Genomic DNA, 55,847 nt, shown 5'->3' on the forward strand with positions numbered 1-55,847 from the left:
ACGAGCGACATTTTGACGCGGTCCTGCAATGAGACCAGGAGCGATAGGAGAAACAACAGCACCCACATCGCGCAGGGATTGAAGCCGTCGAGCAGCCCGATGGCGAGGGTGAAGAGGGGGAGCCCGATGTCCGGATAACTGAGGCGGCCGAACCAGGGGTGCAGGATGCTGTCTCCTCCGGCGGAGGTGTGATCTGCAGGCGTGCTGCAGGCCGGTTGTGTCGGGCGGCAGGCGGACAACGGTTCGGAATCCAGGGAGGGAGCCGCTCGATCAAGGAGTGCAAGCAGGCGGGCGCCGGTGGTCCCGGCATCTTGATAGCCGATGATCAATTCGCCTTGCAGATAAAAGGCCGGAACGCCGATCAGCGTCACCGCCTGCCGCCTTGCCAACGTCTCTAAACGGGTGAGCGCGGTCTGATCCTGACCGACATCCCGAACCAGAATGTGCAGGGCGGGACGATGTTGCCGAAGCTCGCGAAGAAATGCCTTGGCAGCTTCGCAATGTGGACAGCCGGCGCGGACAAAGACTTCCAGGTCCGCAATCGGTTCGGAGGCGTGAATGGACACCTCTGAACCGAGGAGCCACAGGCAGACGAACAATAGGCCTGCGTAAAAAATCCTCCGCCGACGCATCGCTGTGCCTGTGGCGCCTGTCGGCTAACTGATGAATTCGGGTGCTGCGACGGAACGGATGTAGGACAACACGTCCAGCATCTGTTGATCCGTCAATTTCCCGCGATAGCCGTGCATGGGGCTGAACAGGGCTCCGTTCGCAATCGTGATCAGCAACTCCCAATCAGTTTTCGCTCGTGAGTTGACCGACTGAAAATTCGCCGGCTTCACGATCAAATACTGGCCATCCGGCCCGTTACCGTCCAGTTTGTCACCATGGCATCGCAGGCAGTTCTTTTCATAGATGGCCTGGCCGTCGCGAGGATTGCCGCGATTGGTTTGCGCGGTGGCCCAGGTGCTGCCCAGGATGACGAGGCAAACGGCAGAAAGAATGCTGAACGTTTTCATGCGCAGGCTCCTTTATGGTTCGGCGCAGTGCGCCGGATTGGTCACAGACTCATCGTACGATCAAGACCGGACAGGGCACGTGGTGCAGGAGGGCGTGGGAAATGCTTCCCAGGAGAAATCGCTCCAGCCCCTTGCGTCCATGGGAACCAATGACCAGAAGATCTGCCGACTTGGCGCGTTCCGTCAGGATGTCGGTCGGGTCTCCGACGGTCACCTGGGTGCCGACCGTATACCGGTGATTCATGACCGAGGCGGCCAAGTTCTTCACCAGGTCTTCGGCCGAGCGTACGGCGATCCCGGTCCAATCCTGAAGCGGAAAGAGGCTGAACGGATCGGTGGACGGAATCTGCCGTACGACGCTCACGATGGTGAGATCGACCGGATTCTTAAACGGATGGCTGAGGAGCCAGTCCTTGATCCTGGCGCCATCCTCATGTCCTTCGACGGCGACCGTTACGCGCTTGACTGGCCCCTCACGCTCTTTCACGATCAAGGTCGTGCAGTCGGCATGGAGTGCGACGCGATGGGAGACGCTGCCGAGGACGAGTTCGCCGACGCGTCCCCGCCCGCGCGCTCCGATCACGATCAGGTCTGCATGCGTTTCCCTGGCCTTGTCCAGAATCAGCGAGGCCGGTTTGCCGAATTCGCACACCCGTGTGATGGAGAGGCCTTCGGATGGCAACATCGTAGATGTGTGGTCGAGCAATTGCTCCCCCGCTTTCTCCATGGCTTTCCGGAAGTCGTCGTACCCCTGCATGCTGCTCACTTCTGCGACGATCGGATACTGAAACATGCCCAAGTCGATCCCATGCACCAGGATGACCTCGTGCAGATCGTACAGGTAGGACACTTCACGAACGGCTGCGAACGCCTGTTCCGACCAGTCGAGTGCGATGAGGGCGCGCATAAGACTCCTTTCGCGACAGGATGCTGAAAAAGTCCTCCAGCGTCGTTCTCGCAGCGCTCAGAGGTTCAACGTACGGTCCACAGTACGCTTCGCCTCTTCGCTTGCTGCGGCCTTGCTGGACGGCCTTTTTGAGCATCCTGCGAAGATATTGATCGCTTTCCCATACGCCCGGCTCCTCGAGCATGCAGGATCTGCACACAGCCTTTCCGCATCCTGCCTGCTAGAACAACGGGTGCGGTGACGTGCCGAAGGGCATGAACCGCGGGGAATCGCCGACGTTGCCGCGAATGCGCCACTGACCGTCATCGAACGTCATGTAGTGCACTTCCTCATACCAACTGTCGATCGGCACACGTAACCCGCCGGTTTTCGACAGGCCCGACAAACTGCCCGTACAGGTGACCTCGATGATGGTCTTGGAGCCGGATCCGACCTTGATCATCCGGGAAAAATGATGAGTGTCGGACAGTTCCCGGAATTCGTCGAACAGGTTGATCCAGACCTTCCGCATGTCGGTCTTCTTCAGTCCGTGATAATTGTACTGCTCCGAATACAGGGCCATGATGCCGTCCACGTCGCCGGCACGAAGCGCCTGTTCCGCCTGCCGGAACGTTGCCAGCACGTGATCGACGGTCGCTTGATCGAGGTCTGCCGCCGCTCCAGGAAGGAGCTGCATCTCGGCTGTTGCCGGAGACCCCGTCAGGGTGACCACCAGAAGCCCGCCGATGAGAAACCTGCTCCATCGATCCCACCTCCGTTCCCCTCCACCCATGATCACTCCTTCTTCCGATGGTGAAGTTGCCTACCCGACCCAGGTGACGCGGATAAAATCTTCATCCTTGTCGTATTGCAGTTCCAATTCGCCGTGATGCGCATGTTTCAGCGCTTCGCCGATGCGTCTGGGTAAGTGGGTATCGGTCGTGAGGACGACAAGCCCCTCTGCCCGGTTCTCGATCGTCATAATGCGGGCCAGCGGGTATTCTTTTTTTTCCTGCGCCTCGGCATTGTGGATCAGCCCCATGACTTGGTCCCGGTGTTGGTCTTTGTAGGCTCCCTTGAGCGTGACGAACCCTTTCGGGTTGTTGTCTTCGATACGGAGACAAGCCGGACAGACGATCTCATCGGCCCCCGTCGGTTTGGTTCCCCAGGTCCAGCGTCCCTTATGGAACAGCGCCCCGCAAGTCTTACAGACCGTGGGTTCCTTCAACTTCCCCGGCAGCTTGTAGGTGTCGTGTTGACCTTCCTGCACGAAGCGATCGCGGCGCGCGGCGTGGCCGCCTTCGGTGTGTTTGTTCATCGGTGCGATTCCTTTTCTGTGCCGGGTCATCCGCTCTGTGGCCCGCGCTGTGATGTTACGATCGGTTGATAGACGCTTCTTCCGCCAGATTGAGATATTGCAGCACCTCACGGTCTTCGACCTGCTCGAAGTCCCGGTAGAAGTTACCGACGGCATAAAACGGATCCGGTATCCGCAGCACGATCAATTGGTCGACCAGTTTTCGCGCTTCCTCCACGGTCGAACGGGGGCCCACCGGAATGGCCCCGATCACGCGACGCGGGTTTCCCTGGCGGGCGGTCGCAACGGAGGCAAAGAACGTCGCGCCTGTGGCGAGGCCGTCATCGACGAGAATCACCGTCCGGTCGTTCAGGTCGGGGAACGGTCGCCCCTGCCGGTACAAGGCTACACGCCTGGTGACTTCCTTTTGCTGCGCCTGCACGGCGGCTGAGAGTTGTCGTTCTGTGAGCGACAAGCCCAATAGCGCCTCTCGATTCCAGTACACGGCGCCTGTTTCGCTGACGGCTCCCAGGGCATATTCAGGATTGCCCGGCGCGCCGATTTTTCGCGTAATGAGCACATCGAGCGCCAGATGCAGGGCCAGGCTCAATTGATAGGCCACTGCCACTCCCCCGCGCGGCAACGCGAGGAGAATGGCGCTTGGATCTTTGCGAAACTGGATCAGCTCCTGCGCGAGGAGTTCGCCGGCTTCTTCACGGTTCTTGAACATGGCTCTCCGCTCCCCCTGCCGTGCGCCCTGCATACTGTGGCCCGAAGGGGCTTACCACAGCCCGCTCGTGACCCCTACGCCGATGAGGAACAGCGCCGCGACAATCACGAGCACCATCAGCCACCGGTGATGGTGAGATGCACCCTCGGGATGCCAATGGATTTCCCAGGGGATGTCCAGATATCGAGGATGTCGGAACATGGTGTGCTCCTTCCGCTTAGGACACCTTCACGTCAATCGATTTGGGCTTGGCTTTCTCCGATTTCGGCAGATGCACTGTGAGGATGCCGTCTTTGTATTCCGCCGCGACCTTGCTGCCGTCGGCATCTTCCGGCAGGGTGAAGCTTCGTAAGAAACTGCCGTACGCGCGTTCCATGCGATGATATTTCTTGTCCTTTTCTTCCTTCTCGTATTTGCGCTCGCCGGAGATCGCGAGCACATTGTCCTGCACCGTGAGTTTCACGTCTTCCTTCTTGATCTCGGGCAGCTCCGCCTTGATCAGGTATTCCTTGTCGTCTTCGGTGATGTCGACCAGGGGAGACCATTCTGCGACCGAAATCGACTCCTTCTGGCCTTCCGTTTTGGTCGGTGTCCGACCCCAGAGGGCGGACAAGCGCTGTTCCATGTCCTCAAGTTCTCGCCATGGATTCATCTGTCTCCGAAATGGTTCCCAACGGGTGAGTCCACTCATGGTCATGTCTCCTTTACGGTATGAGTAAGTTCAGCCTGAGCTGGTGTCTTGTCATGGCGTTCGAGAGATGGTGTTCTGGAACCGTCATTCTGCATTGGCACTGTTGCAGACTCGATGCCAGCGGACAATGTGGCGGCATTCACAGGGGAGGTGCGGAAGTTCACTTGCTTAGGAACATGGCAGGCAGTTTCCTGTGCCCACTATTTTGCCGGGGTGGGGCGTTACGGGACAGCGGACGGGGGCCGCAATGGTGCCAATTACCTCATTGATTTCAATCCGGCCATGGTTACTCGATGAATGAAGGGATATGAAGGGAGGTGGAGCCAGGATAAGGTCGAAACCCCCGCTTCCGTGCCGCGTGAGTGGGTTCGGGGGTCGCGCCTGTCGCAATTTCGGGGTCCGGTCCGAAGGGACGCGCTTCCATCTCGGTGCCAGTAGGAGGCACGGCTCGCACAAGGAGCCCGATGAATGGGGAGCGCGGGTTATCCAGGTTGTGTGACTCGCCGGGGTGTCCGGAAGGATTCCCGTCAGGGGGCAGGTCCGATCTTCACACGGGAGCGGGTTTTTTGTGATGGTTGTCCGGAAAAGGAGCCGCAGGCCGGGCTAGCGGAGAAATGCCTTTCGAACCTTGAGGAGGAAGGCGTCGGCCAGTTCCGGACGGGCCTGTTGGGAGCAGGTGCGGAGTCGCCGCTCCGCTTCTGCAGTCCAGTGTTCTCCCATGTCGATGACCTCGCCGGGGCGAAAGTGCCCGGCTTTGATTCTGGCCACGGCTTCACCCACAGGCGTTTCGGAAATTCTGATACTGAACGTTCCCCGCTCCAACAATTCGCAGAGGTTGAAGAGCACCCGCACATAGGCCGCCGCATATTTGGCCGGCCGCCTATCCTTCTTCTCCAACATCTTCTTGCGCTGGTTGTCGCAGTAGTTGAGGAACGACTCATAGGCCGCCTGCGCCGACCAGAGTCGCGGAAAGAGTTGGCGTAGCTCCGCGCCCCAATCATCCATCGTCACCACCGGCGCCACCAGTGTTTCGAGCACCAGCGGATGACCTTGCAGGGCCAATTGGAGAAAGTGTCCGATCTCCCAGGACGTCTCGTCCTCTTCCTCTTTCATCATTCTCGTGCCCTGATACTTAAACCCGACACGAAAGAGTTCGGCCGTGGGCAGGACGAAGACACTGCGGTAGTCCTTGTCGCTGTCGGGACCGGCCAGGCCGTGGGCGTGCGAACCGACCACCACCTTCAAAATGCAGGTATCGGTCGATGATGTAGCTGCGTCTCTCATGATCGCGCGGCGGAGAGTTGAGCGAGACAGCCGTTCAAGGTCATGTACTTGGGGTAGTCGGATTCCGGAATCTCGATGTGGAACTCCTTGTGAAGCGCGACCACGAAGTTGAGGAAATCCATCGAGTCGAGGTCGAGTTGGTCGCGGAAGCTGACATCCGGGCGTAGGGAGGTGGTATCCGCTTCCGGCGCGATCTCACCGAGAAGACGAAGGATCCGGCTGCGCATTTCATCTTCCGATAGTGGCGTGTTCATAACGACTGGGGCTCCTGTAACAAGCGATCGATTTCAGCCAGGAACAATCCTCCGCGGTGGCCGTCGGTGACGCGGTGGTCGGCGGAGAGCGACGCCATGAGCACCGGCCTCGGCACAACCGCACCATCGGCGACCCAGGGGCGTTCGACGACTTTGCCGAATCCGACCAGCGCGACTTGGGGAGGATAAATGACTCCGAACACAGTTTCCACTCCCTGTTCCCCCAGACTCGTGACGGTGATGGTCGGGTCGGACAGTTCCGAGCTCCGTAGCGAACCGGCTCTGGCGCGCTTCACCAGGTCCTGAAAGTTCTGCATCAACTCGCCGAGGCTCAGCCGATCGGCGTCGTGCAATGCCGGCGCGACCAGTCCACCCTGGCGGAGGGAGATGGCGGTGCCGATATGAATCCGTTCACTTCTGCTCGCCTCGCCGTCTTTCCAGAGTGCATTGAGCTCGGGAACTCGGCGAAGCGCGAGGGCGACCGCTTTGATCAACAGGACACCGTACAAGAGACGCTCCGTGACGGGACGCTGCTCGTTCGAGTCCTTCAGCCAGGTGATTGCCCGGCCCATGTCGATGGTGGTGCTGAGGTAATAGTGGGGGATCTCGCGTTTGGATCGGGCCATGGCTGCGGCGATGGTTTGCCGCATGCGTCCCTGGCGGTCGGCGGCACCGACCGGTTTGGCGACGCCCGCCGTAGCCGTGGTGGCTCGCTCGATATCGGCCAGGGTGATGGCTCCTTCCGGGCCGCTCCCCTGCAACGTGCTTGCGTCGATGCCTCGCTCGGCGGCCAGTTTTCTCGCCGCGGGTGAAATCCGCAATCGCCCGGCCTGAGAGGGCGCAGCGGCTATGCTCTCAATTCGATGGACGGGCGGAGGGGGAGCCAGTGGAGTGGTGATCGTACGGGGGGAAGCGACACTTGTTGTCGGCCGTCCCTCTTCGCGAATGATCGCCATGACCGCTCCCACCGGAACCTTGTCGCCCGGTCTGGTGATGAGTCGTTCGATGATGCCTGTGGTATGGGACTCCACGTCGATGGCGGCCTTCTCCGTGTCGACCTCCGCGATGATCTCGCCTTTGGTGATGCGGTCGCCCTCTTTCTTTTTCCACTGCACCAAGATGCCGTCGGTCATGTCGGCGCCGAGCGTCGGCATCAGGAATTCAGCCATGATGGAGACTCCGTGAAGCGCGAAAGGTGAAACGTAACACGTACAATGGAACGGGCGATGAGTGAGAGAGAAACAGCCAAGGCATCGGTTATCCCAACAGCCTGCGAACCGCCTTCACGATCTTGTTCGGCTGCGGCAGCGCCGCCTCTTCCAGATGTTTCGGATAGGGAATCGGGACCTCTTCGCTGCAGACCCGCGCGACCGGGGCATCCAAATCGTAAAACGTGCCCTCCATGATCTGCGCGGCGACTTCGGCGGCGAAACTTCCCGTGCGCCAGGCCTCGTCGATGACCACCGCCCGGTGGGTCTTTCGAACGGAGGTGAGGATGGTGCCGGTATCGAGGGGGCGTAGGACGCGCAGGTCCACGACCTCCGCGTCGATGCCCTCTTGAGCCAGTTGGGTGGCAGCGGCCAGTGTCTTCCACAGGCTGCCCCCGAACGTGATGAGACTCACATCCTTTCCGGGTCGGCGCACCGCGGCGCGGGAGATATCGACTGCGGGCCAGCTTTCCTCCAACTCGCCTTCCATGGAATAGAGATACGCATGCTCGAAAATAAACACCGGGTCCGGCTCCTGGATCGCGGTGAGCAACATCCCCCGCGCATCCGTCACGGTGGCAGGCGTCAGGACCGTGATGCCGGGAATGTGCGCATACCAGCCTTCCAGGCTGTGCGAATGTTGCGCCGCCATCTGGCGGCCGGCGCCGGTAGCCATTCGAACGACCAGCGGCACGTTGAACTGACCGCCGGACATGTGCCGGAGCGTTGCCGCGTTGTTGAGAATTTGATCGAGTGCCAACAGGCTGAAATTCACCGTCATCACTTCCACAATCGGACGCATGCCGCCCAGGGCCGCGCCGATGCCGGCGCCGACGAAGGTGCTTTCCGACAGCGGCGTATCACGAATGCGTTCCGGGCCGAACTCGTCGAGCAACCCCTTGCTGCAGGCATAGGTGCCGCCGTATTTGCCGACATCCTCCCCCATGAGAAAGACGCGAGGGTTGCGCTGGAGCGCGTCCCGTAATCCCGCCCGAACGGCTTCTCTGTAGGTGATCTTGGTCATAGGTACCACCGCGAAAGGTGAGACGCGGACCAGCTACGTACATTCGCCTGACGTGTCACGTCTTACGTCTCACGTCCGTGCACACATCTTTGTTGAGATCCTCGATCGGCTCCCAGGGAGCCGCCTCGGCGAAGGCCACGGCTTCCTCGATTTCAGTCGCGATCGCAGCCTCTATCTGTTGGAGATCCTCATCGCGCAGCAATCGGGCCTGGCGAAGGGCCTGTTCGAAGGTCGCAATCGGGTCCCGCCGCTTCCATTCGCTGACTTCGTCTTTGGTCCGATACAACTCGGCGTCGTACATGGAATGGGCGCGAAACCGATAGGTCCGGTATTCAAGGAAGTAGGGGCCGTTGCCGTTTCGGATCAACTCGACTGCGCGACCAGTCGCCTTCTCAACCGCCAGCACGTCCATACCGTCGACTGTGTCGGCGCCCATCGCATAGGCCTTCGCCTTGGCGGCAATATCGGGTTGCGATTGATGGCGGGCCAGGGCGGTGCCCATCGCATAGAGGTTATTTTCACAGAGAAACAGCACCGGGAGTTTCCACAAGGCGGCCAGGTTGAGGGATTCGTGAAACTCGCCCTCCGCCACCGCGCCGTCGCCGAAGTAGCAGCCGGTGACACGCGTGCGACCTTGCATCTTGTCGGCGAGGGCCAGGCCGACGGCCACGGGTAATCCACCGGCCACGATGGCCAGGCCTCCGTAAAACCTCCGGGAAGCATCGAAGAAATGCATCGAGCCTCCGCGTCCGCGCGCACAACCAGCGGCTTTGCCATACAGCTCTGCCATCAGCCGGTTCATCGATGTGCCGCGCACCAGTGCATGGCCATGCTCACGATAGGTGGCGACGATCGCGTCTTCGTTCGTGAACGACGGGATGGAGCCGGCGGCCACGGCCTCTTCGCCGATGTACAGATGCAAAAAACCGTGGATCTTCCCGAGTTGATAGAGTTCCGCGGCCCGTTCCTCGAAGCGGCGGATACGGAGCATCTGCCGCAGCAACTCAAGGCCCTGTTCGCGTGTTAAGGAGGGTGTCATGTCGTCTCTCTTCTCCCGCGCGTTGTCAGCGTTCCGCTTGTAGTTTGAGATGAATTTCTCGTTCCGATGCTGACTGCTCATCGCTCATGCTTCCAACGTCGAGATGTCGCCTTCCGGCAAGCCGAGTTCGCGCGCCTTCAGCAGGCGTCGCATGATTTTTCCGCTTCGGGTTTTCGGCAGGGTCGGGAGAAAGGCGATTTCTTTCGGCGCCACGGCTGCCCCGAGGCGCGCCCGGGCGAAGCCGAGCAATTCACGCCGCAACGCTTCACTCGGCTCATGGCCATCTTTCAACGACACAAACGCCTTCACGATTTCCATGGCGACGGGGTCCGGCTTACCGATCACCGCGGCTTCCGCCACCGCCTTATGTTCGATCAAGACGTTTTCGACTTCGAACGGACCGACGAGATGGCCTGAGGTCTTGATGACGTCATCCGCCCGGCCCACGAACCAGAAATACCCGTCGGCATCTTTCTTGGCCACATCGCCGGTCAGGTACCAGCCGCCGGCAAAGCACTTCTTGTATCGCTCCGGCTCATTCCAATAGCCGCGAAACATCGAGGGCCAGCCCGGGCGTAGCGCCAATTCTCCCTGCACATCCGGTTCGTTCAGCACCTCCACGCCGCCGGATTCGGTCCTTTTCACGATACCGGCTTCAATTCCCGGCAGCGGGCGTCCCATCGAACCGGGCCGGACATCCATCGCCGCATAGTTGGCGATCATGATGCCGCCGGTTTCGGTCTGCCACCAGTTGTCGTGGAACGGGCGACCGAAGGCCTTTTCTCCCCAGACGACGGCTTCAGGATTGAGGGGTTCCCCCACGCTGGCGAGAAAACGCAATTGGCGCAGATCGTACTTCCGCACGAGATCGCCACCGACTTTCATCATCATACGAATGGCCGTCGGCGCTGTATACCAGACGGAGACCCGCTGGTCCTGCAAGATCCCATACCAACGTTCGGCGTCGAAATCCGCTTCGTCTACAATGCAGGTGAGCCCATTCGTCAGCGGCGCGATGATGCCGTAGGACGTGCCGGTTACCCAGCCAGGGTCGGCGGTACACCAGAAGATATCCGCCGGGTGGAAATCGAGCGCAAGTTTGCCTGTGATGTGGTGGGCCACCACGGCGCCATGCACGTGGAGCGCCCCCTTGGGTGTTCCGGTGGTGCCGCTGGTGAAATGCAGGAGGGCCGCGTCTTCCGGATCGGTGGGGCCGATTCGATAGATACCTGGGTGCTGTTCGAGCAACTGATGGAAGTTCTGCGTCCCGGGGATGGCGGTCGGACGTCGCTCCTCGCCGATGAGCAGGACATGATCAAGATGGGGCAGCGTCTCCCGGATGCCGGCCACCTTGCGCTGATAGAGCGATTCGGTGGTCACCAGCACCTTGGCCTGGCCGATCGTGAGCCGGGCGCGAATGGGTTCCGGCCCGAAGGCTGAGAAGAGCGGGCAGAAGAGGGCGCGATGTTTCAGCGTGCCGAGTGCCGCGATGTAGAGTTCTGGAATGCGGCCGGCGAGGACGAACACCCGGTCGCCTTTCACGACGCCGAGCCTCTGCAGTGTAGTGGCAAAACGATTGGTCAGGTCGTCGAGACGCGCATAGGAATAGTCCTCGACCTGCCCGATTTTCCCCAGCCACCGGATGGCGGTCTGTTGTCCGAGCGGACCGGTTGCATGCCGCACAACCGCTTCATGGGCGATGTTGAGTCCCTGCCCCTCAGGCAGGCCATCCAGTTCGGCGCGCGCCTGCTCCCACGAAAACTCCTTTTGCACCGACTCGTAATCGTGGAGATTCGGGATCGTCTCCCAATCTCGTCTCGATTTGATGATGGGGTTCCACGGCATTGTGCGGTTCACACTCCTCGGACAGACTCCGAGCATGCGTTCTGCAAGGCATAGACCATCGACGCCTGTGAAGGCCGGAGAGGAAAGCGAGGGAAATCACGGTGGTTAGTGCGCCGCAGGCGGGGAGAGCCGATGGTCCACCTGTAGCATTTTTCACCAGTGGTAAGAGGAGGGTCGTGGATAATCGCGCCAAGCCACACGAGATCAGGGTATTGATCATGGGAGCCGCCGGGCGGGACTTCCATAACTTCAACGTGCTGTTTCGCGGCAATCCTGACTATCGGGTCGTGGGGTTCACCGCCGCGCAGATTCCCAACATTGACGACCGGGTCTATCCCCCGGCGTTGGCCGGCGCCTTGTATCCTTCCGGTATCCCGATCCATGCGGAACAGGATCTCGATTGCTTGATCAGGACCCAGCACGTTGAGCGGGTCGTCTTTTCGTACAGTGATGTCTCCCATGAAGCGCTCATGCACCAAGCCTCCCGCGTGATGGCGGCAGGAGCGGACTTCTGGCTGGCGGGCCCGCAGTCCACGATGCTCCCGGCCAAGAAGCCGGTGGTGTCGATCTGCGCGACGCGTACGGGAGCGGGCAAGAGTCCTGTGGCCCGCCGGGTCGTCTCGATTCTGAAACATGAAGGGCTACGGGTTGCCACGGTGCGACATCCGATGTCCTACGGCAATCTTGAGCGACAGGCGGTACAACGGTTTGCTGCTCTGGAGGACTTGGACGCGGCGTCCTGCAGCATCGAAGAGCGGGAGGAGTACGAACCCCATCTTGCGCAGGGTGGGACGGTCTATGCGGGAGTGGATTACGAGCGGATTCTCCGGGAAGTCGAGGACCAGGTCGATGTCATTGTGTGGGACGGGGGCAACAACGACTGGTCGTTTTTTGTGCCAGACCTCGAACTCGTGCTTGTCGATCCGCATCGGGCCGGGGAGCCGCCGTATTTCCCGGGGGAGGTGAATCTCATCCGGGCGGATGTGGTGGTGCTGACCAAACTGGATACCGCGACGCCCGAACAGGTGGATGCGGCGCGTCGATCCATTGAAACCGTGAATCCCCGGGCGGCGCTCGTGGAGACCGCCATGCCGCCCAAAGTCGATCATCCGGACAGGATTACCGGCAGGCGCGTACTCGTCGTCGAAGACGGACCCACACTGACGCACGGCGGTATGGCCTTCGGCGCCGGTTGTCTAGTGGCCCGGCGGTATGAAGCCGGTTGCCTGGTGGATCCGAGGCCCTACGCAGCGGGGAGTCTCAATCGCACCTTCCTGCAGTATCCGCATTTGGGGCCGCTCCTTCCCGCGATGGGATATGGGCCTGAGCAGGTCCGCGAACTGGAGGAAACGATCGAACGGGTGGAGTGCGACCTCGTGGTCATCGCCACACCGATGGATTTACGGCGACTCATTCGGATTACGAAGCCGACGGTGCGGGTGAGTTATGACGTGGAGGACCGGAGGCGCCCGACGTTGACGGACGTGATGCAAGGCGTCATCGACAGGGCGAAACAATCATGAATCCTTTTTTCAGCGCCATACTCCAATAAGCAGCAGGAGATGGAAGGCTGCTTCAACGAAAAAACGAGAAGGAGAGATATATGGTGACGCACCCGACACATATTGCTCAGGATCGATGCCATCGCTGCGGAGGCTTGATGGTTCGAGAGGAGATTCGTGAGGTGAACCAGGTCGGTTTGCGTTGCATAATGTGCGGGGAACACATCGATCCGCTCATCCTCGAACATCGCCGGAAGATGCGCACACCCGAAGGGGCTCGCCAGCTGTTGGCCAAGGGCGAAAAAGCCGGGATGAACTAGTCGATCTGTACCGTTACGAGGCCGGCCGCTTTCGCCGGTGATGGCGGCGAGTCGCGGAGACCAGGAGTTGCTTGATGCGATAGGCCGGTTCAACCAGCCCGAGGCCGAGAAAACTGGGCGTGAGCAGGGGGTCGGATTTTTTCTTGCCTTGGACGTACAAATCGACCTGTTTGCCTCCGGCCAGCAGGGGCAAGCTCTGAATCCTGGCCTGGGTCACGATGCCGAGCAGGGTGACCGCCCCTCCCGCAGTGAGATGCCCTTCCCGATCCATGGCGGTGGGAAGCCGGAAGACCGGTCCCCCGCTGTTGCCGGGAAACACGTGGCTATCGATGAGAAAGACCTCTGAGCCTGGGCGGGCGGGCGAGACCCAGGAGACGATGCCCTGGCGGACAATTGCGCGGGGTGAATCGGGAATATCGAACGCCGCCGGATAGCCGAGCACCATGATGGGGACGCCCTCATAGAGGTCCGCTGTCGTGGCAATGTCCATCCAGGCGATGGAGGAGGGGCCGCTCGGTTTCAGTTGTCGCATGGTCAAGGGCAGCGGAAGACAGGCGAGATCGACGGCCTTGTCCGGATGGGGATACCAGCAGCGCCGTCCGGCCTTGGTGAGTTGAATCGGAATCTCCACCCCCTGTTTCACGCCCCGGCGATGAATGTGCGGGAAGACGATGCCCAGCGTGGAGGGTTTCCAGTTTTCCGTCGGGTCGAGAAACACATGTCTGGCGGTGACCAACCAGCAGTCCTGTCTGCGGGGGCCGTGCAACGAGAAGAGCACACCGGTACCGACCACGGCGAAGAATTTCCTGGTTGAAACCCGGCCGGTGCGAGACCGTACGTCGGCGTCTTGAATTGCCCCGATTGCCACCGTTGCAGCCCGCCAGCGATCGATCCATCCAGCCATCCTGCCTTGCCTCCATTGGTCCAGCGTTTCACAATACCCTCTCCTGTGATCAGCAAGCCTGGTGCCGCGCATTCGTCGTTCGTTTCCGGGGTGAAACCTGCGAGACTTTTCACAAAAGACGCTACAGGGATTCAAGCGTGTGGGAGGAGACGGCCGGGCGATTGTTCTGTTCGTTGGGCGCTGGGGAGGACACCCCCGTGGAGGCGTTCTGCGACAGCCCTGATTTTGTGACTGGGGAAGAACGCGACGTTGCTCTTGCGAGGCTCGCTCCTATATGCCGACGGTGGGTGGCCCGCCCATTGCTTGATAATCATTGGTTATGGCGATGGCCGGAAGCAGCAGGTCGCAGGTAAGGGGAGGCATCGGAGCAGGCAGTCCTGAAAGAGCAGCGGAGCGTTCATGACAGTGCATAACGCCGAGGTCGCGACAGCTTTCGAGGAAATGGCTGACTTGCTGGAGATCGAAGGCGCCAATCCCTTCCGGGTCCGGGCCTATCGTTTCGCTGCCAGAACGCTTCGCGATCTTCCTGTCGAGGTGGGGGAGATGGTGGCGAAGGGCGAAGATCTGACCAGCCTTCCGGGGATCGGCGACGATCTGGCGGGAAAGATCAAAGAAATTCTCGCAACAGGAACCGCGGCCGCCATAGAGGCTCAGCGCAAAAGGGTCCCGGCGACTCTCACGGGGTTGCTCCGCATTCCCGGGCTCGGGCCCAAGCGGGTGAAGCGGCTTGCGCACGAGTTGAAGATCCGTAGCCTGTCCGAATTGCAGACAGCGGCGCAGGCAGGCCGGGTCCGGACCTTGGCGGGATTCGGGGAGAAAACCGAGCAACACATTCTCGATGCATTGGCCACGCGTCTTGCAGAAGCCCCACGGGTGCAGCGGGCCGTGGCGATTCCCTCTGCCGAGGCTCTGGTGGCGTACCTGGAACAATCGTCAGGAGTCAGCCGGGTCATAGCGGCAGGGAGTTATCGTCGTGGACTGGAAACCATCGGCGATCTGGACATTCTGGTCACGGCTCCTGCGGGGCGCGCCGTCATGGATCGGTTTGTGGCCTATCAGGAAGTTCGCGACGTGCTGGCGCGTGGCGAGACAAAGTCCAGTGTTCGCCTACAGAGCGGTTTGCAGGTGGATCTCAGAGTCGTGCCGCAAGACAGTTACGGAGCGGCGCTGCTCTATTTCACCGGCAGTAAAGCGCACAACGTCGTGCTCCGGCAACTGGCTCAACAGCGCGGTTTGAAGCTGAATGAATATGGCGTGTTTCGTGGAGACAAGCCTATCGCCGGAGAGACGGAGGAATCGGTCTACGCCTCCCTCGGTTTGCCCTGGATTCCACCGGAATTGAGAGAGGGACGGGGAGAGATCGACGCGGCGAAGGCCGGGCGACTCCCGCACCTCGTAGATCTGCAGGATCTGAAGGGCGATCTCCACGCCCATACGAGGGCGACCGACGGCCGGAATAGTCTGCAGGAAATGGCGGAGGCCGCCCGGCTGCGTGGACTGCGCTATTTCGCCATCACGGACCATTCCCGCCGGTTGACCATGGCCAAGGGCCTCGACTCCGCCAGGTTGCTGCAGCAAACGGAAGCCATCGATCGATTGAATGCCACCCTGTCAGGGATCACGATTCTCAAGGGTATCGAGGTCGATATTTTAGAAGACGGGAATCTGGATTTGCCGGATGAGGTGCTCGGCCGGTTGGATCTGGTGGTCGGCGCGGTGCACAGCCGCTTCAACCTCTCGAACCGCCGGCAGACCGAGCGCATCATGAAGGCGATGGACCATCCGCACTTCTCTATCCTGGCCCATCCCAGCGGGCGGCTGATCGGCCGGCGTGAGCCCTATGAGGTGGACATGCTTCGCATTATCCGGAAGGCGCGCGAGCGCCGCTGTTTCCTCGAAATTAACGCCCATCCCGAACGACTGGATCTGACGGACATCCATTGCCGGATGGCGAAGGAGGAGGGTGTGTTGCTGGCGGTGAATACGGATGCGCACAGCATGCTCGACTTGGAGAATGCGCGCTTCGGGGTCGGCCAGGCCAGACGGGGATGGCTTGAGAAAACGGATGTACTGAACACAAGGCCGTACGCGGAGTTGAGGAAGCTTCTGAAGCCGACCATGGAAGGTTGAGCGGGCAGGGAGACGGGTTGGCCGGTGCCGATCCTGTGATGCGTTCGATGTCGGATGGAGGATAACGATGACGGACACAGCCGAGTTGTTGGCGAAGGCTTCGAAACCGGCGGAAGAGGCCTTGCGGCTGCATGCGTACTACAAGGGAAAGATGCAGACGTTGCCGAAGTGCGCGATCCGGAGTCTGGAGGATTTTTCGGTGTGGTACACGCCGGGCGTGGCGGCTCCGTGCAAGGCGATCCAGGCCGATCATGAACTCGTGTACGACTATACGAACAAGGGGAACACGATCGCCATCGTGTCGGACGGCACGAGAGTGTTGGGCCTGGGCGACATCGGACCGGAAGCGGGGCTTCCCGTGATGGAAGGGAAGGCGCTGCTCTTTAAATATCTCGGTGGGGTGGATGCGGTCCCGATCTGTCTCGATACGAACGATCCGGACGAATTGATTCGAACGGTTCGGCTGCTGACCCCGTCCTTCGGCGCGATCAACCTCGAAGATATCGCGATGCCGAAGTGTTTCAGGATTCTCCGCGAATTGCAGGCCGATTGCCCGATCCCGGTCTGGCACGATGATCAGCAAGGAACCGGAACGGTGCTCCTGGCAGGTCTGGTCAATGCGTTGAAGGTCGTCGGAAAAGAAATGGGACAGGTTCGGATCGCGATGATCGGCATGGGCGCGGCGAACGTGCCGACCTATCGATTTCTCACGGTCTGCGGGGCCGACCCTTCTCGCATCGTGGCCTGCGATGCGGGAGGCATTCTCGGAACGCATCGGCGGGAGTATGAGCTGGATCCTGCGTTCGGCGAGCAATGGAACGTCTGCGTGCAAACCAACCCGACCGGTTTGCGAGGCGGCATTGCCGAAGCCTTGCAGGGAGCGGATGTCTGTGTGGCGTTCTCGGCCGGCGGGATCATCAAGCCGGAATGGGTGAAGGGCATGGCCAGGGATGCCATCGTATTCGCCTGCGCCAATCCCGTTCCGGAGATTTGGCCCTGGGACGCGAAAGAGGCAGGCGCGCGAATCGTCGCCACAGGCCGCAGCGACTTCGCCAACCAGGTGAATAACTCTCTCGTGTTCCCCGGCATGTTTCGGGGCCTGCTCGACGTGCGGGCGCGGTCGATCACCGATGAGATGGCGATCGCAGCGGCCCATGAACTGGCTCTGTGCGCCAGAGAGCGCGGGATCCATGAGGGCAGCATTCTGCCGACAATGGACGAATGGCACGTGCCGATGCGGCTTGCGGTGGCGACGGCAATTAAGGCGCAGGAGCAGGGACTGGCGAGGGTGGCCAGAACACGCGATCAGGTGCACATTCTGGCGGAATCGAAGATCCGCTCCGCCCATGAAGCGATGCGCGTATTACTCAGAGAGGGGCTGATCGTCGCGCCGGCGGCGGCAAGAGAGTGATAAGAGCGGTGGTGGCGGGAACTGGTTTGGTCGTGTAGGACCGGGCGCAGGAACTAGGGCCTCGAAAGGTGGCTATCGGCCAAGTGCGGAAGTTCGGCACCGAGATCGCACCGCCGTAAAGCGGCCCTCAGGCCTGTCGCATTAACGTAGAAGTGAGCGGCCTGCGCGGATTTTCGCGCAGATCCACTCGACTGCCGGGTTGGGCCTATAGCATCCCATTGGCGTGAAGGATGCGAGCCGTGTCATAACCATCGATGAGAGTAAACCTACAAGTGCGCGAGTAGTTCGAGAGGGCGAAAGCTCCTACGGTTTTTCGGACGGCAGGAGTAATTTTGTGGCAGTGCTGAACCACGAAGACATCAGCCGGGGTGTTGAACAGACGATAGATTTGATCTCCATTCTTTCCACAGTCGGCCAGTGTCATTTCATGAAACCGAGCAGGCCCCTTGAGGAGAAATGCAGCAGACATCCTTTCTCCATTAACAGATAGGTTGCTTGAAAAGAGATCACACTCTTCACCACCCCAATCACTTGGGACGTTCGCCTCGCCAAGAAGCCGACAAAGCAGCGCTTTAACATCCCGCTCAGGGATGTTTTTCAGGAGATTGAATTGCTTGGCGGTTGGTGTCCAGCGAAAGTCGGTTCGAGAGAACTGGTCGATCCTCTGAACAGGAAGATGCAAGGAGTCGATAAGTCTCAGATCTAAACCCGACCCCGTGCGTTCTATGAGATCGCCGACGACATACGGAACAGCCCGAATCGTCGCGTCATCAATTTCCGTAACTGAGCAAAAAGCAAACAGGTTTGTGGAACCACTAAGGCGTGAATATGCGGTATCAGTTACAAGGCCACTCTTTGAGAACTCGATGACCAGCTTCATTCCGGGAAGTACGTCGCTGACATCCTCCGACAATGAAACGAGTGGGGTACGGTTGGCTGCGCCAAAACCCTTCCCGTAGAAGTGCCCTTGATAGGCAAAGCGAACGCCGGGCGCCAGCTTGCCTTCGGCCGCCAACCGATGAAACGGATGAATGCCTTCAGTCCGAAGAAATCCAAGAAGCTGTGGGCCGAGAAGGTTGGCAAGAATGATTTTGCTAGGCTGGGAGTTCGGTGAGTGCAAGGCTTGTGCGACTTGAGGCGGCAATTGCCTTTCATCTAAGAACTCAAGTAATCGTTGCGTGCTAACATACCACGACCGAACTGCTTCAGTGCTCATGGTCTAAAGGCCCAATGGATCGGCGTTAACCGGCGTGGAATAGCGCCACCGGACTCAACCGAGCCTAAAGTGATTGATGCCAGAACGGTACAGCGGGGATTAGAACCGCGCTATTCCACGTCCGGTCCAACGCTTTGTTGGGCGGCTGTTCGCGCTCACCTGCAATCCACGTCTCAATTTGTCACCCCAGCCTGCTCGGAGCGCCGCGTGGCCTGTGCGACATAGAGCACCGGGCACTCCCTCTTAACCTCGTCATTCGGAATCTGGTATACGCCGAACTTGAACGGAAGCCGCTGATCACAGTTATCTAGGACGCACAAGATGTACAGTTCTTCGAAGAACGTGAGCATGTTGTGAAGGTGAGTATCCATGTCCCTGACGATGTCGGACCAATAGCCTTGGACGCTTCCGCCACGCTCGGAGAGATCGTAGCACCAACTCGGTGCGGAAAATTTGTTCGCTGGCTCGAGCGAGAAGTTGCGGACCTCCAAGATGAAGTGCGCTCTCGCGTGATTGATGGGGAGAGCGTTCCTTGATTCGGCGATGAAGCGGATCCATTCCTGGTCTTTAGCAAGCAGGTCTACGACTTTTTCGCTGGTGCTTCGGTTCGCTGAGATCCACTCGCGGTATGCCTTGAAGTTCGAGCCGTGATCGGGTGATCCGTAAAAGATGGAGAGTAGGGAGTGCGCCTTCTCGAGGAAGCGTTTGGCGCTACCAAGAAAGGAGCCAACCCGTTCTTCCAGGTCTGCGACCTGTGGCAAGGTAGGAATCGTAGTCTGTGATTTTGACTTCTCGATGACATCGTCGATCTCCGCAAGGAGAGACATGGCGTCGTTGTAGATTCGGAAGTGGGCATTCTCGCACTGCAGCAGAAGCTGGGTCGCTTCCCAGACCGCGTTGAGCAGCCGTTCCTTGGCCAGTTCGGGCCTGAGGATCACGCCATCGAAAATCTGCTTCGCCTGGATTATCGAGCGTGCGACGAACGAGTTGTTGCAGCCTATCGGGTAGATCTCTTGGTACGAGTGACGTGTCTCGGGACTCGCACGATCAGGGTCGACGTCATCAGCGGTACGCACTTGGAAGATCTTCTTGGTTGAGAAGATGTAGAGGCATTCATTCAGTGTGAGCATATGCTGGATCGCATTCTCTTTGTCTTCACCCAGCTCCATTGAGAATGCGCCGTCTCTGTCGAATGTGCCGGGCATCGTGTCTACTCGCTAGGATTCGATGGCCGCAGGAGCCAGCTGCGCAGAGCGTTTTGCCGCCCACCTATGTTTAGGCCGATCCGCATAAGAACCGGAACTGCCATTTTCTGTCCGTATAACACGCCACTTCTGTTCGTGAAGAATACGCCATAATCGACGCTTGTTCAATGAGTTGTGACTGGGCACCATGTATAACGCGTTCTTATCCGGATCGGCGTAAGACCTCCCTTCTGGTAGCGGTCGGTCGTGTACTTCGGCTAAGGGTCGAGGACTGCCATCGGCCATGAGCGGAAGTTCGGCGATGAGACCGCACCGTCATAAAGCATTCCTCAGCCCTGTCGCATTAACGACACCGGCTCACTTGCAACCGAGGGGATACAAGCCGACCCGCACCGGGCGGCTGCCGAGAGCTCGCGCCAGGGCCATCATGTGGCTGTTTCTTTGCGGACTGTCATAAAGGGTAGAGCCATCACGTAGGGGACATCTTCGCCCCGACTGCCGTGAAGGAAGAGGGCGCCTTTGTCGAGTGGCTTTGCGCCGCTGGCGCTCATTAAGGCCTGGATCTTGGGGGTCGACTCGGAGATCACACTCGGCAGGTTCCCGAAATCCTCGTGCGTAACCACAAGCTGCGGCGTCCGCTCGTAGTCAAGTTGCTCAAAGGGCAATCGCTGCGCCGTGCGTGTTAGGACCAAAGGCAACTGGCTGTCCAAGAACAATGCACACGGAGACAACGACCGTGAGGATGGGACTTTCCTCAGGCTCTACGAAGAGTACTGACCTTGGCCATGACCGACGGTCATTCGCACTCAAGTAGAGGCTGCCTCAAGGGACCGTGATCTGGAAACCGATCTCAATACGCTTCTCCGGAGTGAAGATCGGTCTCCACTTCTTCCATGCGCGATCCTCACCCGGCGTGACGAGTTGGGCGTTGGCGATCTGCGCCTCTGTGGTAAGGCCGAATCGCCAGTTCCCCGACGCGTCGAGGCTTGCCTTTGACTGTTGGAAATTGTCGCGGCACGCCGCATGCCCGTGTCACGACAGCCTCTCACCCTCGGTCACTCTGGCGTCGAAAGCGTTGGTCAAATTGGCAGCCCGAAGGCCCGGCGTATGACCATCCGCCGGGCAAGTGAGACGACGCAAAGCATCGTCCGAACGTTGCGGCGGACCGGCACGCGGACGGAGGCGAGGTCGGCTGTGGCGTTCTGTTGAGCCGGGGGTTAGCCAGCGGAGTTGAACCGCCAGACGTGGTATCCAACAGAGACAATGCACATCGCGAATCCAATCGCGCCCGCCCAATATATGTGAACTTGGCAGTGGAACAAGTCGTAAGAGAGGCGATCGGACTGCATTTCATTGATACTAGATTTGTTCGATTCCGGAAGTTGCTCAATTATCTCCGGAATCCCATAGACGAGATAAACTGCCCAAAAGATCGAATAACAAAGAGTAACAATACCCAAGAAAGTTGAGACGGCAAATATCGACGCAATCCAATCACTTACATTTACATGCCCTTTCGCGAATGCGAGAGTTGCACCTATAGTCCCAGTCTCCAGTGTAACGAGCCATTTTGTCCAATCAGCTAGTATCTTAAGCGCTTCCTTTTGCTCCGGCTTGTGGTTTGACATTGCCTGCATCACTCCTCCCCCAATAATTCGCATGGCGCATAACGCCCCGCTTCAGCCGCGGCTCTGCCGGAGGGGCGAAGGCCCAGAGGCAGAGGCGGCGGCTGGCAGCGATGGTTGGGTGCCAAATACGCGTTCAGCAACATTCGACATCAAGAAGCGCTCAAACTCGTGCGCATGTACCAGGCTCGCGGATTTTCTTGAATGAACCGTAGGGTCTGTATACATGTAGATGTGGAGCCGCCCATTGGATCGTTGTTGGGCATGGGCGTCTAACTCACCGGGCGTAAACAGCCACACTTTCTCCGTAGAGAGATCCGCCAGCGCAACAAACGCTGCAGGGTTTCTTTCTGGAACCCACCAATCAAGAGCGAGCTTTCCTTTACCACCCCCCGGCTTTGGTTTGAGATTGGTCTTGACCTGGATCGTGACAGGCTGCAAGGACTTGTCCGAAATTTTGTGTGTGAGGCATAGTGTGGCTGAAAGGAGCCTCGATGCCTCGCAAGACGAACACGACGAAGGACCTCGCCCCGGCGCTGCCGGTAAGCCAGGAATTGTTGGACCAGTTGGTGCCTGGGCCGCTGACGCCGGCACAATTTGAGACTCTGTTCCGGGGCCTGAAGAAGGCGGTGCTGGAGCGTGCCCTGGGGGCGGAGCTGACGCATCACCTGGGGACGGAGCAGGCCCCCGGCGCGCCCCGTGGCAACCACCGCAACGGCACGACGCCGAAGACCGTACTCACCGACGAGGGGGCAGTGCGGCTCGAGGTGCCGCGGGATCGGAGCGGGACCTTCGAGCCGCAGTTAATCGGCAAACACGAGCGGCGCTTCACGGGCTTTGATGACAAGATCATCGCCTTGTATGCTCGGGGGATGACCGTCCGGGAGATCCAGGGCTACCTGTCCGAGATGTATGCGGTGGAGGTCTCGCCCGACTTCATCAGCACCGTGAGCGAGGCCGTGCTGGCCGAGGTGACGGCCTGGCAGAGTCGGCCCCTGGAGCCGCTGTACCCCGTCGTGTTCTTCGATGCGTTGCGGGTGAAGATCCGTGAAGACGCGGTGGTGCGGAACAAGGCGGTGTATCTCGCGCTGGGCGTGCGCGCCGATGGGACGCGGGAGATCCTGGGGCTGTGGATCGAGCAGACCGAAGGGGCAAAGTTCTGGCTGAAGGTGTTCAACGAGCTGCGCACCCGTGGGGTCATGGACGTGCTCATCGCGGTGGTGGATGGTTTAAAGGGGCTCGCCGAGGCGATTGGCACGGTGTTTCCACAGACCACCGTGCAAACCTGCATCGTGCACCTGATCCGCAATTCACTGGACTACGTGAGCTGGAAGGACCGCCAGGCGGTGGCCGCCGCAATCCGGCCGATCTACACCGCGCCGACCGAGGCGGCGGCTCACGCCGCGCTGGACGCGTTCGAGGCCGGTCCGTGGGGGACCAAGTATGCGCCCATTCGCGGCCTGTGGCGACGGGCCTGGAACCACGTGACGCCCTTCTTTGCGTTCCCCCCGGAGGTGCGGCGGATCCTCTACACGACCAATGCCATTGAGTCGGTGCACATGCGGCTGCGCAAGATCATCAAGACGCGCGGTCACTTCCCGACCGACGAAGCGGCGACCAAATTGCTGTGGCTGGCGCTGCGCAATATTACGGCCGGCTGGAGCCGGGCGACGCGGGACTGGAAGGCGGCGATGAATCAATTCGCCATCCTGTATGCAGAGCGGTTCAATCCGAGTGTGGCGTGAAACTAACCCGCCTCACACACAGAAAATCTGACAGGCCCGGCTGCAACATAGCAGGTGAATACGCGACAAGATCAATGCCAGTGTCGGTGCTCATGGGCGCTGACTCGACGCCAAGAAGCAGCAGCCGATACTGAACGAGCAACTCGCCACACTTGCCGATCTGTGCCGTACTTAACGCCACTGCCGCGACTCCTTCTTTGGCACCCAACATTGTTTAGGCCGATCCGTATAAGAACCGGATCTGCCAATGTCTGTCCGCATAACACGCCACAACAATTCGTGAAGAATACGCCATAGCTGGTACCGCTTCAATGAGTTGCGACTGGGGGCTGTCCTAATTAGGACAGTTGGAAAGACACATGAGGACACAGGAGTGGGCACGAGAAGACAAGGGGGCAGTAGCGTGCTAGACGGGGAGAAAGTGGCGAACAATGACCTGGGAAATGTTCTGAAAATCGCGGTCTGAGGTGAGGATGGGAAGCCCGTGCTGCATGGCGCTGGCAGCAATCCAGATATCGTTAGCGTAACCGGGGTGCCGGCCTTTTTCAACGCCACGCGAATGGTCGCGTACCGTTCCGAAGTCTCTTCGTCCACGATCAGCACGCTGACGTGCGAGGATTTCAGAACATTCGTAACTCAGGCTCATTGCTTTCGCGTTTACTCCCCTGGAGAAAGTCCGCGCGAAGCTCTCCGAGGACAATCGGACTGAGCCATATCTCTTCGGCTTGAGGAAGGATCTCAAGCACCTCGGGGTGTGTTTGCTTGAACGCGATAGATGCGGAGCTATCCAGAAGCCACCGGGTCATTTCCAGAGCTCCGGATCAATCGTGCGTTGCTCGGCAATGAAGGCCTCGAGGGCAGCGGCCTCTTCCTTCGTCCAGGTTCCGGCGAGGTGATCCAAATCATGATAGCGGACCGGCGATTTCTTTTTTCCCTTCCCGCCAACCGATTCTTCCAACAACTCGATGACCGTCTGGTCGGCTTCGTCTTGGCGAAGGTGACCAGGATTCTTCTCACGAGTGTATCGGACTGCCTTGCATTGCATTTCCCGCGCTGGCAGAAGCAACTGTCGAATGTGACCGAGATTGGCAACCTTCGCGTCAAGCGCCCATACCGCCGGGAGTTTGCCCTGCAATCGATACTTCCTGGCTTAGCCATCAAGGGCTGGTTGTTGTTCGGAGAGGCAAATCTGCTTCGGGTGGCACTAGGCTAGGAAAGAGGCCACATCTTAGCTCGTGTGCGCCAAGTTACCTCAGAATGAGGTTGTCAAAAGGCGATCGATCACGCCTTGGATATGTGCGAGATGTGTGAGCGCATCCCGCATGCTCCGCTGGCCGGCTGCTATACATGCCTCGTGACGTCCATGCTGTGGTGCAGGACACGCACGATCCGAATCCCGTCGTTCTTGGCAAGGTAAAATACAATGTGGGACTGATGCCCAAGCTGTCGTAATCCCGGCGCGAGTTCATCGGCCTTGCGCCCCTGTGTCGGCTGTTTCGCGAGCATCTCGAACCGCTCGTGCAAGCCCAAGAGATAGACCCGCGCCTGTTCCAGTCCGAAATGAAGGATCGTGTATTCATAGATGCCATCGAGATCGGCGGCGGCTTTCGACGAGAGGCTATAGACGGCCATTCGCCCTCAGTCGCGTTTCCACTCCCTCCATGATTTGCGACACGGTTCGGTCGCTGGCGCCACTGTCCAACCCTTCCTGAACGGCTTCCTTCAACGCCTGAGATTTAGCACTGTCTTGATCGCGCCGGATCAGATCACGGATATATTCGCTGTCGTTCGTGAAGCCGCCGCGCTTGATCTGGGCTTTGATCCACTGATCCTGCTGTTCCGTGACGGTAATGGTCTTTCGTGTGGTTCCCATGGTGCGACCTCCACTATGTTCATACTATTGGTGCACTTTACCACTCTTTCGCCCACCCTGGAAGTTCTTGTTTTGTGACCCGCCCAGGAGCGGAGCGGAGGCGATCCCTACTAGCAGGATGCGGAAAAAGTCCGCCAGCGGCGTTCTCGCGTCGCTCAGCGGCTCACCGTACCGCAAGAGTACGATTCGCCCCTTCGCTTGCTGCGGCCTTGCTGGACGGCCTTTTTGCGCATCCTGCGGATGAGTGCGAGACCAATGCGGTACAGGAGTGACTGATCGCGTGTTGCTCAACCATCGAGTCTTTCCGCAGCCTGCTGGACGAGCGCCGCAATTCTTTCGTGTGAAATGCCAGACTTCACTCATATATGTGTAGGGCCTCGCAATCAGCTAAGGCCGATGGCCTCCCGTCAACAGGCCTGCGGCCTAACGAGTCTGTAGAAGAAGCCTATTTCAGAAAATTCGACCATTGAAAACAATGGGAGTTTCTGTGTCGAGACTTTCAAAATTTCTGGTTTTTCTCCAGTCTCAACCTCGTCGCTGAGCGTCTGCTTTCTCATCTTTCCAACTACCGCTTTGGGTCGATCGCGGACACTGACTGACAGGTCGAGTCTCAAGCACTCCAGTTGATTCCTGCCTCTCCGTACTTGCCCAATAAATCAAGAACAGGAGCTGCAGCGATTCTTGAGGTCGGCCGCGTCGGGCCTCAGTTGCGGGAAAGAGTGTGTACGGTATGCGTGTTGTTTCTCGGTGGCGGTCGGGGTTGCCGGCGTCCTTCAACCGGCAAGCAATGTGTTACGAAGCGAATGAACAGATGTTCATCAGCTTCATTGCGCACGTTGCATGGGGATGAGTCATTCGAAGAAGGGTAAAAATCAGGGCGGAGGCAGGGTCAGAGAGCTTTTCAGCAACAGTGGAGATCTTGGAGAGGTTTCAGGCTTCCCGCTTGGCACCTGCGGGCCTGCTCACCACCTCTGCGCTCGACCTCGGTTCCCGTCTCTGTTCCTCTCACCGAAGCCTCCGCTCACTTATTGGATAATGCTGTTTTGGGCGAGGTCAATGGGGGCTCGTGCCCCAGTGGCCTGCCGGGCGCCTGTGGCAATTTAGGGCAGGCCTGAAATGGAGATTCAACCATTGCAGCGGCTTATGCGTGGCATAGCCTATGCTGCTTTGTAATACAGGAGGCGCGCTCTTGCGCCGGCGACGAGTGAGCTGCTGAGGGGTGACGATGCGATGGTTGGCGGCCCTCTCGCAAGGAAGGAGGGCAAGATGCGGATCTCATATGACAGCACGCGAACGATGGCACGAGGCCTCATGCTGACCTGCGTGCTCCTGTTATTGGCCGGGGGGTGGAGTACGGCTGCTGCGAGCGAGCAGGACTGGCTTGATGCAATGGTCCGGGCGGTCCTCGTGGAGCAGGCGAAGGAAGGAGGGAGCGGTCACCCGTTCGCCCCCTATCTCGGACAACTGACAATGGTGCGCGCGCACCTCATCAACGGCGAGAGTGAGGCGGTGTACCGGGCCATGAATCGGTTCATGGAGATGCTCCAGGCACGCGAAGAGGGGATTTCCGACGAGGCGGCGGACCGCCTGTTCGACTATTGTTATCTCGTGACGCCGGCGCAGTATCACGATGTCTCTCGTCACCTCAACCGGCTTAGCAGGCAGGAGGTTGGTCCGCCGTCGGCCTGAGTTGCCGCACGCGAGGATGTACACGTCATATCCCACAATCCACTGGTTAGGGTTCGAGGGGGTTGTGTGGAGGGAGTCCCCTGCAAGAATGAGTAGGTCGCATTGACCTACCCGGAGGTCTCGGGATGGGTGGCCGTCTCGCTCGCGCGAATCCTCGAATTGGATCTCAGGGTCTCACGTCTTCGCTTTCTCTTCGCTCCCCCTCCGCTCTCTCAGTCGGCGCAACAGTTCCTGGAACGACGACTCTACGATGATCTTGCCGAATTGACTGCGATAGTTCATGACCAGACTCACTCCATCGACAATCACGTCATAGGCATACCAGGTACCGCCTTTATTCGTCAGCCGATAATCCATCGGAAAGTCCAGCTTGTCGGACACCAGTCTGGTTCGGACTTCGGCGTATCCGTCGACCGTGCGCTCAGAGAGATAGACCACCCGCTCGCCTGCGTACCCTTCGATCCTGGCCGCATACTGGTCCGACAGAAACGCTTTGAAGAGCTGCACGAACTCCTGCCGTTCCGAGGGGTTGAGCGGTTTCCAATGGGCGGCGAGCGTCCGTTTCGACATCTCTTCGTAGTCGAACCGCTCGGCGATGATGTTCTCCAGGAGATGCCGACGCTGCGTCAGGTGGCCGGGGCCTTTTAATTGCTGGTCGTCGAGGATGTGAAAGACCGCGTCGAGTGTCTCGCGAACGACGGCGGTCGGAGTGGCGTGCTCCGGCGCCGCCTGTCCGCTGCCGGCCGGTGTCCAGCCGAGGATCAGGCTGATGAAGACCGCGTTGATGATGCCGGAGAGGCGTATGGTGTCGTTCACCGTGAGGGCTCCGATGTTGATACCGACGTACGACATGGAACAGTCACCTCGTAGGATGAAAACCCTCGCTTCTTGTGGAGCGCTATAACCAGGGAGCAGCAAGTCGCATACCTTCGCGCGTGCCTGTCCCCTGCAGGGATGTAAGCCCATACGAATTTGCATTGCCGCGAGCTGGAATGTTGTCGAGTCACAATCTGCGTTGGGGGCGGATACCTCACTGCTCACATCTCCACTGGTGCGAATAGCGACAGAGGAGGCCGGTGGGGATGGATAGGGAGAAGGCGAAAACGTGCCCGAGCTGCGGCGGCACCACGGCCCCGATCAGTCATTCTGCGGGTAGGTCTTTGAAGAGATCGTCGAGCATGTGAGTCCACAAGCGCCGGGCGATCTCATCGAAGGGGATACGGAACTCGCGAACGTCCTCTCCGGCGAGGGTGGCCTCACCGGATGATTCCCAGACGATCTCGCTCGTTCTGGTGTCCCACAGTTGCAGGCTCATGCGGAGCATGGTGACGCGGGTTTGCAGGACTCGCAGACCGAAGAAGGAAAAGCGCCCGGACATGGATTGGTTGAACGAGGCGAGGCTGGGTTGAAAGACATAGTTGGTGTGAATGGCCTGTCCGATTTTCTGGAGCCCCGCCCGATTAAGGATACCGGTTCTGACATAGTCGGCCACCATAGCGGCATACTCTTCCCCCAACTCTCCCCGGTTGATACGGTTCAACGCTTCGTGGACCGGCAGAGCCGTGATCAGAGTCGGCCGCTGATCCAAGGCACTCGACAATGAGCGGGAGACCTGATGGGCAAACCCCTCCAATCCGAATCCCACCACCGCGTTCAGGACGGCAACCTGCTCGTGCTTCAGCGTGGCCGGGTCAAAGGAGGTGGCCTTGGGGCGGAATGTCGTTTCTTCTCCCCACTGTTGCAGAGGCCCGATACAGCCGGCTGACAGCAAGAATCCCGCGAGCAGTAGCACCCATACGACTGATGGCCCCATGCGTCTCACCCGGACGGTTTCCCCCCTCTCTTGCGATGGCGAGTTCATCACCGTGATTGCCATACAACAGATGCAATGATTGGTCCCGCATCCAGCGGGAGTTCAGGTGAGGAAATCCGCTACAAGCGCTTCGCCATGATGCTGCGAAAGGGCCCAGGCATGAACTCGATAGCAGGGATGCCGGAGTACCCTGTATCGGCGGCGCTACTCGTGCGGACGTTCCATAGCGGCGAGTTTGCTGAACAAACGGGCCGTCGATCCGATAGCTGGACAGGCGAGACTCAGCAGGCATCGCGATTGCTCACTCGACTGCATGGTACGGGTGATTGAAACTTGTGAGGAGGACAGTATGACGTGGACCATGCCGGATGCATTGCGGCTACTCGAGCTCTTCCATCAACGGGATTATGCCCAAGCCAGACCTCATCTGTACGTGAAGTCGTTGAAGTCGGATAGCTGGGTCCGGCCCAAAGGAATGCGAGTCATTCCGTCAAACCTCGACATCGAAATCCTCGGCCTGGAAAGCGAGCAATGGGAAACGATTCCCTTCAAGGATGTGAGTTTTGGACTGTGGTAATTCCAAAGGGTCGGAATGAAAAGAACACTATCCGCATCGGGGTGGTGGGATTCGGAAAAGTCGGACGGGCTTGCGCAGAATTGCTGCTCACGAGCAAGGACCTGTTCCTGGCGGCCATCGTTCGACGCCTCGACAGTCTCGCTCAGCCGTTGCCGGAGGTGTTCAGCAAGATTCCGGTCGTGTCGCACACGGCGCAGGTGCACGAGATGGATGCGGCGCTGTTGTGCGTGCCGATCGACCAGCTCGAAGGGGTTGCCCACGGCTGTCTCCAGCATGGTCTCCCGATCATCGAATGCGCGCTCTTGCACGGAGAGGCGTTTCAAGCACATCGGGAAGCGATCAACCGGTTCGCCACTCGTTTCGATGTTCCGGCCATTGTGGGTGCCGGATGGGATCCAGGCGCGTTGTCCGTCATGCGCTCCCTGTTCGGGCTCCTCGCTCCGGAGGGCGAGAGCGAGATGAGGCATCGGGTGGCCGCGAGCCTTCATCATACCGCGATGGCCCGCCGGGTGGCCGGCGTCAAGGACGCGCTTTGCACGGAACAGGTTGCGGCAAACGGGGCGCGGCAACGGTATGTCTATGTCGAGTTGGAGAAGGGGGGCGCGGCGGATCGCGTGGCCGCTGAGATTCGCGCCGATCCGCTCTTCCTCGGAGAAGAGACGCTGGTATTTCCGGTCGACAGTGTGGCCGCGCTCGAGCAGGAAGGGCGCGGGGTCGCGCTTGAGCGGCGGAGTGCGCCGGGGCGTGCGGGGCATCAGCGGTTTCTCTTTGAAGCCCGCTTCGACGAAGCCATTCTCACGGCACACATGATGCTGGCTGCCGCCCGGGCGTTGCCGGGGTTGAGCCCCGGCGCGCATTCCCTCCTCGATCTGCCCATGAGCGCCTTGTGGGGAGAGCAGGCACAAACCGCCGAGCGAATCTGGTTATAGCAGGATGCGGAAAAAGTCCGCCAGCGGCGTTCTCGCTTCTCCCGCTGCGGCCTTGCTGGATGGCCTTTTTGCGCATCCTGCGGGTGATCCTGATACCGACACGGCGCACGAGTTGATCATAACGTATGGCGCCACAATCGAGGTTTTCCGCAGCCTGATAGACCCAAGCGGGTGCGGCAACGTCATAATCCCGAAGAAACACGAAGGAGTCTGTGATGCCGTTCGAACTTGCCTGTAGCGCGTTCAAGGAGGGGGAACTCATTCCGAAGAAACACACGTGTGAAGGCGAGGACCTGTCGCCCCCATTGCGCTGGAACCATCCCCCGGGGGGCACGCGAAGTTTTGCGCTCATTGCCGACGATCCCGATGCGCCGGGTCGTACATGGGTGCATTGGGTATTCTACAACATCCCGTTGGATCTCCGTGGCCTGGCCGAAGGGATTCCGACTCAGGAGACATTGCCGAACGGGGCGCAGCAGGGCCTGAACGACAGCCAGGAAATCGGCTATGGCGGGCCATGTCCACCGCCCGGGAAACCGCACCGGTATTACTTCAAGTTGTATGCGTTGGATTGCGAGTTGGCGCTCAAATCGCGGGCCACAAAAGCTCAGGTGGTCGAGGCGATGCAGGGGCATGTACTGGCCGAAGCGTCCTTGATGGGTCGGTTTGCGCGATAGAATCGGGCCTCTCGTTTTATGGCTGTACGACCGGGGCGGGGTCGGCGCCTGTCAGAGGCCTCGTGGAAAAAGGAGGGTCGAGGCATTCCATCGGAACGGCGGGCATGCGGCCGATTCGACGAAGCGTCTCCGCAACCCTGGCTGGTTGGCCCCAATCACTCCAGAGGACATCCTGCAGCTCAACGACGACCGCGGACTCGGCGGCCTGCTGGAGCAGGGTGGTCGACACATTGTACGCGGGCATGTCCTTGTAAATGGCGTCGAGAACCTCTGCCTCCTGCGACTGGCCGATCACGCTTCTGAGCCGTTCAAAGCGGCGCATCACGTCTGGGAAGCAACGCGTCCCCACCTGCCACAACAATTCGGCTCGCGCGGCAAACACAAAGGTATTCCACAATGCGCCGTGGCGAAACGCCTTGACAGCCTGGATCCGGCTGGGCTTTTCCATAAATGAATGGACCTCGCATATCGGTGCCTCCTCCGGCGAGGAAAGCGCGGTGCCGGGGAGGATCCATCCATATTCCATTTCGAGTCGATCCGGTCGGATCCCCAGCAGAACCAGTCGATCGGGCATGGTCTCCGCCAGGCCGGCCATGCGGCACACGGCCGCTAGAAAACGGTCTTCCGGATGGATGAAGTGGTCGGAGGCAAAGATGACGACCGTCGCGCCGGGGGCCCGGGCATGAATGTAGGTCAAGGGGAGAAAGAGTCCCGCCGCCGTTTCGCAGTTGCGTGGCTGGTAGATGACCTGCCCGATGGTTCGCCCCTGTAGCTGTGTCAGGATTTCGTCGCGATGATCGCGCCCCACCACGGCGACGATGCGTTCCGGGGCTGTCACCAAGGCCGCGCGGTCCACGGTATGCTGAAATATGGAGCGGGAGCCGACGAAGGCGCAATACTGTTTGGGCCGGTTGAATCCGAGCCAGCGATGAACGAGTGGCTGCATCCTGGTGCCTTCGCCTCCCGCAAGGACGATGGCCCAGCGGGAAGGGGATGGGTGTTGCTGATCCATGACGTTCCTTTGACTGAGTTTGGTGGTCAGGGAGCGGAGGGGCACTCAGGCAACAATCGATTGTCCGAAACTTGCAGCACAGTGCAAGGCGACTCATAGGCAGTGAAAAGCAAGAGCGAGGCCAGCAAAAGTGAAGAGGCTTGCAGGCGGTATCTGCGCATAAACGCACAACGCTCTCTGTGTTCCCGTTTCTGTGGTCCGGTGGAGGTGTGGGGAACTCCGCGACAGAACCGGATAGTCGGGCTGTAGAGAAAAGTCCCAGGTCACTGCCATGGATGAGAATGCCACAGGAGAGAAAGAGCCGATTCTGTGGGAAGGCGCTGCGGCCTGGAGTCAATTCATCTGGCTCTATCTGATCGTGAGCATCATGATGCTGCGGGTTGCACTTCTTGTGAGGTCTTCCCTGTCAGGATGGAGTGGTTGGCTGGTCGGCGCGATCACGTTGTTGGGAATCGCCGCCGCATTGCGCCGGTGGGGGCGGTATGTCGTGACAAGCCGACGAGTCGTGCTGCGGAACGGCTGGACGGGACGCGACATTCAATCGATCGAGTATCGGGAGATCCGCGAGATCTCCATCAAGCAGGGGCCGCTGGCTGATCTGATGGGGATCGGGACCGTGGTCGTTCGAGGTCGGCAGGACGACGCGATGATTCGTTTCCCTGGAGTGTTTGATCCGGAGGATGTGAAACAACGGATTCAGGCCGCGCTGGCGAGGCGATCGGCCTAAGGAATCATCGGTAAGACCGATGCAGATTGCATTGACCGGCGATGTGATGCTGGGACGGATGGTGGATCAAGAGGTGATCCGGAACCAGTCCCTCCGGCCTGAGGCCGTCTGGGGCGATGTGTTGCCGCTCCTGCTTGCGGCGGACCTTCGAGTCATCAACCTGGAATGCGTCATTAGCGCACGCGGGCGAGAATGGCGTCCGCAATCGAAAGCGTTCCATTTCCGTGCCCATCCGAGAGCGATCGACTGTCTCAAGTCGGCAAGCATCGATGCGGTGACGTTGGCCAACAACCATGTTCTCGATTACGGGGCGGAGGCCTTGCTCGATTGCCTTGGACTACTCGATCGGGCCGGCATCACGCATGCGGGGGCCGGCCGGAATCTGGCGACAGCGATGGAGCCGGCATTCTTGTCGTCGACCGGGAGCCGGGTTGCAGTGCTGGCGCTGACCGATAATGAGCCGGACTGGGAAGCCGCCGATGTAAAACCGGGAGTCGTCTATGTGGCCTACGACCGTAGGGGACTCAAGGAGCCCTATCGAGCGCGTGTGGCGGACGCGATCAAACGAGCCCGGCGTCAAGCCGGTCTTGTGTTGGTCAGCGCCCACGTCGGACCTAACTGGGGTGCGCCGTCAGTTGAGATGCGGGCGTTGGCTCATGAACTGCTTGATCTGGGAGCCGATCTCTATTGGGGACATTCCAATCACAGTCCTCAAGGGATCGAACTCTACCATGGGAAGGCGATTCTGTATTCGAGCGGCGATTTCATCGACGACTACATGGTGGATGAGAATGAACGCAACGATCTGTCGTTCCTGTTCGTCCTTGACGTGGAGCCAGGCCGTGTCGCGCGCATTCGGCTTCATCCCGTTCGCATTGAGCATTGCCGCGTGAGGCTCGCCCGGCACCAGGACGCCCTGTTTCTCCAGAAAACCATGCAGGCCAAGTGCGCCGCGCTGGGCACGCCCATCGCGTTTCACGACGGCGTCGGTTCAGTGACCATCGGATGAATCAGCGAGTCGTTCCCGGCGGCGCGGGAGGGGACGGGCCGCTTAGTAGGGGTTCTTGCCGGGAGTGGTCTGGCTTTGCCGGAGGCTGGCGAGATAGGCCAGCAGGTCTGTGATGTCCTGGTCGCTTAGCGTGGTGTCGGGCAGCATGCCACTTCCCGGATGTCCCTCACGAATCGCCCGGAAGCGGGCTTTGTTGTCCTTCAGGGTCAGCGCGGCGCGATTGCGAAGATCGGGAGCCGTGGCGGACAGCTTTGCGATAGCGGCCGCCGTGTCAGGCTTGAGTGAAGGCTTCTTGTCGAGCACTCCGTCCACGCCGTGACAGTAGTGACAGATGCCCTTGCCGTTGAAGAGTGCCTGCCCCTGTCCGGCATTCCCCTTCATGACGGTGCCGGTGTCGGCCGCCTCTGCATCCCTGCCGGAAGCAGTGGAGAGCAGCATGACGATCAGCATCAATCCATAGAACAGCCGGCGTGCGTGCATGGTGTCTGTCCTCAAGGTTGAAGGCCCCCGGGCAGTATGCCGCGATGGGGTCTGGAACACAATGGTGTGGATGGGGAACGCTGGAGGTGCACCTGCCACACTGCCCCCTATTGCCCCTGTATGCTGGCGATGTGTTGGGGACGCGTGCCACAGGCTAGGCCCTGCCATCCCGATCCCTCCCAGCCGCAACAGCCCTTACGGCTTCGATATTAAAGCGTCATCGGACTCTCCAGGTACCGCCTGAAAGATGGCAAAACACTTGCTTGGGTCAGGACCTGTTCAGCGAAGCGGAATCTGCTCCATCGTGATCCATACATGGTGACATCCGTGCGTGGTGAAATGTGGGGAGTGATGTGATGGTGTGTACCGATCACAGAGATGATCGATGTCGAGTCCTCCTTGCTGATGACCAGCTGATTGTTGCAGCAGGGGTTCGGGCATTGATCGAGCCGTCTTGTGATGTCGTTGGGATAGTGAAAGATGGCCGGTCGCTTCTGGTGGAGGCAGAGAGGTTACGTCCGGACGTGATTGTGATGGAAGTGCTGCTGCCGTTGCTCAATGGTCTGGATGCGGCACGGCAGCTCACCAAACTGGCCCCGGAGAGTGGCCTGATGTTTCTGACGGTTCAGGAGAGTAGCAGGATGGTGGCCGATGCGTTTAAGGTCGGCGCGTCAGCCTACCTGCTCAAACGGTCGCCTGCATCTGAATTGAGTCAGGCCATCAGCGCCGCACAACGGGGAGACTACTTTCTGACCTCACTCCTCATTAAGGACATGATGGTGACCAACCAGAGCGACGCGACAGGTGTGTCTGTCTGCACGTCAGTCTCCTCCCTCACGCCGCGTCAGCGAGAGGTGCTGCAACTCATCGCGGAGGGGCGAGGGACCAAAGAGGTGGCCACGATGCTCAACATCGCGGTGAAGACCGTCGAGTTCCATAAATTTCGCATCATGGATCACTTGAATCTCCATTCCACCGTCGCGCTGACCAGGCATGCCATTGCGGAGGGTCTGGTCAGTCCATAGCGAGAACGGTGACCCGGGCTCTCCCTTCTGCCGGATGCCTTGATATAATCATGCGGTCATCTGGTAGCCTTGCTCTCCGAGGGCGGCGGGTGAATCACATCCGGTGTGAAGGAGATCGATCATGAAATCAGTACGAGGTGAGTCAAGAACATCCAGGAGCGAGAAGAATGGAGCCACTCCCGACCCAGTCGCGCGGAGAGCCGCGGCGGGCCGACGGGAACAGCATAAAGACGCCGTTACTGCCGCCATGGAAGAGTCGCAGCGCCGAGGATCCGCTGGCGCTGCGCCGCAGGTATCTGCCGCGTTGATGCGTGCGGTAGAAGCAGTGAAGCGTCAACAGAAGAAGCAGGGCATTACCCAGGAATGGGATTTGGCCCAGCGCCGGACGGAGACGGAAGACCCGACGGAGTTTGCACGCGCCTTGGGCCGGGCGGTTGAAGCGGCTGAGCGCGCCAGAAAAAAGCAAGTCATCACGCGAGCAATCGCCAAGTCCCAGCGAGGCTGAGATGACTCGGCGTATTGCGGCTAGCATGTCGCGTATGCTCCGAAAGAGAGGGCCGCTCGCGAAGGCCCTCAGTCATGGGCTCTGAGTCCCTGAAAGCCTTTCACGATTGACGCTTCACGTCTCCGCGCAAGGATCCGGAAGACATGGGGCCCTGCCTGTCTGCCCGTGTGGGGTGAGCTCAAGTAAATTTCCCAGATTCCAATATTCCAGCCTTGGGTATAGGCTCATGCCACTTTGACTTCCAGCTGCCCGGTCTGTGCGGGAGGGATATGCATCGGCCACATGTGCATTGGCCTGTCGCGCTCTGTCTCCTGGCGAACCTCCTGGTGACCCACGTCGGGGATGGCCTCGCCGTTCAAATCGAACCGAATCCCAATCCCGACGGCAACACGATTACTATCACTCCGTCCACACCTCGCGAAAATCTTGTCCCGTTCACCAATGTGGGCACGATCAATATTCAGCCCTCTGCGTCGTTGTCCAATGCAAATCGATTTGAAAACTCCGGGGCGGTCTTTAGCGCCGGTACCATCACGAATTCAGACGCATTTATCAACAACAGAGTGTTCGCCCTGCAGGAAGGATCGCAATTTAATAATCTGGCGTCCGGTCGCTATAGCGGTGGCTTAGGTTCCATTGGCATTGCGGGCACCTTTGTGAACGAAGGCGCCGTCACGCACAGCCTTGGCCACATTATAGTCGGGGAAACAGGGCAATACATTCAGCGGCAGGCTGTTGGTTCGTTCGTCACGCCAACTACGGTCACCCCTGATGCGCCTTTTACCAATGCGGGGCGGGTGCACATCGTCGCCGGTGACTTCACCATTGATCCTATTAGCGTTCGTGCGGCTTCGGCGACGTATGATCAATCCTCCACCGGCACGACGCAGATCGACGCGAAGCTCCAAAACACCGGCGGTCACGTGAGTAACGCGGGCATGATCAGGATCGGGGCAACCGGCGAGTATCGCCAGGAAAGTCCCCTATCTCCCTTCATGGCCGGCAGCACCACGAACACCGGCACCTTTACCAATGCCGGGATGACGAACATCTACACCGGCATATTCGAGAATAGGGGCGGTTTTACGCATGTGGGAAGCGTGCACATCGGTGAACACGCTTCTTTCACCAATACCAGCAGTGGGGTCTATCATCCGTTTCCTGGTGGGACGACGAGAATTGACGGGACTTTTGTGAACAATTTCGCCGTCCAGAATGGGGGAGCGATCACCGTGAGCGTGACGGGGGTGTACAGTCAGGTGGCCGGTCTATCACCTATAGGCACGGGTACCGGCCAGGGCGGAACTTTTACGAACGCGGGCCGGGTGTATATCGGGGAGGGTACAGAGTTCCGTAGCGGAGTGCTGGCGGACCGCCCAACCTCGTCCGGGCAGTATATGCAACAGGCGAGCGGGACGACCCTGATCGACGGCAGCTTTGACACCCGTGGGTATGTCACGAATGAAGGCGCGATGACGGTGGGGGCGACGGGGCAGTATCTCCAGGCGCGCGGAGATAGCACCGGACTCCCGTTTGCATCGACCAGCAACACCGGCACTTTTACCAACGCGGGGATGGTGCGCATCGGCGAGGGGACGTCCTTCAGCAACTTTCCGAGGCTGGAGCATGGCTCACCACCTCCAGTTGGAGGACATTATATTCAGCAGAGCGGAGGGACGACCCAGATCGATGGCTCGTTCTCCAGCTTTGGTGGTCGCGTGACCAACGAGGGGGCGATCACTGTCGGGGCGACGGGCACCTATGGCCAGACGCGCTCTGGCGCAGGGGTCGGTGCGACCCCCGCGACCGTCAACACCGGAACCTTCACGAATGCGGGCAACACGCTCGTCAACGCGGGTACTTTTACGAACCAAGGCAGTGTGGTGAACTCCGGAACGTTTCAGGTTGCGGTCAATGGCGTGGCTACGCTGATCAATCACGGCACGGTGGTGAATTCTGGGACGTTCGAGGTCGGAGCTGGTGTCGGTGCCGTTGGAGGAGTGTCGGGTACCGGCACTTATCTGCAAAATGCCGTGGCGGCTGAGACGATCGTCAACGGGACGTTTGCACACAATATCTCTCTGCAGGCGGGCGCCTTGACCGGGACCGGGACGATTCAGGGAGCGGTCCAGAATAGCGGAGGACTGATTCTGCCAGGCAATAACGGGTTGGGAACGCTTACGATTAAGGGGCAATACGCCCAAGGGTTTGGCGGGACATTGGGCATTAACCTGGCTGGTTTGAATAGCCATGGACTTCTCGCGGTGCACGGGACAGGAACTGCAGTCGCGTTGAATGGGTTCCTCACGATAAGGTTGCTGAACGGGTTTTCGCCGTCATTGGGCAATACCTTTGGCGTCCTGACTTGCACCGGCTGCGCCATGAGCGGAACTTTACTCGGGTTGTCGCTGCCGGCGCTGGCATCCGGCTTAGACTGGTCCGTGCGAGTGGTAGATGCGCTCGGCACGTTACAACTTGCAGTCGTCTCCGGACCCGCGACCTCTGCGCCCGAGCCGGCTACGCTGCTGCTAGTGGGTATCGGATTCGTTGCGCTGGTAGGGTGGCGGCGGAGGCAGGCAAGAGCTCGTTCTGCCCTAACCGTTGTTTCTTAGCGGTCAACCCTTTGCAAGGGGATTGAGGCGGAAGGGCCTGAATCAATTCCGATGGCTAGATGGCTGTTGTGTCTGTCCTTCATTTTCTTTTCTGCCTTTCTCATCTCCTGCTCCGAGGCTCCCTCAGAACGTGCTGCCAGGCACGAAAGCCGTGGTGACAGGTATGTGGAACAGGAAAAATTCCGCGAGGCGGTCATCGAATACAAGAACGCCGTGCGTGCGACTCCAGACAATCCCGCTATCCACTGGAAGATCGCGAAGGCGGCTTCACAGGTCGGAGATCCTTCCACGATCTTCACCTCCCTCAGTCGGGTCGTGCAACTTGACCCGACTGATTTCGAAGCCCAATGGTCCCTCGGCGATTTCTATCTGGCCGGAGGCAAAACCGACGAAGCTGCGACGCTCGCTGAGAGATTACTCGCTGCGCGTCCTCAACACCCCGCCGGCTATCTCCTCCGTGCTGGTCTCGCCCTGGGTGCAGATCGGGTCGAGGATGCGATCGGGCTGCTGAAACAAGCAGCAGAGCTCAATCCCACGATGGTCCGCCCCCTCCTCACGCTCGCGAACATCTACTTTGCGCAGCAAGAACTGAAGCAGGCAGCCGGGTGGTACGACCGAGCGCTTAAAGTGGCTCCGAGCTCTGCGGATGTACGCGTTGCCAGGGGGCGTTTCCTATTTGCGACAGGAACCACTGATGAGGGCCGCAAGGAGTTTCGGAAAGCGGTCGAGCTGAGTCGAGATCAGGAACAGATTCGGCTCGTGCTCGCGGAGCAGTATGTCGCGCTCGGCCGATGGGATGATGCCGAGCTGGAAGTGGTCGGTCTCATTACCGACATGAACTCCCACAACGCGCGCAAGGCCCTCGCAGAGTTGAAGCTGACCGTCGGTCAAGTCGCCGAGACGAAACCCCTCATGAAGGCCATTCTCGAGGCCGACGCACATGACCCGGCCGGTCTCTATCTCAAGGGCCGCATCGCGCTCGCTGAGAATGATTTGCTTCAGGCGATCAGCCTGTTCGAAGAGACCATTGGTCGAAATGCGGCCTTGGCAGGACCTCACCTCTATCTTGGCCTGGCCCGTTTGGCGCAGGGCCGGGCGGATTCTGCACAAGACGAACTCCGTGAGGCAATCCGCCTTCAGCCCGATAACGAGGCCGCACACCTCACTCTCGCGAAGCTGTATCTCGCGCAACAGAAGCCTGCTGAGGCTGAGAAGGAAGCGTGGCAGGCGTTGCGATTGAACCCCGCCAACCTGGAAGCTGCCGTGCTATACGGCGATGCGTTCGTCTTGGGGAAAAACTGGACTAAGGCCGAAGAGGTGTATGGAGCGATCGTCAGGCAGCTTCCTGGTCAACCGATTGGTTATGTGAAGATGGCAGCGCTCCGCAAGCTGCAAGCAAGGCCAGCCGAGGCCGCGCAACTCTTCTCCCAAGCCCTTTCGCATGCGCCTGATGATCTGATTGTTCTGCAGGACTACCTGGTCTCACTCGTGGAGTCGAAGCAGGCTCAACAGGCAGATCGCGTGCTCGATCAGTATCTAACCAAAGCCCCGCGTGACCCGAATCTCTGGAGACTGGCGGGTCGGATGTACGTCTCTCAGGGGAAGACCGATCAAGCAGAGCAGGCCTTCCGGAAGGCGGTCGACTTCGCGCCGGCTCTCGCCCTCGTCCACTATGAACTCGGCCAAGTGTATCTCTTGCAGGGAAAGTGGCCGGCGGCTGCGTCGGCCTTCCAGACTGCCCTCAACAAGGACGAAACCAATTCGGAGGTCCATACGGCGTTGGGCCTGGTGTTGGCTTCGCAGGGGCGGGTTGATGCGGCGAATGTGCACTATAAGCGGGCCTTCCAGCTCAACCCTCAAAATGTTGTCGCTGCCAATAATCTTGCGGCCAGTCTCAGCGAACAACAGGACTTGGACGACGCGCTCGGGTTTGCGCGCGATGCGTTAGCGTTGGCTCCTTCTAACCCGGCGATCAAAGATACGCTCGGATGGGTGTATTACAAGCAAGGCCGGTTCGACAAGGCCTATCCGTTCCTCGCAGAAGCTTCGGCGGCTCTTCCACAACATCCGGTCGTTCGTTACCACCACGCGGTGGCCCTTGCTAAGATCGGGAAGCAGGAGGAGGCCCTGTCCGAGCTGAAAACTGCCCTGTCACTCCCGGGCGGTTTCCCGGAAGCCGATCGTGCGGCGCGGATGCTGGCGGCGAACAAGGTCGAAGAGTAGCAGGATGTTGAAAAAGTCCGCCAGCTTTGTTCTCGCATCGTTCAGCTCCTCAACGTACGGCCACGGGAAAGAAGCCTGTCTCGGCAGGCTAGGGGTGGACGGTAGGAATGATGTGGCGTCGCCTCCAGGACACGGCCGGCTCACTGACTCGCCGGCGTGCACAGACGTGGCGCTCTTTATTCATCGCGCCGTGCACCTCGCTGCGGCCTCGCTGAACGGCCTTTTTGAACATCCTGCGGATTGGTCGGAGAGCATCAGCGAGTTTCAATGACCTAGTGGTCCGTGAACTGTGCAGCAGTGCTGTTCGGTGAGGTTGGCGCTTGGAAAACTCTCTCGTTAATCCGTCTCAAACGGTGGAGACCGCAAATCACTCGCGCTTCTCCGCTGGTGCGACAGTGGCCAGTCTGAGCCATGCTTCCATCCTGCTCCCGGCGGTTGGACTCGGCATTCTTCTCGTCCTGCTCTGCGCTCCCATCTTCGGCGACCTCTGGAACTTGTGGTGGAACCGATATGGATTTTCGCATGGATTTCTGGTCCCTCTGATCAGTCTCTATCTCGCCTGGCTGCAATGGCCCGCGTTGAGGCAGATTCCGGTTGAACCAGCGATTGGGCCAGGGTTGCTATGGCTGGTGGCCGCGACGGCGTTGCTGCTGGCGAGCGAAGTTGCCGGAATTATCACCACCGGAAGCCTGGCCTTCATTCTGGTACTCGCAGGGCTTGTGCTGCTTCTGTGCGGATATGCCTATCTGAAAGCGCTGGCGTTTCCGCTCGGCTATCTGATCTTCATGACGCCCGTCCTCGATGGTCTGACTGAACCACTGGTCTGGCCCTTTCAGCTCCTGACCGCGACCATGTCTGCCGCGATCCTGCAGGCGCTCGGCATTCCCGTTCTGCTGGAGAACAGCATCCGCATCATCTTACCCACTGTGACGTTGGAGGTCGTTCGGGAGTGTAGCGGGGCCGGATTACTCGTTGCCGTTCTGGCTATCGGATTGCCGCTGGCCTCTCTCACGCTACAGGCTTGGTGGAGCCGGATCACGCTGGTGCTGTCGTCGGTCCTGATCGCGATCGTGGCGAATTGGGTTCGCGTGGCGGTCATGGGAGTCTACGCTCAAGCGGGAGGCAAGGATCTTCACGGTCCGTACCATATTCTGCAGGGACTGTTTGTCGATTGGGTTGCATTCGGGTTTCTCTTCCTGGGGGCCTGGCTGTTGGGCAGGATGGAGCATGCTGCGCCGACGCCGTCTTTGCATGAGGAGAACGAATCCTCCAGCCAAATCATCTCTCTTGGTCCGGCATCGAATCGCGCCTGGTGGCTGGCGTGCTGCACGCTTGCGGCAGCGACGGTTGCTTTGTATGCGCTTGAAGGAGGGACGGCGGAGCTCAAGAAAGACCTGACGACGTTCCCGACCGTCATCGGTGACTGGGTCATTGACCATCAGCAGAATAGCGAATCACTCGTTGGCTTGCCGGATGCGGATGAATCATTTGTCCGGAGCTATCGTGCATCTGACGGCCGTCGAGTGGCGCTCTCTGTTGCGTATACAAGGACCCAACGCCAGGGGAAAGAACTGGTGGGAATGGGAACTGCCCCGCTTCATGAGAAGGCCAACGCCACGGTTTTGCGGGTCGAGGAAGGATCGGTCCCGGCGAATCGTACCATCATAGACCGTGGCCACCGATCCATCCCGGTTACGTTCTGGTATCACATCAACGGGACGAGCTACGCCGACCGCAATCTGGCCAAGCTGGCGACCGTCAAACAGGCCTTTGTACGCGGACGTACCGATGGCGCCCTCGTTATGGTGTCTACTGAGCCTCGGAAAGACCAGAGCGAAGACTCCTGGCAGACGCAGGAGGCATTTGCCGCCGCTGTGTTCCCTCTCATGCAAGAGTATCTCCCATGAAGATGAGTGCCGCACTCACCATCCGCGTAGTCACTTCGCTTGAGGAATTCAAGGGGCTGGCTCGCGAATGGGAGGAGTTGCTCGACAGGGTGCCGGGGCACAGTCTCTTTCTCACCTGGGAGTGGTTGTACTACTGGGCGACACATCATCTGGAAGACGGACAACTGAGGATTCTTCTCGCGTCCGACGAGCACGAATGCCTGGTGGGCATTGCGCCGTTGTATCTCCGCAGGACGAAGGCTCAAGGCCTGATCTCCGTCCGTGAATTGAGGTGGCTGGGCAGCGAAGCCGTCTGTTCGTCGTATCTCGATTTCATCGTGCAGGAGCGACACAAGCCTGCCCTGCTTCAACGCCTCTACCGGTATCTGTTCAATGAGGCACGGGGCGAGTGGGACATGCTGACGCTCTCCGATGTGCCTGCCGAGTCCTCCACGCTCGATCTGTGGAACGAGCTATTTGCCGAGGCAGGGAAGGTCGGAGAGGTGGTGCGTATGACCAGCTGTCCTGTGGTTCGGTTGCCGAGAGATGTAGGTAGCTATCGAGCCGGCCTGGGACGGAACCGGCGGTATACCTTGCAACGAAAGACGAAGTGTCTCGCAGAGGCCGGGCGGGTGCATTTTACTCGGGCCACAAATCCTGCGGATGTCGAGGCGGCGTTCGAGTCGGTGGTTGCCCTCCACCAACAACGATGGAGTCCTCGGCCCGGCGGTGGCGTATTTGCGGATGAACGTGCGAAACGGTTCCACCGGGACATCGTGAGGGTATTGAGTGAGCGCGGTCGGGCCAGCCTTGATCTGTTGTTGCTGGATGGTCGGCCCATCGCAGGTATCTATGGATTTGTCTATCAAGGCGCCTATTATTTCTATTTGCCGGGGTTCGCTCCGGACGTGCTTCCGAAAGCCAGTCCGGGCCTGCTCGTGCTGTACCACCGCATTCAGCAGGCCATCTGTGACGGCGAGCGGATGGTGGATCTATTGCAAGGCGCACAACCGTACAAACTCGAATGGTCTAACGATATCCGAAGGTCAATCACGCTGCGCTATTACAACCGGTCCGTTCGAGCTGTGGCTCTCAAGCTGCTGGAGAGCGGAAAGCAGGCTGCCAAGATATTGCTGAGGTAGAACGAGGGTCGGTCGTACGAGCGAGTCGCAAGGAGGCGTCGGTCGTGAAGCTGGTTGTCACGGTGGATGTAGAAGAGGATCAATGGGGGATTGTTCCGCATTGCCATGCGACCGCCCGTAATGTGTACCGCCTTCCGACGTTGCAGAAGCTGCTCAATGAGTTCGGCATTGTCCCGACGTATCTTCTGACCTATCCGGTGGTGCGGGACCCACACGCGGTCGGTATCCTCCGGGAAATCTTTGATGCCGGCGAGTGCGAGATCGGGACCCATTGTCATCCCTGGAATACTCCGCCGTATGAAGAACCTTTGAATAAGCAGAACAGCATGCTGTGCAACCTGCCGGCGACTCTGCAGTTCGAAAAGTTGCAACGGTTGCATGAAGCCATTCAGAACAACTTTGAGACGGCTCCCGTTGCGTTTCGAAGCGGACGGTGGGGATTCGATGCGGAAGTTGCCAGAAACATCGTGCGGCTTGGCTATCGTATCGACACGTCTATGACACCGTATACCTCGTGGGCACAAACGTCTGGCCCCGACTTTTCGTCTGTCTCCCCTCGGCCCTATACGTTCATGGCGGAATCTCCCACTGACCGGAATTCGAGAGGCGCTCTTGCGGAAATTCCGGTCAGCATCGGCTACCTCCATGGCGAGTTTCAGGCCTGTGCGAAGCTGGCGGAAAGGCTCAGAAGTGGCCCGCTGCGCCGGCTTAAGCTCGGCGGTCTTCTGTCGAGATTGCAGGTATTGCGAAAGGTCTGGCTCTCTCCGGAAATGGAAACTCCGACCAGGATGATGCAGCTCGTGCGGCAGATGAGGCATCAGGGCTATGAGGTCCTGAATCTCGTGTTCCATTCCTCGGCGCTCATGGGAGGATGTGGGCCATTCGTACGCACGCAAGCCGAGGAGCAGGTGTTTTTGGAAAAGCTGCGGTTGTTCCTCCGCCTCGCAAGCAAGAATGGGGTCGTATTTGCCCCTCTTTCCGAAGCCGCCAGTCGCTCCTTTCCGCTCACGGCTGATTCGGTGACCATGCGGGACTCGCAATCGTTTGCAACCAGGTGTCCCGCGGGCATGGCCTAGTCGGGTTCGCGAGCACCGCACAATGATCGCCTCAGCGGGCCTATCTCAACAGGTTCCAACACAAGTTTGCTGTGGTTCGAGTCAGGCTGAACGGAGGATTCTTTATCCCGTGATGACGGCTATATGTAGCGGTATGGACTGGGTGAGTCCCAAGTGTTGTGTCGGACCTTTCCCCTGATCGTATCAGACAAATTCCTAGTGTGAAGTCTGCACAGATCTGATAGGGTTGGGCCGCATTCGGTTAGAAATAGCCCAGCTATTGTCCGCTGCGATTCGGGGAGGTCACTATGCGTAGTCCTCAACTCGAGCCCACCGTGACACGGACACTCACCTGTCTCCACATGCGACTCATCGATCGTATCCGCTGCGAGGATGAAACAGAACGTCCTCTCTATCGATGCCTCGAATGCGGAGCCGTCATTCACGATCCCCATACTGCCGCGAAGGCGTCCTCGTGACCCTGCCGGTCAGGCAGTTTGCGCAGGCCTCCGCCTAACGAAGAATTCCGCTCACGATCAGTTCGACTGCCTGCTCAGGATTCAGCCCGCGGGCCATCAGCGTTTCCAATTCCTTCTTATCCACGCTTCCGATCGCGGCCTCGTGGGTGACTTTCGCCTCCGGGTGAAAGACTTTCACAATCGGGACGGCGCTGGCATGAGCCCGGCCCTGCACGATTTCCATACAATCCACGTGGCCGCGGGCGCCTTTGGCATGGGCTTCGGTGATGCCGGTAATCTCGGCGGAGGCGTCGCCTTCCAGCACCACACGCGTCCTGATGAGGCTCCGTGATCGTTCGCCTCGAAGGATCACGGATTCTTTCAGCGTGATGCGGTCGCTCTTGTGCCCGAAGATTTTCGCACTGAGCTCGGCGAGACCCTCCTCCTCCACTTCGACGAGATAGTCGATGTCCAGATTTCCCACGGAGCCGGAGAGCAAGGAAAAATCCGAGAAATAGCGTGCGCCCTTGCCGATCTTGATCGTGGCATGGGGCAGGACCTGCATGCCCCCGTGCAGGCCATGGTAATGGCCTTCGGTATAGGTCAACGACGCGCCGGGACCGATCGTGATCACCGCCTGCATGCGATGTTGGGCCGCTTGGGCCACGGGAAAGAGGCAATGAGAGAGCACTCGCGCCTGCGCCCCCTCCTGCACCTGCACGTCGATGGCGATCTGCTGCACCCCCGTGGGGTGAGTCAGGCCGAAGCACATGTGAATCGGCTGATCGATGGTGACGCCCGCCTCAACCACTATTTGCCCGATAAGGGCGTCCGGGGTTTCTTCCAGTTCGACGCGCAAGCCGGGGACGGTCCGACGGCTCAGGATGTGATGCCCTTGCGCGACGACATGGGCGATGCCGGAGTCGTCGAGGATGGACGGCTCGGCACCCACCAGGGGCAAGACGCGCATGAGTTGCTCAAGGTCGGACATACCCACAAACCTCCTCGTCGCATCGTACACAGGTTCGTCCGCGGAAATGATCCACGGCCTCGCGTGGGCTGCCGGAAAAGACAATGCGTCCGGCGCAGAGTTGGGACGCTCGATCGGCAATGAGGGCCACCTCCTCCTGATGTGTGATCAAGAGGACCGATCCGCCGGCTTCCTTCAGGGCGCGGATGATGTCGATGATGTGGTTGATCGAGAGCATATCGATGCCCGCCGCCGGCTCATCGAGGACCGCCAGTTTGGGTTTCATCGAGAGGACGGACGCAAGCTCGATCCGGTGGCGCTCACCGCCGCTCAACGCCTTGTCCAGCCGGCGCGTTAGGTAGCGGTCCGGATCGAGCCCCACCCGCTTCAGTGCCGGTTCGGGATCGCATTCCGGTTTGCCCAGGCTGAGATATTCGCGCACCGTCACGCCTTCGAATCGGGCCGGCTCCTGCCAGGCGAGTGTCAGTCCCAACCGGGCGCGTTCATGCATCTTGAGAGGCAGAAGATCCGTTCCGTCCAATCGTACCCGCCCGGCACTTGGTCTATACCCTTCGCAACCCATCAGGACATAGGCGAGGGTGGTCTTGCCGGAACCGTTGGAGCACAGCAGGGCATGGATTTCCCCGGCTTGGACCGCGAGGTCCAGCCGATCGAGAATCGAATGACGATCGACCTCAAAGGTCAACCCCTGAATGTCTAGCAAGGGAATGGTCATAGCAGCGCAGCCATTGCGCGGGATCGAAGTGCATCAGCTGTGCCCGTGGTGTAGCTGCGAAACGATGGCCTCCCGGTTGTCGTCAGGCTGTTGAACGTCGCCTTTTGCGGCAGGACGGTCACGTCTGTTGGGGAGTTCCTCCTCAGCGTGCGAAGTCATCTGCGGCGGTCGTCGGTGTCATGGATCGGATCGGCCGAGCAGCTGGTGCGGCTCGCGAAGGACTGCTCAAAGATCGGAGATCATGGCATTGTCGTTGCGTCTACTGTAGCTGTTGCTGCGCGTCTGGACGCAAACCATGGTCGATGTCAGCACGTTCATTCCACATCAGCTCTACAAGGAGGCAGCGTATGGAGACCGGCACCAACCAATCGTGGTACGACATTGTCGAGACCTATCCGAAGGCAGACAAGGTCGTGCAATATTTTTCCGGCAAAAAGGGTAAGGATCTCAAGATCTCGAGCGGTACCATCACGTTAGGGCTTTTCGGCAAGCCCTTGCAGGAGTTCGCGGCCAACCCGGCGGATTTCATTCGGCGCGTACTGGAAAGTGATGGGAGAAAGGTGAACGGCGTGAAAGTCCTGTTTCGCATGCCCACGAAAAGACGCCTGAGCAAAGCGAGGGGCTGGGGCTTTTACGGGAAGTGCCACTGGGTGCATATCGACGAGCCGCCAGAGGATGAATCATGTTGGATCTGTTACGACTTTGAGGATCCTTGTTTCCTGACGCCACTGCGGTAGCATGAGGGCGTCAGCGGGGTAGTCACGTATGTTCAGTGGCCCCCGAGCAGCTCATCGTCAAGTGTGACTGCCGAGCGCGCCCCCAGGGGCCATGTCGTGTCCAGCCCTTGCTTTGCACGACGAAGCGGACTGTTGTGAAACAGGTTCGGAGGGGCGCGGGTAGGCGCAGGAAGAAACCCGTTGCCGAGTTCAATCGATCTCGCCAGTAACAAGGCCTGCGGTCGGCTCATTGGGGCGGTTGCAGGAAGGGGAGTCATCCAGTAGAGTGGAAGGGTCTGCTCCGCCATGCCTGTGGCCGGAGCCCCTTCTTCTCACACCACTTATCGGGAGAAACAACGGTGGGTTGGAACAAGCTGATCTCGATCGGGCTGCTCCTGTGGTATCTGGCTGTGTCCGTCTGGATGGCGCAGGCGCCGGTGGATCCCCAGTTCTGGTTGCTGGCGAGCATTCTGCCGGCCCTGTTCGTCGTGCTGTTGATTGTGACCCATCGTTACCTGCCCTTGTCCCATACCTCCCATGCGCTCATTACGGCCTTTCTCACGCTCCACACGATCGGCGTGCATTACACCTACGCCGAGGTACCTGTCGGAGTGTGGATGGACCAGGTGCTGCATCTCGGACGGAATCACTTCGACCGGATCGTGCATTTCAGCTTCGGCTTCTTGCTGGCCTATCCGATGGAGGAGCTGTTTCGTCTGAGCGCGAGTATCCAAGGGTGGGTCGTGTACTATCTTCCCGTGATGACGGTTCTTGGATTGAGCGGACTCTGGGAAATCATCGAATCGTGGGTGGCGCGCGCCGTGCACCCGGAGTTGGGGGTGACGTATTTAGGTTCGCAGGGAGATATCTGGGATGCGCAGAAGGACATGGCGGCTGCGCTCTACGGCTCGTTGTTGTGCATGACGCTGCTCCTGGTGGTGCGCGCCTTGCGAGGGGCCGAGTCGGCGCTGGAATCCGAAGCGGCGCTTTCCGAGTAGACGGCATGGGTGTGATGGCGAGGGAGCAGAGTGGAGTGAGACCGAACGATCGCCCGATCGTGACGGGGCTGCTCATCACCTATGGGCTGTTCTGGATCGGCCTGGCCATTGCGCCGGTGGATCGGCAGGATTGGTTCCTGGAGAATCTGCTCGCAGTCGCGCTCGTGGCGGTGCTCGTCCTGACCTATCGGCGGTTCGCGTTTTCCCTCCCTGCCTATTCTCTGATCCTGGCGTTTCTGCTGCTCCATGCGGTCGGCGCCCATTACACCTATTCTGAAGTTCCCTTCGGGTTTTGGCTGAAAGATACGCTGGCGTTGAGTCGAAACCCGTTCGATCGCCTCGTCCACTTCGCCTATGGGTTGCTCCTGGTCTACCCGCTACGCGAAGTGCTCATGCGTCTGGCCGGCGTGCGGGGCAGGTGGGTGAGTTATCTGGCGATCAGCGGGATTCTGGCGCAGAGCGGATTCTTCGAAGTGATCGAGGCGATCGTCGCGATGATCGTCAGCCCTGAACTCGGCAGTCTGTATCTGGGGACGCAAGGCGACGAATGGGATGCGCAGAAGGACATGGCGGCCGCGTTTTTCGGCGCGCTTCTGACCATCACCGGCACGATGTTCCTGCGTCGGGATGAACGGCTCTCTACCTAATGGAATCACTCGAATGATTCTGCTATGATCCGGAGCAGATTTGGGTCAGAGATGATACTCAGGCTTACGACGGAGGGCGCCATGAATACTCCACGACTCGATCTGCCGCCCAGGACTCCCGCACCAACCTCCCACTGCCTCCATAGCCGCCTCGTTGATTGCGTCCTCACGGATAAAGGCGAAGAAACCGGCACTCTCCGCTGTTTGGAGTGCGGTGCAATCATTCCCGATCCGATTCCTGCATCGGCGCGGTAATTTTCCCTCACTGGCTTCATCGACAGGGAATCGGCACTCCCCCTCATTCTGTGCGACTTCCGGCCGTGTCCCGGCCCTGCTCAAGGATATCCGCCGGTCTGCCTCTCATTACGGCCAATAATTGGCGCGTGCTTTGACGTAGGCGAAAACGATATCCCGCCGCGCGACCATGCCGATGAGCTTCTGGTCCTTTACGACCGGGAGACGGATCAGGTGCCGTTCCTGGAGGACATGAATCAGGTTCATCAGCGGCGTCTCTTCGGTGGTGGTGATGACCTCGCGGGTCATGATCTCCGAGACTGATACCTCGCGAAGATCCCTCCCCTGCTCGACGGCTTTCAGCAGATCGAACTCCGTGACCAGCCCTCGCAAGGTGCCATCTGTCTCGGTAACCGGGACACTCCCGAAATTGTGCTCGCTCAAGAGTTCTGCAACGACCATGGCGCTGGATGCCGGGCTGACCGTGACGACGGCATCCTCCATGATCTGACGGACGATCAGTGTTTTGGGATCGCAGGCGTGGACGAAATATTCTGTGGCTCTCATAGGACCCTCCTTCCGTTCCACCGTGGAGTGAGGTGACAGGACTCTATGATTCAGGTGAAATTTCCCCCTTTCGAAGAGGAGCAAGCTTGGTGCCACTGCCAGTCTTTTCAAAACCATCAAGGTGGGAGAGGAGTCAACCGTTTGGATCTTGGGGGCTCTAAGCGAACCGTTTGAAAGCATGGCGGTCCTGTCGGAAATGCGCGGATGGCGAGTGATGCCAGGGCAGGCAGGCGGTTGCATCCGTGTTGGTTGGCAGGCAGGCGTTGTGGATATTTGCGACAGGGCACGGCACCGCTGCTGCGGAAATTCTCCGCAGTCTTATTCGGCCCTGAAGCCTCCGCCGACCTCTGAAGCCCCTGTGTTGTGCCGATCGCGACTAGAGGAATGTTGGCACGCCTGTTGCGCCTGATGGAGGCGAGGTCCCAACAGCACACCGACGCATGTTGGAGGACATGATGAGTGTCGCACGGAACATCGTTGTTTTGGTCGTGTTTATCGGAGGATGGTCGGTGGCTGCCTGTGCGCCGCCGACTCCGAAAGTTACCCCATCGGTTGCGCCACCTATGATCGAGCGGGAACCGGTTGCGCCGGTTCGCCGGCAGGACCAGCCGTTCCATCCGATGGTGTAGGACGGTATAGGGTTTGATCGAGGTGCCATGGGTAAATTCATTACCATCATTCAGGGCCATCCCGATGCGCAGACTCGACATTTCTGCCATGCCTTGGCGGACGAATATGCCAAGGGTTGCGAAGACGGCGGGCATGAAGTGCGACGTATCGAGGTGGCCCGGCTGGAGTTCCCTTTGTTGCGGACGAAAGACGAGTTTGAAAAGGGCACACCGCCCGATTCGATCAAGCAGGCTCAGGATGCCATCCGGTGGGCGGATCATCTCGTCATTTTCTACCCTCTCTGGCTGGGGTCGATGCCGGCGCTCCTCAAAGCATTTCTCGAACAGGTATTTCGTCCCGGCGTGGCCTTTGAGTATCGAGCGCAGGGGAAGATGGCGAAGAAACTCTTCACGGGGAAGTCGGCTCGTATCGTGGTGACCATGGGCATGCCGGCGTTGGTGTACCGATGGTTTTTTCTGGCTCACAGCCTGAAGAGTCTCGAACGAAACATCCTCGCTTTCTGCGGGATCAAGCCGACGAGGGCCACCTTGATCGGTCAGGTGGAGGGCATGAATGAGCGGCAGCGGGCGAGCTGGTTGGACGAGATGAGGGGCTTGGGCGATGTAGGGAAGTGAGCTTACCCCGTTGATCTTCTATGATCTTCTATGTTCGGACCTGTGTCTAGGCGGGAGGGAGGAGGCCGCATGTCGCGGATCAAAGCACTCAGAGCGTCGATCGAGAATAAAATCGATGCCTTGGAACAGCAGGCACAGGCGCTGGAAGCGCAGCTTACGCAGAGCAAGGAGCAGGCGATCCAGCGGCTGGAGCAGGGCAAACAGCAATTGGGGGACGTGGTCACGTCGGTGCAGGCCGACCTGAGACGGTCGAAGGACGTGGCCGATCATATAAGGGCGGAGGTACAGGCCAAACTGGACCACCTTCAGGTGCAGTTGGCGTTAGGCAAGGCGGACGCTCGTGATGCGTCCGACGAACAGCGGGAGAAGATTTTCAAAGCCTTGAACGAGTTTGAGACCATTGTCGATCAGAAATTGACGGGAATGGCGTTCGACTCGGGGCGGTTGTGGGAACAGCTTGTGGGACGATCGAACAGCCTCGACGCGGAGTTCGATGCCCTCACACACCGCCTGCCGGCTGAGGGCAGGCAGCCGCCCATGATGGTCGAGGCAACCAAACAGGAGCTGCTACAGAAATTGCGCGCCTATCGAGACGATCTCAAGGTAAAGCGTCAGATGGTACGAGCCAGGGCCGATACGTTTGAACTCGACTTGCGGGAAGGGCTGGAGCAGATCAAAACAGCATTTCGCAGGTTGTTTGAGTAACAGAAACCCGTCTTCTCAGCCGCGCAGACTGCAGGTCGGTGGCCTCTCGTGTACCTGTATCCAGCTTCTGGCGGATGTCCGTGCCGGTCATGACCAAGCCCTGGGCATTGCCCAACGGCGGCGCTCAATCAAATGTTAATCAAGCCCCCCAGGATCCTGGTCCTGGCGAAACCTGTGAGGCGTGGGCGGAGTCGCTGTGAAGCTGAGCCCTGGTCTATTGAGATGCCTGATGAAGGGCCTTGGGTTGCGGCTTGTGAGTCTTAGGCAATGACGCGTCGGCAAACATCTCATCGCGGATTTGGGCGAGGGCCTGTCCCAAGGCGCGATTGAGGCGATCGCCTGGCCGTACCTCACTGTTGGGGGTATAGTCCTCGTTAAATTTCGCATGACCTATATCGGAGCCCACGACTTCGCCCGTTGGCTTAAGCAATGTCATCGTGACGCGCGTCTCGCCGTTGGTCGTATAAGTATTTAATCTGAAAGCACCGGCGAGCTTGTCTGAATAGTAGGGGACGAAGGTCCACAGCTTTCTACGGTGGTGCTCGAAGAATCGTTCGACCTGTCCCGTGAGAATGAGGTCGGGAGCCGCGTCATAGAAGCTCACCTCGCGGAACACGCCATGCGCCGACAATTCCGCGACCACTTGTTCAGTGAGTGCCTGAGTCAGCTGAGAGGGCGGCTTATTGACATAGTCCTCTGCGATCACCCCGTAGCTGGAGTGTCCCGAGAGAAGGTCGTGGGACGCGAGGAACGGATGTACTTCCACGCTGGCATCGATAGAGCGATTGAATTCGGACGGAGGAAGGACGAGGTGTGGCTCGTAAGTGCTCGAACAGCCTACGAGCAGAGTAGTAAGGAGGGAACCTTGCAGCACCTTATGCAGTGTATTGTCCGTGGTCATATCTGTTCTCTGACACTCTTAAGTAAGTCAGCAATAACGGTGGGTGGTAACTAGGTGAATCCCCGGCAGAGGGTGCACGACCTCTTCAATTGCACCATGATCTGGGAATGTGATGTGTTGACAGGGAGTCACGAACGACGTAGCCTCTGACCGTTTTTTTCTTTTCATTAAAAGGAACACATTATGGCCACCCGTCAAATGAATCCTGATCGGATCATGCAACTCGGGTTCGGGTTTTGGGGATCGAAGACCTTGCTGAGCGCCGTCGAACTTGGTCTGTTCACGGAACTCGCCAAACGGTCGCTGGATGCCAAGGCTCTTGCAAAGCGGCTGGAACTGCATCCGCGAAGCGCGAGGGATTTTTTCGACGCATTGGTCGCCCTCGGGATGCTGAAGCGGGTGGGCACGCGCTATGCGAACACCTCTGAGAGCACGCTCTTTCTGGATCGTGCCAAACCGTCCTATGTCGGCGGCATACTCGAAATGGCCAACGTCAGGCTCTATCCATTCTGGGGATCGCTCACGGAAGGGCTCCGGACCGGGAAGCCGCAAAATGAAGTGAAGACGGGAGAGGATTTCTTCGGCACGTTGTACGCCGATCCGCAGCGGCTGGAAGGGTTTCTCAAAGCCATGACCGGACTCAGTCAGGGTACGGCGCGGGCCATCGCTGCGAAGTTCCCGTGGAAGCGTCATCGTTCCTTCGTCGACATCGGCTGCGCGCAGGGCGGTGTGGCGGCGGAGATCGCGCTGGCCCACAAGCATCTGTCCGGGCAGGGCATGGATCTGCCGGTCGTGCGTCCGATCTTCGAGGCCTATGCGAAGTCCAGGAAGCTGGAGAAGCGGCTCACGTTTCATGCGGGAGATTTCTTCGAAGATGCGCTTCCGAAGGCCGATGTCCTCATTATGGGACACATCCTTCATGACTGGGATCTCAATGAGAAGATGATGCTGTTGCGTAAAGCCTATGCGGCCTTGCCCCAGGGCGGGGCGTTGATCGTTCATGAAGCGCTGATCGACGATGCCCGCAAACAGAATGCGTTTGGATTGTTGATGAGCCTGAATATGCTCATCGAGACGCCCGGCGGATTCGATTTCACCGGTGCGGATTGCATCCAGTGGATGAAGAAGGCCGGCTTCAAGCGAACCAAGGTGGAAAACCTGGCAGGGCCGGATTCGATGGTGATCGGTATCAAGTGACGCTGGGGCTCAAGGGGAAGCGTCAGCGCGCCGCGAGGTTCTCCATGCCGACGCCTTGACAAGGAGCAACCGGGAAGCGTAGCGTTTCTCCCGTTTCGACAATCTACGAGGCCAAAGAGCGTTCCGCTCAAGAGCCCGAACGACCCGTAACCGGGTGGTTCGGGCTTTTTTATTGTCTACCGCCGGGGCATCCCGCACCCCGGCCTGTGCAGGAGGTGTTTCATGTCCGGACAAGGTTCACGCATCAACCGCCTTCTGTTCTTTCTGGGCTTGTGCTGTCTGGGAGGGGTCGCTCCGGGGTGGGCGGACTATGAGGTGGTCGAGGTATCCGACGGTGGCACGGTGAAAGGCCGGGCAGTCTGGAAGGGGGCGATCCCCAAGGTGCCGCCGCTCAGAGTGTTCGCCGATCTCGATGCCTGCGGGACGCAGGTGCCGTCGCCGGTGCTGCAGATCGATCCGGCCACGAACGGCATTCAGGATGTGCTGGTGTATCTTGAGCGGGCGGAACGGGGAAAGGCTGCCGAGGCCATCTATCGCCTTCCCATGGGGAAAGGAGCGGCGGCGTCCACAGCGCAGACCTGCCAGTTCCAGCATCCGGTCTTTCCGTTTGTGCGTACGTCACAGGTCGGGCTGATCAATTTCGAACCGGTGCTGCACAATCCCCATTTTTTCACTGAAAAACAGGGCAGCCTGTTTAACCTCGCCCTGCCGACTCCGGATCGAGAAATCACCACCACGCTGCTGCGTGCCCGCGGAGTCGGATTACGGTTGCTATGCGATGTGCATGTGCACATGAACGCCTGGGCGGCGGCGTTCGATCACCCCTATTTCGCCGTGACCGATTCACAGGGGCGTTTTGAAATCGGCGGCATCCCCCCGGGATCGTACACCCTGGTCGCCTGGCATTCCGGCTATAACATTGTCAGGTTCACAGCCTCTCGTCCGGTTTATGACGAGCCCCATGTCACCCGGAAGACGGTAACGATTGCACCGCAGGGTCTGGTCGAATCCCAATTCGAATTTCCTGTCCGTCCGGTCGAAGTCGATTGGAAAATTGCCGGTGGGGAGGAACTTCCGCCTGAATAACCAACCGCTTGGCCCGACCGACGCTGGGGCCGATGGAATTTGCGACGACACAGTGTGTGATGGGAGGGAGCCGATGACGTATTCAACTATACATGTCAGGGGGGCAATCGCGGCGCTGCTCGTCTTGTTCGTGCTGGTCAGCTACGAATTGAGCGGCCTCGTACAGAAGGCCGAGGCCATTCCGGCCTTCGCGCGCAAGTATGATTTTAAGTGTAATGTCTGTCACGTGCCGGGTTTCCCGAAGCTGAACGATTTCGGCAATCTCTTCCGGGATCGCGGCTATCAACTCGGATCCGATGCGGACTCGCCGGTGTATGAAGGGATCGGCATGGGCTATTGGCCGGTGTCGCTCCGTACCACGGTCGGGTATCAGGCGGCCCAGGTGCGGACGGACGGGAGCGGCGTCACGACCGGCGGTTTCGGTTTCACCGGGCTGGACCTGTTGAGTTTCGGCACGCTGGATCGCAATCTGGCCTTCGGCGTCGTCTTCACGCCCGGACTCGGCAGCGCAGGCTTCGGGACGGGCGCGTCGGATGGCGACTTGGAAGCGGCGTTCGTCCGTCTCATGCGGCTCGAACGGTTTCTGGGCGTGAAGAGCGCGAGCGGCGATTACCTGCTGAATCTCAAGGCCGGCAAATTCGAACTCGACCTTCCGTTCAGCGAAAAACGCAGCCCGACCTTGAACACGACCTTTGCCATGTACCATTACATGCCGGGGACGCCCTACACGGCGACGATCGGCGGCACGTCCACCAGTTCCTATCTCAATCCGAATACCTTTGCCATCGGTGAGAATCAACCAGGCGCGGAATTGTCGGG

Annotated in this window: 57 protein-coding genes (2 of these 57 only partly in view); 29 read left to right on the forward strand and 28 right to left on the reverse strand. The window is 59.3% G+C overall.

Annotation, left to right across the window (positions count from 1 at the left end):
- The 14 genes from NSND_RS15925 to acsA form a co-directional block, all read right to left on the reverse strand.
- Window positions 1-632: the 5' portion of a glutaredoxin family protein gene (locus NSND_RS15925; protein WP_080879931.1), read on the reverse strand. It extends 571 nt beyond the left edge of the window; the window shows 632 of its 1,203 coding nt (coding positions 1-632); it begins with the start codon at window positions 630-632; its stop codon lies beyond the left edge, outside the window.
- Window positions 633-656: 24 nt separating this feature from the next.
- Window positions 657-1,019, reverse strand: coding sequence for a c-type cytochrome (locus NSND_RS15930; RefSeq protein ID WP_080879932.1), 363 nt, complete (start codon window positions 1,017-1,019; stop codon window positions 657-659).
- A 49-nt stretch (window positions 1,020-1,068) separates the two neighbouring features.
- Window positions 1,069-1,926: a universal stress protein gene (locus NSND_RS15935; protein WP_080879933.1), complete on the reverse strand. Its 858-nt coding sequence runs from the start codon at window positions 1,924-1,926 to the stop codon at window positions 1,069-1,071.
- A 220-nt stretch (window positions 1,927-2,146) separates the two neighbouring features.
- A complete protein-coding gene (locus NSND_RS15940) occupies window positions 2,147-2,698 on the reverse strand; it encodes a nuclear transport factor 2-like protein (protein ID WP_080879934.1) in 552 nt (183 codons plus the stop codon).
- Window positions 2,699-2,728: 30 nt separating this feature from the next.
- Window positions 2,729-3,223: a BCAM0308 family protein gene (locus tag NSND_RS15945; protein ID WP_080879935.1), complete on the reverse strand. Its 495-nt coding sequence runs from the start codon at window positions 3,221-3,223 to the stop codon at window positions 2,729-2,731.
- Window positions 3,224-3,278: 55 nt separating this feature from the next.
- On the reverse strand, window positions 3,279-3,932 hold the full coding sequence (locus tag NSND_RS15950; protein ID WP_159450825.1) for a phosphoribosyltransferase: 654 nt from the start codon (window positions 3,930-3,932) through the stop codon (window positions 3,279-3,281).
- A gap of 51 nt (window positions 3,933-3,983) precedes the next feature.
- Entirely contained in the window at window positions 3,984-4,133 is a 150-nt protein-coding gene (locus NSND_RS21330; RefSeq protein WP_159450826.1) for a hypothetical protein, read from the reverse strand.
- A gap of 16 nt (window positions 4,134-4,149) precedes the next feature.
- Window positions 4,150-4,623 (reverse strand): Hsp20/alpha crystallin family protein, encoded by a 474-nt coding sequence (locus NSND_RS15955; RefSeq protein WP_080879937.1) that lies wholly within the window; start codon window positions 4,621-4,623, stop codon window positions 4,150-4,152.
- A gap of 603 nt (window positions 4,624-5,226) precedes the next feature.
- Window positions 5,227-5,907 carry a nucleotidyltransferase domain-containing protein gene (locus NSND_RS15960; RefSeq protein WP_080879938.1) on the reverse strand — a complete coding sequence of 227 codons (681 nt, stop codon included), beginning with the start codon at window positions 5,905-5,907 and terminating at the stop codon, window positions 5,227-5,229.
- The gene (locus NSND_RS15965) at window positions 5,904-6,161 is read right to left on the reverse strand and encodes an acyl carrier protein (RefSeq protein WP_080879939.1); all 258 of its coding nucleotides are present in this window, start codon (window positions 6,159-6,161) and stop codon (window positions 5,904-5,906) included. The genes NSND_RS15960 and NSND_RS15965 overlap by 4 nt, the downstream gene beginning before the upstream one ends.
- Window positions 6,158-7,330, reverse strand: a complete 1,173-nt coding sequence (locus NSND_RS15970; RefSeq protein ID WP_080879940.1) for a dihydrolipoamide acetyltransferase family protein — start codon at window positions 7,328-7,330, stop codon at window positions 6,158-6,160. The genes NSND_RS15965 and NSND_RS15970 overlap by 4 nt, the downstream gene beginning before the upstream one ends.
- An 88-nt stretch (window positions 7,331-7,418) precedes the next feature.
- A complete protein-coding gene (locus tag NSND_RS15975; RefSeq protein ID WP_080879941.1) occupies window positions 7,419-8,393 on the reverse strand; it encodes an alpha-ketoacid dehydrogenase subunit beta in 975 nt (324 codons plus the stop codon).
- A gap of 55 nt (window positions 8,394-8,448) precedes the next feature.
- Window positions 8,449-9,432, reverse strand: a complete 984-nt coding sequence (gene pdhA, locus NSND_RS15980) for a pyruvate dehydrogenase (acetyl-transferring) E1 component subunit alpha (protein ID WP_080880902.1) — start codon at window positions 9,430-9,432, stop codon at window positions 8,449-8,451.
- Window positions 9,433-9,516: 84 nt separating this feature from the next.
- The gene (gene acsA, locus NSND_RS15985; protein ID WP_080879942.1) at window positions 9,517-11,277 is read right to left on the reverse strand and encodes an acetate--CoA ligase; all 1,761 of its coding nucleotides are present in this window, start codon (window positions 11,275-11,277) and stop codon (window positions 9,517-9,519) included.
- Window positions 11,278-11,495: 218 nt separating this feature from the next.
- On the opposite strand from acsA, the gene NSND_RS15990 reads away from it, so the two are divergent.
- Together NSND_RS15990 and NSND_RS15995 are read left to right on the forward strand one after the other, a co-directional pair.
- A complete protein-coding gene (locus tag NSND_RS15990) occupies window positions 11,496-12,800 on the forward strand; it encodes a cyclic 2,3-diphosphoglycerate synthase (RefSeq protein WP_080880903.1) in 1,305 nt (434 codons plus the stop codon).
- A gap of 80 nt (window positions 12,801-12,880) precedes the next feature.
- Window positions 12,881-13,099 carry a hypothetical protein gene (locus NSND_RS15995; RefSeq protein WP_080879943.1) on the forward strand — a complete coding sequence of 73 codons (219 nt, stop codon included), beginning with the start codon at window positions 12,881-12,883 and terminating at the stop codon, window positions 13,097-13,099.
- A 13-nt stretch (window positions 13,100-13,112) separates the two neighbouring features.
- Here the strand turns inward: NSND_RS15995 and NSND_RS16000 are convergent, their stop codons facing one another.
- Window positions 13,113-14,003, reverse strand: coding sequence for a S1 family peptidase (locus NSND_RS16000; protein ID WP_159450827.1), 891 nt, complete (start codon window positions 14,001-14,003; stop codon window positions 13,113-13,115).
- 399 nt (window positions 14,004-14,402) lie between these two features.
- Here NSND_RS16000 and polX point away from each other — a divergent pair, with 399 nt between their 5' ends.
- Complete coding sequence (polX, locus tag NSND_RS16005) at window positions 14,403-16,133, forward strand: DNA polymerase/3'-5' exonuclease PolX (protein WP_080879945.1); 1,731 nt, start codon at window positions 14,403-14,405, stop codon at window positions 16,131-16,133.
- Window positions 16,134-16,200: 67 nt separating this feature from the next.
- Entirely contained in the window at window positions 16,201-17,544 is a 1,344-nt protein-coding gene (locus NSND_RS16010) for an NAD(P)-dependent malic enzyme (RefSeq protein ID WP_080879946.1), read from the forward strand.
- A gap of 205 nt (window positions 17,545-17,749) precedes the next feature.
- Here the strand turns inward: NSND_RS16010 and NSND_RS16015 are convergent, their stop codons facing one another.
- Window positions 17,750-18,760 (reverse strand): methyltransferase, encoded by a 1,011-nt coding sequence (locus tag NSND_RS16015; RefSeq protein ID WP_143833584.1) that lies wholly within the window; start codon window positions 18,758-18,760, stop codon window positions 17,750-17,752.
- 173 nt (window positions 18,761-18,933) lie between these two features.
- Complete coding sequence (locus NSND_RS16020; RefSeq protein ID WP_080879947.1) at window positions 18,934-19,965, reverse strand: hypothetical protein; 1,032 nt, start codon at window positions 19,963-19,965, stop codon at window positions 18,934-18,936.
- Between the two features lie 2,119 nt (window positions 19,966-22,084).
- Between NSND_RS16020 and NSND_RS16035 the strand changes: the two genes are divergently transcribed.
- Window positions 22,085-23,335, forward strand: a complete 1,251-nt coding sequence (locus NSND_RS16035) for an IS256 family transposase (protein ID WP_080877471.1) — start codon at window positions 22,085-22,087, stop codon at window positions 23,333-23,335.
- Between the two features lie 406 nt (window positions 23,336-23,741).
- Here NSND_RS16035 and NSND_RS21520 read toward each other — a convergent pair whose 3' ends face one another.
- Window positions 23,742-23,981, reverse strand: a complete 240-nt coding sequence (locus tag NSND_RS21520; RefSeq protein WP_200810544.1) for a PIN domain-containing protein — start codon at window positions 23,979-23,981, stop codon at window positions 23,742-23,744.
- 129 nt (window positions 23,982-24,110) lie between these two features.
- Between NSND_RS21520 and NSND_RS21525 the strand changes: the two genes are divergently transcribed.
- Window positions 24,111-24,548, forward strand: a complete 438-nt coding sequence (locus tag NSND_RS21525; protein WP_200810545.1) for a hypothetical protein — start codon at window positions 24,111-24,113, stop codon at window positions 24,546-24,548.
- A 128-nt stretch (window positions 24,549-24,676) separates the two neighbouring features.
- Here the strand turns inward: NSND_RS21525 and NSND_RS16055 are convergent, their stop codons facing one another.
- The gene (locus tag NSND_RS16055) at window positions 24,677-24,967 is read right to left on the reverse strand and encodes a type II toxin-antitoxin system RelE/ParE family toxin (protein ID WP_080879952.1); all 291 of its coding nucleotides are present in this window, start codon (window positions 24,965-24,967) and stop codon (window positions 24,677-24,679) included.
- Entirely contained in the window at window positions 24,954-25,208 is a 255-nt protein-coding gene (locus tag NSND_RS16060; RefSeq protein ID WP_080879953.1) for a type II toxin-antitoxin system ParD family antitoxin, read from the reverse strand. Before NSND_RS16060 ends, NSND_RS16055 begins: the two co-directional genes overlap by 14 nt.
- Window positions 25,209-26,474: 1,266 nt before the next feature.
- Here NSND_RS16060 and NSND_RS16065 point away from each other — a divergent pair.
- The gene (locus NSND_RS16065) at window positions 26,475-26,897 is read left to right on the forward strand and encodes a hypothetical protein (RefSeq protein WP_143833585.1); all 423 of its coding nucleotides are present in this window, start codon (window positions 26,475-26,477) and stop codon (window positions 26,895-26,897) included.
- A gap of 174 nt (window positions 26,898-27,071) precedes the next feature.
- On the opposite strand, the gene NSND_RS16070 is transcribed toward NSND_RS16065, so the two are convergent.
- Both NSND_RS16070 and NSND_RS16075 read right to left on the reverse strand, forming a co-directional pair.
- Window positions 27,072-27,749 carry an MlaC/ttg2D family ABC transporter substrate-binding protein gene (locus tag NSND_RS16070; RefSeq protein WP_080879955.1) on the reverse strand — a complete coding sequence of 226 codons (678 nt, stop codon included), beginning with the start codon at window positions 27,747-27,749 and terminating at the stop codon, window positions 27,072-27,074.
- A 289-nt stretch (window positions 27,750-28,038) separates the two neighbouring features.
- Window positions 28,039-28,710: a hypothetical protein gene (locus tag NSND_RS16075; RefSeq protein ID WP_080879956.1), complete on the reverse strand. Its 672-nt coding sequence runs from the start codon at window positions 28,708-28,710 to the stop codon at window positions 28,039-28,041.
- 349 nt (window positions 28,711-29,059) lie between these two features.
- Here NSND_RS16075 and NSND_RS16080 point away from each other — a divergent pair, with 349 nt between their 5' ends.
- The 3 genes from NSND_RS16080 (at window position 29,060) to NSND_RS16090 (ending at window position 30,893) form a co-directional block, all read left to right on the forward strand.
- The gene (locus tag NSND_RS16080) at window positions 29,060-29,287 is read left to right on the forward strand and encodes a hypothetical protein (RefSeq protein WP_080879957.1); all 228 of its coding nucleotides are present in this window, start codon (window positions 29,060-29,062) and stop codon (window positions 29,285-29,287) included.
- Window positions 29,281-30,216, forward strand: a complete 936-nt coding sequence (locus NSND_RS16085; RefSeq protein ID WP_080879958.1) for an NAD(P)-binding domain-containing protein — start codon at window positions 29,281-29,283, stop codon at window positions 30,214-30,216. Before NSND_RS16080 ends, NSND_RS16085 begins: the two co-directional genes overlap by 7 nt.
- A gap of 215 nt (window positions 30,217-30,431) precedes the next feature.
- Window positions 30,432-30,893: a YbhB/YbcL family Raf kinase inhibitor-like protein gene (locus NSND_RS16090; RefSeq protein ID WP_080879959.1), complete on the forward strand. Its 462-nt coding sequence runs from the start codon at window positions 30,432-30,434 to the stop codon at window positions 30,891-30,893.
- Window positions 30,894-30,909: 16 nt separating this feature from the next.
- Here the strand turns inward: NSND_RS16090 and NSND_RS16095 are convergent, their stop codons facing one another.
- Window positions 30,910-31,905 (reverse strand): sugar phosphate nucleotidyltransferase, encoded by a 996-nt coding sequence (locus NSND_RS16095; protein ID WP_080879960.1) that lies wholly within the window; start codon window positions 31,903-31,905, stop codon window positions 30,910-30,912.
- Window positions 31,906-32,176: 271 nt separating this feature from the next.
- Here NSND_RS16095 and NSND_RS16100 point away from each other — a divergent pair, with 271 nt between their 5' ends.
- On the forward strand, window positions 32,177-32,632 hold the full coding sequence (locus NSND_RS16100; protein WP_080879961.1) for a PH domain-containing protein: 456 nt from the start codon (window positions 32,177-32,179) through the stop codon (window positions 32,630-32,632).
- A 19-nt stretch (window positions 32,633-32,651) separates the two neighbouring features.
- A complete protein-coding gene (locus tag NSND_RS16105; protein WP_080879962.1) occupies window positions 32,652-33,641 on the forward strand; it encodes a CapA family protein in 990 nt (329 codons plus the stop codon).
- Window positions 33,642-33,683: 42 nt separating this feature from the next.
- Here the strand turns inward: NSND_RS16105 and NSND_RS16110 are convergent, their stop codons facing one another.
- Complete coding sequence (locus NSND_RS16110) at window positions 33,684-34,121, reverse strand: c-type cytochrome (protein ID WP_159450828.1); 438 nt, start codon at window positions 34,119-34,121, stop codon at window positions 33,684-33,686.
- A gap of 356 nt (window positions 34,122-34,477) precedes the next feature.
- Between NSND_RS16110 and NSND_RS16115 the strand changes: the two genes are divergently transcribed.
- From NSND_RS16115 to NSND_RS16150, 7 genes are all read left to right on the forward strand, one after another.
- The gene (locus tag NSND_RS16115; protein ID WP_080879964.1) at window positions 34,478-35,146 is read left to right on the forward strand and encodes a response regulator; all 669 of its coding nucleotides are present in this window, start codon (window positions 34,478-34,480) and stop codon (window positions 35,144-35,146) included.
- Between the two features lie 121 nt (window positions 35,147-35,267).
- Window positions 35,268-35,651: a hypothetical protein gene (locus tag NSND_RS16120; RefSeq protein ID WP_080879965.1), complete on the forward strand. Its 384-nt coding sequence runs from the start codon at window positions 35,268-35,270 to the stop codon at window positions 35,649-35,651.
- Window positions 35,652-35,920: 269 nt separating this feature from the next.
- On the forward strand, window positions 35,921-38,263 hold the full coding sequence (locus NSND_RS16125; protein ID WP_080879966.1) for a PEP-CTERM sorting domain-containing protein: 2,343 nt from the start codon (window positions 35,921-35,923) through the stop codon (window positions 38,261-38,263).
- A gap of 51 nt (window positions 38,264-38,314) precedes the next feature.
- On the forward strand, window positions 38,315-40,486 hold the full coding sequence (locus tag NSND_RS16130; RefSeq protein WP_080879967.1) for a tetratricopeptide repeat protein: 2,172 nt from the start codon (window positions 38,315-38,317) through the stop codon (window positions 40,484-40,486).
- Between the two features lie 395 nt (window positions 40,487-40,881).
- Complete coding sequence (gene xrtW / locus NSND_RS16140) at window positions 40,882-42,393, forward strand: exosortase W (RefSeq protein ID WP_159450830.1); 1,512 nt, start codon at window positions 40,882-40,884, stop codon at window positions 42,391-42,393.
- The gene (locus NSND_RS16145) at window positions 42,390-43,514 is read left to right on the forward strand and encodes a GNAT family N-acetyltransferase (protein WP_080879970.1); all 1,125 of its coding nucleotides are present in this window, start codon (window positions 42,390-42,392) and stop codon (window positions 43,512-43,514) included. Before xrtW ends, NSND_RS16145 begins: the two co-directional genes overlap by 4 nt.
- A 44-nt stretch (window positions 43,515-43,558) precedes the next feature.
- Entirely contained in the window at window positions 43,559-44,590 is a 1,032-nt protein-coding gene (locus tag NSND_RS16150; protein ID WP_080879971.1) for a polysaccharide deacetylase family protein, read from the forward strand.
- Between the two features lie 492 nt (window positions 44,591-45,082).
- On the opposite strand, the gene NSND_RS16155 is transcribed toward NSND_RS16150, so the two are convergent.
- Both NSND_RS16155 and NSND_RS16160 read right to left on the reverse strand, forming a co-directional pair.
- Window positions 45,083-46,018, reverse strand: coding sequence for a SufB/SufD family protein (locus tag NSND_RS16155; protein WP_080879972.1), 936 nt, complete (start codon window positions 46,016-46,018; stop codon window positions 45,083-45,085).
- Window positions 46,005-46,733: an ATP-binding cassette domain-containing protein gene (locus NSND_RS16160; protein ID WP_080879973.1), complete on the reverse strand. Its 729-nt coding sequence runs from the start codon at window positions 46,731-46,733 to the stop codon at window positions 46,005-46,007. Before NSND_RS16160 ends, NSND_RS16155 begins: the two co-directional genes overlap by 14 nt.
- Window positions 46,734-47,080: 347 nt before the next feature.
- Here NSND_RS16160 and NSND_RS16165 point away from each other — a divergent pair, with 347 nt between their 5' ends.
- From NSND_RS16165 to NSND_RS21335, 4 genes are all read left to right on the forward strand, one after another.
- On the forward strand, window positions 47,081-47,470 hold the full coding sequence (locus tag NSND_RS16165; protein ID WP_080879974.1) for a hypothetical protein: 390 nt from the start codon (window positions 47,081-47,083) through the stop codon (window positions 47,468-47,470).
- Between the two features lie 338 nt (window positions 47,471-47,808).
- Complete coding sequence (locus tag NSND_RS16170) at window positions 47,809-48,447, forward strand: DUF2238 domain-containing protein (protein ID WP_080879975.1); 639 nt, start codon at window positions 47,809-47,811, stop codon at window positions 48,445-48,447.
- 35 nt (window positions 48,448-48,482) lie between these two features.
- A complete protein-coding gene (locus NSND_RS16175) occupies window positions 48,483-49,094 on the forward strand; it encodes a DUF2238 domain-containing protein (protein WP_235000281.1) in 612 nt (203 codons plus the stop codon).
- Window positions 49,095-49,175: 81 nt separating this feature from the next.
- Window positions 49,176-49,349: a hypothetical protein gene (locus NSND_RS21335; RefSeq protein WP_159450831.1), complete on the forward strand. Its 174-nt coding sequence runs from the start codon at window positions 49,176-49,178 to the stop codon at window positions 49,347-49,349.
- 108 nt (window positions 49,350-49,457) lie between these two features.
- Here the strand turns inward: NSND_RS21335 and NSND_RS21340 are convergent, their stop codons facing one another.
- Window positions 49,458-49,895 (reverse strand): CBS domain-containing protein, encoded by a 438-nt coding sequence (locus NSND_RS21340; protein WP_159450832.1) that lies wholly within the window; start codon window positions 49,893-49,895, stop codon window positions 49,458-49,460.
- A 452-nt stretch (window positions 49,896-50,347) separates the two neighbouring features.
- On the opposite strand from NSND_RS21340, the gene NSND_RS21345 reads away from it, so the two are divergent.
- The 3 genes from NSND_RS21345 (at window position 50,348) to NSND_RS16195 (ending at window position 51,844) form a co-directional block, all read left to right on the forward strand.
- Complete coding sequence (locus NSND_RS21345) at window positions 50,348-50,524, forward strand: hypothetical protein (protein ID WP_159450833.1); 177 nt, start codon at window positions 50,348-50,350, stop codon at window positions 50,522-50,524.
- A gap of 27 nt (window positions 50,525-50,551) precedes the next feature.
- Window positions 50,552-51,139: an NAD(P)H-dependent oxidoreductase gene (locus NSND_RS16190; RefSeq protein WP_080879979.1), complete on the forward strand. Its 588-nt coding sequence runs from the start codon at window positions 50,552-50,554 to the stop codon at window positions 51,137-51,139.
- A 69-nt stretch (window positions 51,140-51,208) separates the two neighbouring features.
- The gene (locus tag NSND_RS16195) at window positions 51,209-51,844 is read left to right on the forward strand and encodes a hypothetical protein (protein WP_080879980.1); all 636 of its coding nucleotides are present in this window, start codon (window positions 51,209-51,211) and stop codon (window positions 51,842-51,844) included.
- A gap of 214 nt (window positions 51,845-52,058) precedes the next feature.
- Here the strand turns inward: NSND_RS16195 and NSND_RS16200 are convergent, their stop codons facing one another.
- Complete coding sequence (locus NSND_RS16200) at window positions 52,059-52,610, reverse strand: hypothetical protein (protein WP_143833588.1); 552 nt, start codon at window positions 52,608-52,610, stop codon at window positions 52,059-52,061.
- 318 nt (window positions 52,611-52,928) lie between these two features.
- Here NSND_RS16200 and NSND_RS16205 point away from each other — a divergent pair, with 318 nt between their 5' ends.
- The 3 genes from NSND_RS16205 to NSND_RS16215 form a co-directional block, all read left to right on the forward strand.
- Window positions 52,929-53,942: a methyltransferase gene (locus tag NSND_RS16205; RefSeq protein WP_080879982.1), complete on the forward strand. Its 1,014-nt coding sequence runs from the start codon at window positions 52,929-52,931 to the stop codon at window positions 53,940-53,942.
- A 222-nt stretch (window positions 53,943-54,164) separates the two neighbouring features.
- The gene (locus NSND_RS16210; RefSeq protein WP_080879983.1) at window positions 54,165-55,028 is read left to right on the forward strand and encodes a carboxypeptidase-like regulatory domain-containing protein; all 864 of its coding nucleotides are present in this window, start codon (window positions 54,165-54,167) and stop codon (window positions 55,026-55,028) included.
- A 73-nt stretch (window positions 55,029-55,101) separates the two neighbouring features.
- Window positions 55,102-55,847, forward strand: partial view of a hypothetical protein gene (locus NSND_RS16215; protein WP_080879984.1) — the 5' portion only. Its footprint extends 721 nt past the window's final position; the window shows 746 of its 1,467 coding nt (coding positions 1-746); it begins with the start codon at window positions 55,102-55,104; its stop codon lies off the right edge, out of view.

This window comes from Nitrospira sp. ND1, assembly GCF_900170025.1.
Classification (GTDB): domain Bacteria; phylum Nitrospirota; class Nitrospiria; order Nitrospirales; family Nitrospiraceae; genus Nitrospira_A.

What these genes read in the sequence shown, in the direction of transcription:
- NSND_RS16145 (WP_080879970.1), top strand. Translation starts at nt 42,390, where the DNA reads ATGAAGATGAGTGCCGCACTCACCATCCGCGTAGTCACTTCGCTTGAG.
- NSND_RS16015 (WP_143833584.1), bottom strand. Translation starts at nt 18,760, where the DNA reads ATGAGCACTGAAGCAGTTCGGTCGTGGTATGTTAGCACGCAACGATTA.
- NSND_RS16000 (WP_159450827.1), bottom strand. Translation starts at nt 14,003, where the DNA reads ATGGCTGGATGGATCGATCGCTGGCGGGCTGCAACGGTGGCAATCGGG.
- NSND_RS16155 (WP_080879972.1), bottom strand. Translation starts at nt 46,018, where the DNA reads ATGTCCGACCTTGAGCAACTCATGCGCGTCTTGCCCCTGGTGGGTGCC.
- NSND_RS15960 (WP_080879938.1), bottom strand. Translation starts at nt 5,907, where the DNA reads ATGAGAGACGCAGCTACATCATCGACCGATACCTGCATTTTGAAGGTG.
- NSND_RS15990 (WP_080880903.1), top strand. Translation starts at nt 11,496, where the DNA reads ATGGGAGCCGCCGGGCGGGACTTCCATAACTTCAACGTGCTGTTTCGC.
- NSND_RS16020 (WP_080879947.1), bottom strand. Translation starts at nt 19,965, where the DNA reads ATGCCCGGCACATTCGACAGAGACGGCGCATTCTCAATGGAGCTGGGT.
- NSND_RS15955 (WP_080879937.1), bottom strand. Translation starts at nt 4,623, where the DNA reads ATGAGTGGACTCACCCGTTGGGAACCATTTCGGAGACAGATGAATCCA.
- NSND_RS16205 (WP_080879982.1), top strand. Translation starts at nt 52,929, where the DNA reads ATGGCCACCCGTCAAATGAATCCTGATCGGATCATGCAACTCGGGTTC.
- NSND_RS21330 (WP_159450826.1), bottom strand. Translation starts at nt 4,133, where the DNA reads ATGTTCCGACATCCTCGATATCTGGACATCCCCTGGGAAATCCATTGG.
- acsA (WP_080879942.1), bottom strand. Translation starts at nt 11,277, where the DNA reads ATGCCGTGGAACCCCATCATCAAATCGAGACGAGATTGGGAGACGATC.
- NSND_RS16055 (WP_080879952.1), bottom strand. Translation starts at nt 24,967, where the DNA reads ATGGCCGTCTATAGCCTCTCGTCGAAAGCCGCCGCCGATCTCGATGGC.
- NSND_RS16190 (WP_080879979.1), top strand. Translation starts at nt 50,552, where the DNA reads ATGGGTAAATTCATTACCATCATTCAGGGCCATCCCGATGCGCAGACT.
- NSND_RS15935 (WP_080879933.1), bottom strand. Translation starts at nt 1,926, where the DNA reads ATGCGCGCCCTCATCGCACTCGACTGGTCGGAACAGGCGTTCGCAGCC.
- NSND_RS16090 (WP_080879959.1), top strand. Translation starts at nt 30,432, where the DNA reads ATGCCGTTCGAACTTGCCTGTAGCGCGTTCAAGGAGGGGGAACTCATT.
- NSND_RS16065 (WP_143833585.1), top strand. Translation starts at nt 26,475, where the DNA reads ATGCGGATCTCATATGACAGCACGCGAACGATGGCACGAGGCCTCATG.
- NSND_RS16035 (WP_080877471.1), top strand. Translation starts at nt 22,085, where the DNA reads ATGCCTCGCAAGACGAACACGACGAAGGACCTCGCCCCGGCGCTGCCG.
- NSND_RS21340 (WP_159450832.1), bottom strand. Translation starts at nt 49,895, where the DNA reads ATGAGAGCCACAGAATATTTCGTCCACGCCTGCGATCCCAAAACACTG.
- NSND_RS15965 (WP_080879939.1), bottom strand. Translation starts at nt 6,161, where the DNA reads ATGAACACGCCACTATCGGAAGATGAAATGCGCAGCCGGATCCTTCGT.
- NSND_RS16060 (WP_080879953.1), bottom strand. Translation starts at nt 25,208, where the DNA reads ATGGGAACCACACGAAAGACCATTACCGTCACGGAACAGCAGGATCAG.
- NSND_RS16100 (WP_080879961.1), top strand. Translation starts at nt 32,177, where the DNA reads ATGGATGAGAATGCCACAGGAGAGAAAGAGCCGATTCTGTGGGAAGGC.
- NSND_RS16130 (WP_080879967.1), top strand. Translation starts at nt 38,315, where the DNA reads ATGGCTAGATGGCTGTTGTGTCTGTCCTTCATTTTCTTTTCTGCCTTT.
- NSND_RS21525 (WP_200810545.1), top strand. Translation starts at nt 24,111, where the DNA reads ATGCGGAGCTATCCAGAAGCCACCGGGTCATTTCCAGAGCTCCGGATC.
- NSND_RS15930 (WP_080879932.1), bottom strand. Translation starts at nt 1,019, where the DNA reads ATGAAAACGTTCAGCATTCTTTCTGCCGTTTGCCTCGTCATCCTGGGC.
- NSND_RS16070 (WP_080879955.1), bottom strand. Translation starts at nt 27,749, where the DNA reads ATGTCGTACGTCGGTATCAACATCGGAGCCCTCACGGTGAACGACACC.
- pdhA (WP_080880902.1), bottom strand. Translation starts at nt 9,432, where the DNA reads ATGACACCCTCCTTAACACGCGAACAGGGCCTTGAGTTGCTGCGGCAG.
- NSND_RS21520 (WP_200810544.1), bottom strand. Translation starts at nt 23,981, where the DNA reads ATGAGCCTGAGTTACGAATGTTCTGAAATCCTCGCACGTCAGCGTGCT.
- polX (WP_080879945.1), top strand. Translation starts at nt 14,403, where the DNA reads ATGACAGTGCATAACGCCGAGGTCGCGACAGCTTTCGAGGAAATGGCT.
- NSND_RS15975 (WP_080879941.1), bottom strand. Translation starts at nt 8,393, where the DNA reads ATGACCAAGATCACCTACAGAGAAGCCGTTCGGGCGGGATTACGGGAC.
- NSND_RS16165 (WP_080879974.1), top strand. Translation starts at nt 47,081, where the DNA reads ATGGAGACCGGCACCAACCAATCGTGGTACGACATTGTCGAGACCTAT.
- NSND_RS16120 (WP_080879965.1), top strand. Translation starts at nt 35,268, where the DNA reads ATGAAATCAGTACGAGGTGAGTCAAGAACATCCAGGAGCGAGAAGAAT.
- NSND_RS16105 (WP_080879962.1), top strand. Translation starts at nt 32,652, where the DNA reads ATGCAGATTGCATTGACCGGCGATGTGATGCTGGGACGGATGGTGGAT.
- NSND_RS15950 (WP_159450825.1), bottom strand. Translation starts at nt 3,932, where the DNA reads ATGTTCAAGAACCGTGAAGAAGCCGGCGAACTCCTCGCGCAGGAGCTG.
- NSND_RS16195 (WP_080879980.1), top strand. Translation starts at nt 51,209, where the DNA reads ATGTCGCGGATCAAAGCACTCAGAGCGTCGATCGAGAATAAAATCGAT.
- NSND_RS16160 (WP_080879973.1), bottom strand. Translation starts at nt 46,733, where the DNA reads ATGACCATTCCCTTGCTAGACATTCAGGGGTTGACCTTTGAGGTCGAT.
- NSND_RS15970 (WP_080879940.1), bottom strand. Translation starts at nt 7,330, where the DNA reads ATGGCTGAATTCCTGATGCCGACGCTCGGCGCCGACATGACCGACGGC.
- NSND_RS15995 (WP_080879943.1), top strand. Translation starts at nt 12,881, where the DNA reads ATGGTGACGCACCCGACACATATTGCTCAGGATCGATGCCATCGCTGC.
- NSND_RS15945 (WP_080879935.1), bottom strand. Translation starts at nt 3,223, where the DNA reads ATGAACAAACACACCGAAGGCGGCCACGCCGCGCGCCGCGATCGCTTC.
- NSND_RS16110 (WP_159450828.1), bottom strand. Translation starts at nt 34,121, where the DNA reads ATGCACGCACGCCGGCTGTTCTATGGATTGATGCTGATCGTCATGCTG.
- NSND_RS16210 (WP_080879983.1), top strand. Translation starts at nt 54,165, where the DNA reads ATGTCCGGACAAGGTTCACGCATCAACCGCCTTCTGTTCTTTCTGGGC.
- NSND_RS16080 (WP_080879957.1), top strand. Translation starts at nt 29,060, where the DNA reads ATGACGTGGACCATGCCGGATGCATTGCGGCTACTCGAGCTCTTCCAT.
- NSND_RS16075 (WP_080879956.1), bottom strand. Translation starts at nt 28,710, where the DNA reads ATGGGGCCATCAGTCGTATGGGTGCTACTGCTCGCGGGATTCTTGCTG.
- NSND_RS21335 (WP_159450831.1), top strand. Translation starts at nt 49,176, where the DNA reads ATGAATACTCCACGACTCGATCTGCCGCCCAGGACTCCCGCACCAACC.
- NSND_RS16125 (WP_080879966.1), top strand. Translation starts at nt 35,921, where the DNA reads ATGCATCGGCCACATGTGCATTGGCCTGTCGCGCTCTGTCTCCTGGCG.
- NSND_RS16010 (WP_080879946.1), top strand. Translation starts at nt 16,201, where the DNA reads ATGACGGACACAGCCGAGTTGTTGGCGAAGGCTTCGAAACCGGCGGAA.
- NSND_RS15940 (WP_080879934.1), bottom strand. Translation starts at nt 2,698, where the DNA reads ATGGGTGGAGGGGAACGGAGGTGGGATCGATGGAGCAGGTTTCTCATC.
- NSND_RS16095 (WP_080879960.1), bottom strand. Translation starts at nt 31,905, where the DNA reads ATGGATCAGCAACACCCATCCCCTTCCCGCTGGGCCATCGTCCTTGCG.
- NSND_RS16115 (WP_080879964.1), top strand. Translation starts at nt 34,478, where the DNA reads ATGGTGTGTACCGATCACAGAGATGATCGATGTCGAGTCCTCCTTGCT.
- NSND_RS21345 (WP_159450833.1), top strand. Translation starts at nt 50,348, where the DNA reads ATGATGAGTGTCGCACGGAACATCGTTGTTTTGGTCGTGTTTATCGGA.